Annotated in this window: 56 protein-coding genes and 1 tRNA gene (2 of these 57 running past the window's edge); 41 read left to right on the top strand and 16 right to left on the bottom strand. The window is 60.0% G+C overall.

Annotated elements, in window-relative coordinates; translation table 11 throughout:
• Window positions 1-44 carry the end of a CTP synthase gene (locus V7650_RS03395; RefSeq protein ID WP_335654827.1) on the top strand. The gene continues 1,588 nt to the left of window position 1, outside the view, so 44 of the gene's 1,632 nt are visible here — the last part of the coding sequence; the start codon falls outside the window, past its left edge; it ends in the stop codon at window positions 42-44.
• Window positions 45-185: 141 nt separating this feature from the next.
• The gene (locus tag V7650_RS03400) at window positions 186-872 is read left to right on the top strand and encodes a Crp/Fnr family transcriptional regulator (protein ID WP_335654828.1); all 687 of its coding nucleotides are present in this window, start codon (window positions 186-188) and stop codon (window positions 870-872) included.
• A gap of 165 nt (window positions 873-1,037) precedes the next feature.
• Here the strand turns inward: V7650_RS03400 and V7650_RS03405 are convergent, their stop codons facing one another.
• Window positions 1,038-1,517 (bottom strand): Hsp20 family protein, encoded by a 480-nt coding sequence (locus V7650_RS03405; protein ID WP_335654829.1) that lies wholly within the window; start codon window positions 1,515-1,517, stop codon window positions 1,038-1,040.
• Window positions 1,518-2,023: 506 nt separating this feature from the next.
• On the opposite strand from V7650_RS03405, the gene V7650_RS03410 reads away from it, so the two are divergent.
• The 5 genes from V7650_RS03410 (at window position 2,024) to V7650_RS03430 (ending at window position 9,807) form a co-directional block, all read left to right on the top strand.
• Entirely contained in the window at window positions 2,024-3,274 is a 1,251-nt protein-coding gene (locus V7650_RS03410) for a lipoprotein-releasing ABC transporter permease subunit (protein WP_335654830.1), read from the top strand.
• A complete protein-coding gene (locus V7650_RS03415) occupies window positions 3,267-3,953 on the top strand; it encodes an ABC transporter ATP-binding protein (RefSeq protein WP_335654831.1) in 687 nt (228 codons plus the stop codon). The genes V7650_RS03410 and V7650_RS03415 overlap by 8 nt, the downstream gene beginning before the upstream one ends.
• A gap of 98 nt (window positions 3,954-4,051) precedes the next feature.
• On the top strand, window positions 4,052-4,525 hold the full coding sequence (locus tag V7650_RS03420) for a glutathione peroxidase (protein WP_335654832.1): 474 nt from the start codon (window positions 4,052-4,054) through the stop codon (window positions 4,523-4,525).
• 120 nt (window positions 4,526-4,645) lie between these two features.
• The gene (dnaE, locus tag V7650_RS03425; protein WP_335654833.1) at window positions 4,646-8,149 is read left to right on the top strand and encodes a DNA polymerase III subunit alpha; all 3,504 of its coding nucleotides are present in this window, start codon (window positions 4,646-4,648) and stop codon (window positions 8,147-8,149) included.
• Window positions 8,150-8,199: 50 nt separating this feature from the next.
• Window positions 8,200-9,807, top strand: a complete 1,608-nt coding sequence (locus tag V7650_RS03430) for a long-chain fatty acid--CoA ligase (RefSeq protein ID WP_335654947.1) — start codon at window positions 8,200-8,202, stop codon at window positions 9,805-9,807.
• Here the strand turns inward: V7650_RS03430 and V7650_RS03435 are convergent.
• Both V7650_RS03435 and moaB read right to left on the bottom strand, forming a co-directional pair.
• Window positions 9,804-10,901, bottom strand: coding sequence for a PA0069 family radical SAM protein (locus tag V7650_RS03435; protein ID WP_335654834.1), 1,098 nt, complete (start codon window positions 10,899-10,901; stop codon window positions 9,804-9,806). The genes V7650_RS03430 and V7650_RS03435 overlap by 4 nt on opposite strands.
• A 48-nt stretch (window positions 10,902-10,949) precedes the next feature.
• On the bottom strand, window positions 10,950-11,477 hold the full coding sequence (moaB, locus tag V7650_RS03440) for a molybdenum cofactor biosynthesis protein B (protein WP_335654835.1): 528 nt from the start codon (window positions 11,475-11,477) through the stop codon (window positions 10,950-10,952).
• Between the two features lie 113 nt (window positions 11,478-11,590).
• On the opposite strand from moaB, the gene V7650_RS03445 reads away from it, so the two are divergent.
• The 7 genes from V7650_RS03445 to trxA all read left to right on the top strand — a co-directional run bounded on the left by V7650_RS03445 (window position 11,591) and on the right by trxA (window position 22,917).
• Complete coding sequence (locus V7650_RS03445; RefSeq protein ID WP_335654836.1) at window positions 11,591-13,942, top strand: sensor histidine kinase; 2,352 nt, start codon at window positions 11,591-11,593, stop codon at window positions 13,940-13,942.
• Entirely contained in the window at window positions 13,939-14,388 is a 450-nt protein-coding gene (gene tsaE / locus V7650_RS03450; RefSeq protein ID WP_442955249.1) for a tRNA (adenosine(37)-N6)-threonylcarbamoyltransferase complex ATPase subunit type 1 TsaE, read from the top strand. Before V7650_RS03445 ends, tsaE begins: the two co-directional genes overlap by 4 nt.
• On the top strand, window positions 14,385-15,365 hold the full coding sequence (locus V7650_RS03455; RefSeq protein WP_335654949.1) for an aminoglycoside phosphotransferase family protein: 981 nt from the start codon (window positions 14,385-14,387) through the stop codon (window positions 15,363-15,365). The genes tsaE and V7650_RS03455 overlap by 4 nt, the downstream gene beginning before the upstream one ends.
• Window positions 15,362-16,078: a nucleotidyltransferase family protein gene (locus V7650_RS03460; protein WP_335654837.1), complete on the top strand. Its 717-nt coding sequence runs from the start codon at window positions 15,362-15,364 to the stop codon at window positions 16,076-16,078. Before V7650_RS03455 ends, V7650_RS03460 begins: the two co-directional genes overlap by 4 nt.
• Window positions 16,071-19,070 carry a double-strand break repair protein AddB gene (addB, locus tag V7650_RS03465; RefSeq protein WP_335654838.1) on the top strand — a complete coding sequence of 1,000 codons (3,000 nt, stop codon included), beginning with the start codon at window positions 16,071-16,073 and terminating at the stop codon, window positions 19,068-19,070. Before V7650_RS03460 ends, addB begins: the two co-directional genes overlap by 8 nt.
• The gene (gene addA / locus V7650_RS03470; RefSeq protein WP_335654839.1) at window positions 19,063-22,515 is read left to right on the top strand and encodes a double-strand break repair helicase AddA; all 3,453 of its coding nucleotides are present in this window, start codon (window positions 19,063-19,065) and stop codon (window positions 22,513-22,515) included. Before addB ends, addA begins: the two co-directional genes overlap by 8 nt.
• 75 nt (window positions 22,516-22,590) lie before the next feature.
• Entirely contained in the window at window positions 22,591-22,917 is a 327-nt protein-coding gene (gene trxA / locus V7650_RS03475; RefSeq protein WP_335654840.1) for a thioredoxin TrxA, read from the top strand.
• On the opposite strand, the gene V7650_RS03480 is transcribed toward trxA, so the two are convergent.
• Together V7650_RS03480 and argJ are read right to left on the bottom strand one after the other, a co-directional pair.
• On the bottom strand, window positions 22,914-23,723 hold the full coding sequence (locus V7650_RS03480) for an inositol monophosphatase family protein (protein ID WP_335654950.1): 810 nt from the start codon (window positions 23,721-23,723) through the stop codon (window positions 22,914-22,916). The two genes, trxA and V7650_RS03480, sit on opposite strands and share 4 nt — an antisense overlap.
• Window positions 23,723-24,952 carry a bifunctional glutamate N-acetyltransferase/amino-acid acetyltransferase ArgJ gene (argJ, locus tag V7650_RS03485; protein WP_335654841.1) on the bottom strand — a complete coding sequence of 410 codons (1,230 nt, stop codon included), beginning with the start codon at window positions 24,950-24,952 and terminating at the stop codon, window positions 23,723-23,725. The genes V7650_RS03480 and argJ overlap by 1 nt, the downstream gene beginning before the upstream one ends.
• Window positions 24,953-25,011: 59 nt before the next feature.
• On the opposite strand from argJ, the gene V7650_RS03490 reads away from it, so the two are divergent.
• The 18 genes from V7650_RS03490 to V7650_RS03575 all read left to right on the top strand — a co-directional run bounded on the left by V7650_RS03490 (window position 25,012) and on the right by V7650_RS03575 (window position 38,284).
• Window positions 25,012-25,338 (top strand): hypothetical protein, encoded by a 327-nt coding sequence (locus tag V7650_RS03490; RefSeq protein WP_335654842.1) that lies wholly within the window; start codon window positions 25,012-25,014, stop codon window positions 25,336-25,338.
• A gap of 105 nt (window positions 25,339-25,443) precedes the next feature.
• Entirely contained in the window at window positions 25,444-28,185 is a 2,742-nt protein-coding gene (secA, locus tag V7650_RS03495; protein ID WP_335654843.1) for a preprotein translocase subunit SecA, read from the top strand.
• Between the two features lie 32 nt (window positions 28,186-28,217).
• Window positions 28,218-28,979 (top strand): sulfite exporter TauE/SafE family protein, encoded by a 762-nt coding sequence (locus V7650_RS03500; protein ID WP_335654844.1) that lies wholly within the window; start codon window positions 28,218-28,220, stop codon window positions 28,977-28,979.
• Window positions 28,980-29,097: 118 nt separating this feature from the next.
• Window positions 29,098-30,888: a DUF885 domain-containing protein gene (locus V7650_RS03505; RefSeq protein WP_335654845.1), complete on the top strand. Its 1,791-nt coding sequence runs from the start codon at window positions 29,098-29,100 to the stop codon at window positions 30,886-30,888.
• Between the two features lie 259 nt (window positions 30,889-31,147).
• Complete coding sequence (locus V7650_RS03510; RefSeq protein WP_335654846.1) at window positions 31,148-32,329, top strand: tyrosine-type recombinase/integrase; 1,182 nt, start codon at window positions 31,148-31,150, stop codon at window positions 32,327-32,329.
• A gap of 28 nt (window positions 32,330-32,357) precedes the next feature.
• Window positions 32,358-32,963: a hypothetical protein gene (locus V7650_RS03515; RefSeq protein ID WP_335654847.1), complete on the top strand. Its 606-nt coding sequence runs from the start codon at window positions 32,358-32,360 to the stop codon at window positions 32,961-32,963.
• Window positions 32,964-33,038: 75 nt separating this feature from the next.
• Window positions 33,039-33,236, top strand: coding sequence for a helix-turn-helix transcriptional regulator (locus V7650_RS03520; protein WP_335654848.1), 198 nt, complete (start codon window positions 33,039-33,041; stop codon window positions 33,234-33,236).
• On the top strand, window positions 33,233-33,478 hold the full coding sequence (locus V7650_RS03525) for a hypothetical protein (RefSeq protein WP_335654849.1): 246 nt from the start codon (window positions 33,233-33,235) through the stop codon (window positions 33,476-33,478). The genes V7650_RS03520 and V7650_RS03525 overlap by 4 nt, the downstream gene beginning before the upstream one ends.
• A complete protein-coding gene (locus V7650_RS03530; RefSeq protein WP_335654850.1) occupies window positions 33,471-33,674 on the top strand; it encodes a hypothetical protein in 204 nt (67 codons plus the stop codon). Before V7650_RS03525 ends, V7650_RS03530 begins: the two co-directional genes overlap by 8 nt.
• Complete coding sequence (locus V7650_RS03535; RefSeq protein WP_335654851.1) at window positions 33,667-33,990, top strand: HNH endonuclease; 324 nt, start codon at window positions 33,667-33,669, stop codon at window positions 33,988-33,990. Before V7650_RS03530 ends, V7650_RS03535 begins: the two co-directional genes overlap by 8 nt.
• A complete protein-coding gene (locus V7650_RS03540) occupies window positions 33,983-34,177 on the top strand; it encodes a hypothetical protein (RefSeq protein WP_335654852.1) in 195 nt (64 codons plus the stop codon). The genes V7650_RS03535 and V7650_RS03540 overlap by 8 nt, the downstream gene beginning before the upstream one ends.
• The gene (locus V7650_RS03545; protein WP_335654853.1) at window positions 34,170-34,913 is read left to right on the top strand and encodes a hypothetical protein; all 744 of its coding nucleotides are present in this window, start codon (window positions 34,170-34,172) and stop codon (window positions 34,911-34,913) included. Before V7650_RS03540 ends, V7650_RS03545 begins: the two co-directional genes overlap by 8 nt.
• A gap of 265 nt (window positions 34,914-35,178) precedes the next feature.
• Window positions 35,179-35,391 (top strand): hypothetical protein, encoded by a 213-nt coding sequence (locus tag V7650_RS03550; RefSeq protein ID WP_335654854.1) that lies wholly within the window; start codon window positions 35,179-35,181, stop codon window positions 35,389-35,391.
• A 59-nt stretch (window positions 35,392-35,450) separates the two neighbouring features.
• On the top strand, window positions 35,451-35,666 hold the full coding sequence (locus V7650_RS03555) for a hypothetical protein (RefSeq protein WP_335654855.1): 216 nt from the start codon (window positions 35,451-35,453) through the stop codon (window positions 35,664-35,666).
• A 94-nt stretch (window positions 35,667-35,760) separates the two neighbouring features.
• Entirely contained in the window at window positions 35,761-36,786 is a 1,026-nt protein-coding gene (locus V7650_RS03560; RefSeq protein ID WP_335654856.1) for a phage major capsid family protein, read from the top strand.
• On the top strand, window positions 36,783-37,523 hold the full coding sequence (locus V7650_RS03565; RefSeq protein WP_335654857.1) for an HK97 family phage prohead protease: 741 nt from the start codon (window positions 36,783-36,785) through the stop codon (window positions 37,521-37,523). The genes V7650_RS03560 and V7650_RS03565 overlap by 4 nt, the downstream gene beginning before the upstream one ends.
• Window positions 37,520-37,741, top strand: coding sequence for a hypothetical protein (locus tag V7650_RS03570; RefSeq protein ID WP_335654858.1), 222 nt, complete (start codon window positions 37,520-37,522; stop codon window positions 37,739-37,741). The genes V7650_RS03565 and V7650_RS03570 overlap by 4 nt, the downstream gene beginning before the upstream one ends.
• Window positions 37,742-37,816: 75 nt before the next feature.
• On the top strand, window positions 37,817-38,284 hold the full coding sequence (locus V7650_RS03575) for a hypothetical protein (RefSeq protein ID WP_335654859.1): 468 nt from the start codon (window positions 37,817-37,819) through the stop codon (window positions 38,282-38,284).
• A 76-nt stretch (window positions 38,285-38,360) separates the two neighbouring features.
• Here V7650_RS03575 and V7650_RS03580 read toward each other — a convergent pair whose 3' ends face one another.
• Window positions 38,361-38,522 (bottom strand): hypothetical protein, encoded by a 162-nt coding sequence (locus V7650_RS03580; RefSeq protein ID WP_335654860.1) that lies wholly within the window; start codon window positions 38,520-38,522, stop codon window positions 38,361-38,363.
• Between the two features lie 42 nt (window positions 38,523-38,564).
• Here V7650_RS03580 and V7650_RS03585 point away from each other — a divergent pair, with 42 nt between their 5' ends.
• Entirely contained in the window at window positions 38,565-39,290 is a 726-nt protein-coding gene (locus V7650_RS03585) for a hypothetical protein (RefSeq protein ID WP_335654861.1), read from the top strand.
• 100 nt (window positions 39,291-39,390) lie between these two features.
• Here the strand turns inward: V7650_RS03585 and V7650_RS03590 are convergent, their stop codons facing one another.
• Complete coding sequence (locus tag V7650_RS03590; protein WP_335654862.1) at window positions 39,391-39,546, bottom strand: hypothetical protein; 156 nt, start codon at window positions 39,544-39,546, stop codon at window positions 39,391-39,393.
• Window positions 39,547-39,648: 102 nt separating this feature from the next.
• Between V7650_RS03590 and V7650_RS03595 the strand changes: the two genes are divergently transcribed.
• The 3 genes from V7650_RS03595 to V7650_RS03605 all read left to right on the top strand — a co-directional run bounded on the left by V7650_RS03595 (window position 39,649) and on the right by V7650_RS03605 (window position 40,764).
• Entirely contained in the window at window positions 39,649-40,062 is a 414-nt protein-coding gene (locus V7650_RS03595; RefSeq protein ID WP_335654863.1) for a hypothetical protein, read from the top strand.
• A gap of 67 nt (window positions 40,063-40,129) precedes the next feature.
• The gene (locus V7650_RS03600) at window positions 40,130-40,453 is read left to right on the top strand and encodes a hypothetical protein (protein WP_335654864.1); all 324 of its coding nucleotides are present in this window, start codon (window positions 40,130-40,132) and stop codon (window positions 40,451-40,453) included.
• Window positions 40,453-40,764, top strand: coding sequence for a hypothetical protein (locus tag V7650_RS03605; protein WP_335654865.1), 312 nt, complete (start codon window positions 40,453-40,455; stop codon window positions 40,762-40,764). The genes V7650_RS03600 and V7650_RS03605 overlap by 1 nt, the downstream gene beginning before the upstream one ends.
• A gap of 203 nt (window positions 40,765-40,967) precedes the next feature.
• Here V7650_RS03605 and V7650_RS03610 read toward each other — a convergent pair.
• The 3 genes from V7650_RS03610 to moaA form a co-directional block, all read right to left on the bottom strand.
• Window positions 40,968-41,042, bottom strand: a tRNA-Asn gene (locus tag V7650_RS03610).
• Window positions 41,043-41,116: 74 nt separating this feature from the next.
• Window positions 41,117-41,890, bottom strand: a complete 774-nt coding sequence (locus V7650_RS03615; protein WP_335654866.1) for an NAD kinase — start codon at window positions 41,888-41,890, stop codon at window positions 41,117-41,119.
• A complete protein-coding gene (gene moaA, locus V7650_RS03620; protein WP_335654867.1) occupies window positions 41,887-42,873 on the bottom strand; it encodes a GTP 3',8-cyclase MoaA in 987 nt (328 codons plus the stop codon). Before moaA ends, V7650_RS03615 begins: the two co-directional genes overlap by 4 nt.
• Window positions 42,874-43,189: 316 nt before the next feature.
• Between moaA and V7650_RS03625 the strand changes: the two genes are divergently transcribed.
• Window positions 43,190-45,055 (top strand): putative bifunctional diguanylate cyclase/phosphodiesterase, encoded by a 1,866-nt coding sequence (locus tag V7650_RS03625; RefSeq protein ID WP_335654868.1) that lies wholly within the window; start codon window positions 43,190-43,192, stop codon window positions 45,053-45,055.
• Here V7650_RS03625 and mfd read toward each other — a convergent pair.
• Entirely contained in the window at window positions 45,052-48,522 is a 3,471-nt protein-coding gene (mfd, locus tag V7650_RS03630) for a transcription-repair coupling factor (RefSeq protein WP_442955250.1), read from the bottom strand. The two genes, V7650_RS03625 and mfd, sit on opposite strands and share 4 nt — an antisense overlap.
• 30 nt (window positions 48,523-48,552) lie before the next feature.
• Window positions 48,553-48,819, bottom strand: a complete 267-nt coding sequence (locus tag V7650_RS03635; protein ID WP_335654869.1) for an FAD assembly factor SdhE — start codon at window positions 48,817-48,819, stop codon at window positions 48,553-48,555.
• Between the two features lie 58 nt (window positions 48,820-48,877).
• Here V7650_RS03635 and recG point away from each other — a divergent pair, with 58 nt between their 5' ends.
• On the top strand, window positions 48,878-50,935 hold the full coding sequence (gene recG, locus V7650_RS03640; RefSeq protein ID WP_335654870.1) for an ATP-dependent DNA helicase RecG: 2,058 nt from the start codon (window positions 48,878-48,880) through the stop codon (window positions 50,933-50,935).
• A gap of 3 nt (window positions 50,936-50,938) precedes the next feature.
• Here the strand turns inward: recG and V7650_RS03645 are convergent, their stop codons facing one another.
• Together V7650_RS03645 and tyrS are read right to left on the bottom strand one after the other, a co-directional pair.
• Entirely contained in the window at window positions 50,939-51,256 is a 318-nt protein-coding gene (locus V7650_RS03645; protein WP_335654871.1) for a PilZ domain-containing protein, read from the bottom strand.
• Between the two features lie 93 nt (window positions 51,257-51,349).
• Window positions 51,350-52,579, bottom strand: a complete 1,230-nt coding sequence (tyrS, locus tag V7650_RS03650; protein ID WP_335654872.1) for a tyrosine--tRNA ligase — start codon at window positions 52,577-52,579, stop codon at window positions 51,350-51,352.
• 38 nt (window positions 52,580-52,617) lie between these two features.
• Between tyrS and V7650_RS03655 the strand changes: the two genes are divergently transcribed.
• Genes V7650_RS03655 through V7650_RS03665 form a run of 3 tightly spaced genes read left to right on the top strand, consistent with a single transcriptional unit; the run spans window position 52,618 to window position 54,719 of the window.
• Window positions 52,618-53,166 carry a DOMON-like domain-containing protein gene (locus V7650_RS03655; RefSeq protein WP_335654873.1) on the top strand — a complete coding sequence of 183 codons (549 nt, stop codon included), beginning with the start codon at window positions 52,618-52,620 and terminating at the stop codon, window positions 53,164-53,166.
• The gene (locus V7650_RS03660) at window positions 53,163-54,359 is read left to right on the top strand and encodes an exo-beta-N-acetylmuramidase NamZ family protein (RefSeq protein ID WP_335654874.1); all 1,197 of its coding nucleotides are present in this window, start codon (window positions 53,163-53,165) and stop codon (window positions 54,357-54,359) included. The genes V7650_RS03655 and V7650_RS03660 overlap by 4 nt, the downstream gene beginning before the upstream one ends.
• 57 nt (window positions 54,360-54,416) lie before the next feature.
• Window positions 54,417-54,719 carry a hypothetical protein gene (locus V7650_RS03665; RefSeq protein WP_335654875.1) on the top strand — a complete coding sequence of 101 codons (303 nt, stop codon included), beginning with the start codon at window positions 54,417-54,419 and terminating at the stop codon, window positions 54,717-54,719.
• Between the two features lie 3 nt (window positions 54,720-54,722).
• Here the strand turns inward: V7650_RS03665 and V7650_RS03670 are convergent, their stop codons facing one another.
• The gene (locus V7650_RS03670) at window positions 54,723-55,904 is read right to left on the bottom strand and encodes a vWA domain-containing protein (protein ID WP_335654876.1); all 1,182 of its coding nucleotides are present in this window, start codon (window positions 55,902-55,904) and stop codon (window positions 54,723-54,725) included.
• Window positions 55,905-55,919: 15 nt separating this feature from the next.
• Window positions 55,920-56,608: the 3' portion of an AAA family ATPase gene (locus V7650_RS03675; protein ID WP_335654877.1), read on the bottom strand. The gene runs 157 nt beyond the window's last position; the window shows 689 of its 846 coding nt (coding positions 158-846); its start codon lies off the right edge, out of view — the gene reads right to left on this strand; its stop codon occupies window positions 55,920-55,922.

The following is a 56,608-nucleotide window of genomic DNA, read 5'->3' on the forward strand; positions in this document are numbered from 1 at the left end:
CATCCTTCATCGCCGCGGCGCTGCAGCAAAGCCGCCTCGTCTAGGGTTGGATACCGTCAAAAAACTTGCAGATTCGGGCAGATGTCGAATCTGTCCAATCCATTTTACTGGAAGTGACTATTGTCACATGCATGCCGCAGGATGGATGTAGGGAAACATCCGGACCGGGTTGAGGAGCGGGCAGGGTGAAGGCTGAGGAACTGGCAGATATACTGGCTGAGCACAGCCTGTTTGCGGATTGTGACGAAGCCGAACTGGCCGACTTGATTTTACGCGGGCATTTTGTCCGGTATAATAAGGGGGACGAGCTTATCATGCAGGGTGATCCTGGTAATTCGCTGCTGATATTGTTGTCAGGCATCGCGCGTACCAGCATGATCGCCAGTAACGGTCACGAGATCGTCCTCGACTATGCCGAATCCGGCCAGGTGCTGGGGGAAATTGCGCTGCTCGACGGCGGTGAGCGGACCGCAACGGTAACCGCCATCGAACCGACATCCGCCTTGTCCATTACCCGCGAAGCATTTGAAGATATTCTGGAAAAGCACAAGAATATGGCGCTGCGCCTGCTCAAGGTCATGGCCAAGCGGATTCGCATGGCCAACAGCATGATCGAGGGTGATCGCGCCTACACGTCGGGCCCGCGTCTGGCTCGTTATTTGTTGAGACTGTCCGTCGTAGGGGCCGAAGAAGGTCGCCTGAAGCTGGACCTGAGCCAGAGCGAGCTCGGCAACTTCGCCGGGATGTCGCGCGAACATATTAATCGGCAGCTGTCAGCCTGGTCGGAAAGCCAGATTGTGGCGGTGGAGAGCGGAAAGGTCCGGATACTGGACCACGCCATGCTTTCCCACATTGCCGAAGCAGATTCTTGACGACGATTGGCCTTTTGCGACCCGGGCTAATTTTCGTCGAGAGTGACACCATGCGGGTGTCAGGGGCAGTCGGATCCTCATCCGGCTGCCCCATTTCATTCAATTGCTAAGAAAAAAGGCAGCCGGATTGCCCGGCTGCCCTGTTTTGGATCAAAGGCTGTCTGTTCAGGCGGCCTTGTCTTCTTTCTTCTCGCGCTTGTCCGCAATCTTGGTGACATTGTCGCCCTTGTTGATGGCGATGGTCTGCGGTCGCATCGCTTCCGGAATTTCGCGGATCAGGTCGATCACCAGCAGGCCGTCGGCCAGCGCTGCATTCTCGACGCGGACGAAATCGGCGAGCTCGAAGCGTCGCTCGAAGCTGCGGTTTGCGATGCCCATGTGCAGGAACTGCTTGCCTTCATTGTCTTCGGCTTTCTTGTTGCCGGCGACGAGCAGCAAATTCTGCTGGGCGGTAATTTCGATTTCCTCGTCCTTGAAACCCGCTACGGCAAGGGTGATCCGGTATTGATCATCACCGCTCCGTTCAATGTTGAACGGCGGGTAATTTTCGGACTGCTGCGCGCGTGCGTTATTTTCAAGGAGATCAAACAGCCGGTCAAATCCCACGGTTGAACGGCGGTAGGGGGTAAAGTCAAAACGATTCATATCTATATCCTCTTAAGCTGAGCAATGTAAATCTGGACCCGCAGAAGCGGCATCCGGTTCGTCGATGTGAAACCCTGTTGGCGCTTCACACTGCTAGAGATATGATCAGTTTTACAAATTTCAAGGAAAAGAAAATTCTGATAATTCAGTTCGTTATTGTAGAAATGCCAAAAAAAACGCCCGGATGCCGCTAGACACCCGGGCGAAAAGTGGTGACGAACTAATTCGTCCCCTGTTTACCCTTCCTATTCAACGCCGCTTGTCCCCCAACATTTGGCGGAACCGGAAAGGATCCCTGAACCATGACCCGTTATTCGAGACGATTGATTCTGTCGCCATGTGTGGTCGAATGACACAAATTTGTCATGGTAAATTTGGCAGTCTCCAAAGATTGATCGTCACTTGTGTCATATCGGCAACAGAAGATTAGCGACCATGCCACTTGCTTGCCCCGGCCGGCGACCGTAAAGGCAGGGAAACCTTTTCCAAGGAAGACGTCGCACCTCATGCTCCTATCCCGTTACGAATGGGTCATCGCAAAACGCTATCTGTTGCCCGGCAAGGGGGAAGGATTCATCTTTCTCGTCGCCAGTATCAGCCTCGTTGCCGTCATGCTGGGCGTTGCCGCGCTGATCGTGGTGATGAGCGTCATGAACGGCTTCCGGGCAGAACTGTTCGACAAGATCGTCGGGCTGAATGGTCATGCCGTAATCCAGGGCTATGGCGGGCGCATACCGGATTGGCGGGATTTGCTCAAAGAAACCCGCGAGACGAAGGGGATTGTCTCCGCTTCGCCGCTGATCGAACAGCCACTGCTGACCACGTTCAATGGTCGGGTCGAGGCAGTGTTGGTGCGGGGCATGCTGGTGCCGGATATTCTCAACAATGAAACGCTCGATGGCAAGACCGTTGCCGGCGACCTGTCGCGCCTCGAACCGGGCTCGGGCCGCGTCGGCATAGGCAGTCGACTGGCGACCACTTTGGGCGCGCAGGTGGGTAGCCGAATCACGATTATCAATCCGCAGGGCCGTTCCACGCCGTTCGGGACCGTCCCACGCGAAATTGCCTATGATGTGGCCGCGATATTCGAAGTCGGGGTCTATGACTATGACAAGGCGTTCGTCATCATGCCGATGGAAGACGCACAGACCTTGCTGTTGCTGGGCGACCAGATCGGGATGATCGAGATCAAGACCAACGATGCCGACAATGTCCGCAATATTGTGGATCCGCTGATACCCAAGATTGCAGACAGGGGGATTATCACGGATTGGCAGACGATGAACGCTTCGCTGTTCGAAACGCTGCAGGTCGAGCGAGTGGTCATGTTCGTGATCCTGTCGATCATCATTCTGGTCGCGGTTTTCAACATATTGTCCTCCCTGATCATGCTGGTCCGTGCGAAAACCCGCGACATCGCGATTTTGCGAACGATGGGGGCTTCGCGCGCCTCGCTGCTCCGGATTTTCGTGACCGTTGGAACCGCTATCGGCATGCTCGGCATCGCCGCCGGGATCATCCTTGGCCTGATCGCCATTTATTTCCGCCAGAATGTCATCAATTTCGTCCAGCTCATAACGGGCCAGAACCTTTGGGATCCGTCGATCCGTTTCCTGACCGAACTGCCGGCCAGAACCGATCCCATGGAGGTGGTTGGCATTGCCGGCCTGGCGCTGCTGTTCAGTTTCCTGGCGACGCTGTATCCCGCCTATAAGGCCGCGAGCACCGATCCGGTCCAGGTATTGCGCTATGAGTGACCAGATGATCGCAAAAACCGTCGAACTGCGCGACGTGAAACGCAGCTTCGTACAGGGCGACGTCGTGATCGAGGTCCTGCGCGGCGTCAATCTCGACATTCGCGCGAACGAGATCGTCGCGCTGCTAGGGCCATCCGGATCTGGAAAGTCCACCCTGCTGCAGGCAGTTGGCCTGCTGGAAGGTGGTTTCGAGGGCTCGATCCGGCTGGATGGCGAAGAAACGGCCCAATTGTCGGCCAGTGGTCACACGCGCATTCGGCGTGATCTGCTGGGCTTTGTCTACCAGTTTCACCATCTGCTGCCGGACTTTTCGGCGCTCGAAAATGTCGTCATGCCCCAGCTGATTTCGGGCGCGACCCAAGCGGCCGCAGAAGAAAGGGCGGAAACGCTTCTGCGCAGCCTGGGCCTGGGCGAGCGACTGAATCACAAGCCGAGCAAATTGTCGGGGGGCGAGCAGCAGCGCGTCGCCGTCGCCCGCGCTCTGGCCAATGCGCCGAAGCTGGTGCTGGCAGACGAACCGACCGGCAATCTTGACGAAGCAACGGCGGATCTGGTGCTGGCGGAATTCATGGGGCTGGTGCGGCAGGAGGGAAGCGCGGCGCTGATTGCGACCCATAACGAAAGGCTGGCGGCAAAGATGGACCGGGTTGTGCGACTCCACGACGGAGTGTTATCCTAGTGTTTTCATCCCGGAACGAGATTGACTTTGACTTTTCGGGCACGAGTATCAAACTGTAGTCTGGCCAGACATCACCATATAACCAATGCGGGGCGCATATGAAGGTTACTGAATTTCAGGTAAAACAGGCGGATGGATCCATTCGGGATCTTGCGGCCTACGAGGGCAAGGTCCTCCTGATCGTAAATACGGCCTCCAAATGCGGGTTCACGCCGCAATATGAGGGGCTGGAGAAGCTGCATCAGGAATATAAGGACAAGGGTCTCGAGATACTCGCCTTTCCCTGCAACCAGTTCGGTCATCAGGAACCGGGCGATGCCGACGAGATCCGGAATTTCTGTTCGCTCAACTATGATGTCAGCTTTCCGCTGATGGCCAAGATCGACGTCAACGGCAATGATGCCGATCCCCTCTGGAAATATCTGAAGACCGAGAAGTCGGGCCTTCTTGGTTCGCGGATCAAATGGAATTTTACAAAGTTTCTGGTTGATCGGGACGGCAATGTCGTCGGCCGCTTCGGACCCGCCGTGAAACCGGAACAGCTGAAAAGCGAAATCGAGGGTCTTTTATAGACGCGCTGCTGCGATGCGATAGCAACGTTTTCCCATTATGCTGTGGACAAGCAGTCGATAGTTGCTGCGGGCGCTATCGTCGGCATAGGCAAGGCGGCATTACCCCGCTAGTCTGACTCCATGCCCCAAAATTCGTTTGTTCATCTCCGCACCTTCTCCGCCTATACGATCCTCGATGGCGCGATGGAGCCTGCGGTGATCGGCGCGGCCGCAAGGGAACGCGGTTTTCCGGCGGTTGCGCTATGCGACCGGATCGGACTTTTCGCTTCCATGGCGTTTGATGACGGCTGCCGGGCGCAGGGCGTTCAACCGATTACAGGCTGCTTCCTGAGAATAGCGCGGCCGGGCGGCGCCGATTCCGCCCGACCGGTTCTCGATTGGCTCGCGCTCTACGCGCAGGATGCCGAAGGCTATGAGAATCTCTGCAAGCTGGTTTCGGCTTCCCATCTGGACCGGCCGAGCGAGCTGGAGGCGCATGTGCCGATGGCCATGCTGGCGAGCCACAACGCCGGCCTGATCGCGCTGACCGGAGGCGGCGAGGGTGCGCTGGCGCGCCTCGTCGCGGAGCAACAGCAGGCGGAAGCCGAGGCCTATCTGTTGCAACTGCAGCAGCATTTTCCGGGTCGGCTCTACATCGAGCTGTCGCGGCGGGAGGACCCGGTCGAAGTCGCGGCGGAAGCCGGCCTGATTGCCCTGGCCATGGACCGGGATATTCCGCTGGTGGCAACCAATCCGAGCTGTTTTTCCGAGCCCGATTTTCATGAAGCGCACGACGCGATGAAGTGTATCGCACAGTCTGCCTATGTCGAGAATAACGACCGGGAAAAACCGTCCAGGCATCTCTGGATGAAAAGCGCCATGATCATGGAAGAGCTGTTTTCCGATATCCCCGAAGCCTTGCAGAACACCTTGGTGGTGGCGCAGCGGTGCGCCTTTTCTCCGCCCAAAAGAAGTCCGATCCTGCCCAGTCTGGCCGGCGATCTCGACGGCGAAATCGAGCAGTTGCGCCGCGACGCGACAGCCGGTCTGGAACAGCGACTGGCGCTGCTTGCCATCGCCGACCCCGACGAGCGCAAAATCTATTTCGACCGCCTCGGATTTGAGCTCGACGTCATCGTCAGCATGGGGTTTCCCGGCTATTTCCTGATCGTTGCCGACTTCATCAAATGGGCCAAGGACCAAGATATTCCGGTCGGTCCGGGCCGTGGTTCGGGCGCCGGCTCGGTGGTCGCCTGGGCGCTGACCATCACCGATCTCGATCCGATCAAGCTCGGTCTGCTGTTCGAGCGGTTTCTCAATCCCGAACGCGTGTCGATGCCGGATTTCGACATCGATTTCTGCGAAACCCGCCGTGGCGAGGTGATCCGCTATGTGCAGGAAAAATACGGCGACCGCCAGGTGGCGCAGATCATCACCTTCGGAAAACTGAAATCGCGAGCGGTATTGCGCGATGTCGGGCGCGTCCTGCAAATGCCCTATGGCCAGGTCGACCGCCTGACCAAGATGATACCGAATCATCCCACCGATCCTTGGGACCTGAAACGCTCGCTCAACGGCATTTCCGAACTGGCGCAGGAATATAAGCAGGCGGATGTAAAGCGATTGTTCGATCTGGCGATGAAGCTGGAAGGCCTGCCGCGGCACAGCTCGACCCATGCGGCTGGCGTCGTCATCGGTGACCGTCCGCTCGACCAGCTGGTGCCGCTGTACCGCGATCCGCGGTCCGACCTCCCGGTAACCCAGTTCGACATGAAATATGTCGAAAAGGCCGGTCTGGTGAAATTCGACTTTCTCGGCCTGAAAACCTTGTCGGTGCTGAAGAAGGCTGTGGAGCTGCTCGCCGAGCGCGGCATCAAGGTCGATCTTGACTCGTTGAGCTGGGAGGATGAAAAAGTCTTCCAATTGCTGCAGCGCGGCGAGACGGTCGGGGTGTTCCAGCTCGAATCCGAAGGCATGCGGCGCACGCTGGCGGCGGTCAAGCCGACCAATTTCGGCGACATTATCGCCCTCGTGTCCCTCTACCGGCCGGGCCCGATGGACAATATCCCGCTGTTCGGCGATCGCAAGAACGGCCGCGCCGAACTCGCCTATCCGCACCCGCTGCTCGAAGACATCCTCAAGGAAACCTACGGGATTTTCGTCTATCAGGAGCAGGTCATGCAGGCAGCGCAGATCATCGCCGGCTACTCGCTCGGCGAAGCTGATTTGCTGCGGCGAGCAATGGGCAAGAAAATCCAGGCGGAAATGGATGCGCAGCGCAGCCGGTTCGTCTCCGGTGCTGCCGAAAACGGACTGAATGCCACGCAGGCGAACGAATTGTTCGACTTGATCGACAAGTTTGCCGGCTATGGTTTCAACAAGAGCCACGCGGCCGCCTATGCGCTGCTTGCCTATCAGACCGCCTGGCTGAAGGCCCATCATCCCCACGAATTTTACGCGGCCTCGATGTGCTTCGACATGCACCAGTCCGACAAGCTCAGCATTTTTGTCGATGACATGAAGCGGCTCGGTGTCACCGTTCTGGGTCCGGCGATCAACCGGAGCCGGCCGAATTTCTCGGTAGAGGAACAGCCCGACGCGCTGCTCGCCGTCCGTTACGCGCTCGCTGGCCTGAAGAACGTCGGCGAAAAGGCGATGCAGGCGGTCGTGGCCGAGCGTTCCGCGAAAGGCCCGTTCTCGTCGATCGAAGATATTGCCAACCGCATCGACCCGCATGGCCTGAACAAGCGACAGCTGGAAAGCCTGGCCTCGGCAGGCGCGTTCGACGAGCTCGAGCCCAATCGCGCGGCGATCCATGACGGGGCCGACATGATCCTGTCGGTCGCCAACAGCGCCGCCGATGCCCGGGAAAGCGGGCAGGGGGGATTGTTCGGAGAAGGCAGCGCCGGGGGCGACATGCAGGTGATCCGGTTGCCGGCGAACAGCAACTGGTCGCTCAGCGAAATCATGGTTCATGAACGCGACGCGTTCGGTTTCTATTTCTCCGCCCACCCCGTTTCCCAGTTCCAGGCGGTAACGGCTTCGCTAGGAGCGCTGACCTATGCCGCGCTGTGCAGCGAGGGCCCGATTGGCGAAGGCGTTCGCAAGCCGGCGGTAATGGCGGCGTTGATCGAAAAGATCCGCTGGCGCGACAGCCGCAGGGGAAACCGGTTTGCACTCGCGGATCTTTCCGACAGCAGCGGCCAGTTTTCGGGCAGCTGCTTTGAAGAGGAACAGTGCAAGATTCTGGCGGAACTCGCGGATCATGGAGGGTGCGCCTTGCTCCATGTCGAACTCGACCAGCGGTCGGACGACGAAAGCCCCCGCGTCGCGATCCGGAGGGTTCAGCCGCTCGACGGACTGGAGAAAACCACCCGGACGCGCATGGAGCTGGAGGTTCACGATATCGATGCGCTGCACGAGCTGACCAATCTCGTCGCTCCGCTGGTTGGTGGCCAGAGTGAACTGGTGGCCACCATGGCCGGACCGGACGGCGACCCGGTCAAGGTCTGCCTGGGAAGGTCTTTCCGTCTCGACGCCGAAACGGTCGAGATGCTGGACCGTGTTCAGGGCCTGTCCGGCGTACGGCTGGGCCCTGCCCGGCCGATGCGGGTGGCAAAACCCAAATTAAGGCTTGTCAGCTAGCGCTAAACATACCAGAAACCGGCCAAATTCAAACTGTCTGGAGAGATATGATGGCCGGTGCAATGCAAGCGAGTTCGCTCAAGATTACCAATTTGATCGATCACGCGGCACGGGAACATGGCCCCCGCGAGATTGTCAGCTACTGGGCCGATGGCAGCGTGGCGCGCAGCAACTGGGCGGAAATAGGTCTGGAATCGCGCAAATTCTCTCAGGCCATGCAGCGCCTCGGCATGAAAAAGGGGGATCGCATCGCGACGATCGCGATGAACCACGCGCACCATCTGATCAGCTGGTACGGTTCGGCCGGCATCGGCGGTATCCTGCACACGGTCAATCCGCGCCTTTTCGAGGAACAGCTCGTCTATATCATCAACCACGCCGAAGATCGTGTGCTGCTGTTCGACAAGATGTTCACGCCGATTGTCGAAATGATCAAGCCGCAGCTCAAGACCGTCGAACATTATATCCAGTTTGACGGGGAAAAGGGCGCCTATCCGACGTTCCGGGAACTGGTTGATGCGGAAGATGGCAATTTTGAATGGGTGGAAGTCGACGAAAACGATCCCTGCGGCCTCTGTTACACCAGTGGGACAACCGGCAATCCCAAGGGCGTGCTCTACGAGCATCGGTCCAATGTCCTGCACGCGATCACCGAAGTGCAGCCCGATGTCATGGATCTGGCGACCCGCTCGGTGATGCTCCCGGTCGTGCCGATGTTCCACGCCAATGCCTGGGGCTTGCCCTTTGCCTGCGCGGCGGTCGGAGCCAAGATGGTTTTCTCCGCCAGCAACGACGCACAGGTCCTGTGGAAGCTGATCCGCGAGGAAGGCGTGACGCACAGCGCCGGTGTGCCGACGGTCTGGCTGTCGATGTTTGCCGACATGGATGCCAATGGCGGCGATTATGGCAAGCTCGGGGTCGTCGTGATCGGCGGTTCCGCCTGTCCGCGGTCGATGATAGAGCGGCTGATGAAAAACAACATCCGCGTTGCCCACGCCTGGGGCATGACCGAAACGTCCCCGATCGGCACCACCGGCGCGCTGCCGGCCAACTGGGATGACCTGACCTTCGACCAGCAGGTGGACGTGATCTGCAAGCAGGGCCGGCCGCCCTTTGGCGTGGAATTGCGCGTGATCGACGAGGATGGCAATATCGCGCCGCGCGATGGCAAGACGAGCGGGACCCTGGAAGTACGCGGTCCGTGGATCATCAAGCGTTATTATCGCGCGGACGAGAATGCGGTCGAGGACGATGATTGGTTCGATACCGGCGATGTCGCCGTCCTCCATCCGGACGGAACCATGCAGATCACCGACCGGGCCAAAGATGTGATTAAGTCCGGCGGCGAATGGATCAGTTCGATCGAGCTGGAAAATGCCGCCGTCGGCTGCCCAGGGGTTGCCGAAGCTGCTGCGGTCGGCGTCTATCATCCGAAATGGGACGAACGGCCGCTGCTGCTTGTGGTACGCAAACCCGGCAGCACGGTGTCGCAAGCGGACGTTATTAGCTATCTTGGCGACAAGGTGGCGAAATGGTGGTTGCCGGACGAGGTGAAATTTGTCGATGAACTGCCACACACCGCAACCGGCAAGATCCTGAAGCGGGCGTTGCGCGATGAATATAAGGACTATCAGCTGAGCAGCCTGGTCGACGCCTAGAACAGTTCAAGCTGACTGCCGTTGATGCGGGGCCTCTGGAACAGGTCCGTTCTCAGCGTCACTTTGCCCCTGCCAAGGCCCGCCTTGCGTGCAGCGATCGCCAGTCGCGTGCGGATCAGGTCGGCCCACGGACCCTGCCCGCGCATCCGGCTGTGAAATGAGGGATCATTGCGCTTGCCGCCGCGCATCTGCCGGACGATGCTCATCACTTTCGCATGGCGCTCGGGATAATGGGTTTCCAGCCACTGCTCGAACAGTGGCGCGACTTCATGCGGCAGGCGCATCGGAATGAACGACACCGATTTTGCACCACTTTCTGCCGCCGCGGCGACGATGGCTTCAATCTCGTGATCGGTGATCGCCGGCACCACCGGCGCGATGTTGACATGGACGTGGATGCCCGCGTCGCTCAGCGTCCTGACTGCTTCCAGCCGGCGGGCCGGGGCAGGTGCCCTCGGCTCCAGTCGCCGCGCGGTCTGCGGGTCGAGCGTCGTGATCGAAATGGCCACTGCTGTCAGCTGCCGTTCGGCCAGTTGAGTCAGCAGATCAATGTCCTGAACCACCCGGTTTGATTTGGTCGTGACGACAACCGGATGCAGTGTCTCCAGCATCACCTCTAGGATCTGCCGGGTGATCCGATAGCGATCCTCGATCGGCTGATATGGGTCTGTGTTGGTGCCGATGGCGAGGCGGTCAGGCCTGTAATTGGGCTTGGCAAAAGTCTGGCGGAGCAGCTCGGCGGCATTCGGCTTGGCAAAAAGCCTGCTTTCGAAGTCCAGCCCCGGCGACAGGTCATGATAGGCGTGCGTCGGACGGGCGTAGCAATAGACGCACCCATGTTCGCATCCGCGATAGGCGTTGATCGAGCGGTCAAAGGGCAGGTCGGGGGAGCTGTTGTAGTTGATGATCGATTTGGGAAATTCGACCGTAACCTCGGTTTTCAGCTTGCCTGCGCTGTCGCCGATCCGGTCGCGTTCGTCCAGCCAGTCCCCGTCCATCTCCCGGTCCTGCAGATTGAACCGCTGCGGCACCGCATTGGAAGGCGCGCCCCGGCCTTTCCGGACGTCGGGATAAGGTTCGTTCTTTGGTTGCATTTGCTTCTCATACTATGAGAACATAAAAAGAACAAATGGATTGAATCGCTATTTTTCAAGCAGTCTCGGGATCAGTTCGACAAAATTGCAGGGGCGATGCCGGCTGTCCAGCTGGCTGTCCAGGATGCCGTCCCATCCGTCCTTCACGGCGCCATTGGAGCCGGGCAGGGCAAAGATATAGGTGCCGCGTGCCACTACCGCGCAGGCCCGCGACTGGACGGTCGAGGTGCCGATTTTCTCGATGCTGAGAAAGCGAAACAGCTCTCCGAATCCCGGAATGTCCTTGTCCTTGACCGCGTTCAGCGCCTCCGGGGTTATGTCGCGCCCGGTCAGGCCGGTGCCGCCGGTGGTGATGATGACATCGACCTGTTCGTCGTCGATCCACTGGTGCAGCTGCGCCACCAGGATCGCCTTTTCGTCCCGCAACAGGTTTCGGTACAACAGGATATGACCCTTTTGGACGATCCGTTCGGCCAGGATGTCCCCGGATGTGTCTTCCTTGCGCGTCCGCGTGTCGGACACGGTCAGCAACGCGATATTGATCGGTTTGAAGGTTCGGCTTTGGTCAATCGGCATGGTGGCTCTCCGCTTTGTCGCGACGCCGGGGTTAGCCTAGTGTTCGGTGCTTTTCCAAGTCATAAAGAATAGGGGTTTTCGCGGGTTAACTATGCGTCTAATCGCATTAGTCAATGTCGAACGTCCCGGATCTCACCGCTGTCATTTTGGGCCTCATTCTGGCTGCCTGGCTGGGTGCTGCCGCTTGGGCGATCTGGTCCGGCCTGGCGATGAAGAGCAAGGCTGCGACCGTGTTGCGGCAGTCCGGACGGGTGGGACGCCTGCTGGAAACGTCACCCGCGCTGCCATTGCTGGTCCGTTCCGACGGCAAGCTCGAGGCTTCGCAGCGTCTGATGCACTGGCTGGGTTTTGATCATCTCCCGGCGCATATTTCCGAGTTGCATGAGCCGTCTCGCGGGATGGTGCAGGAAGATCTCGATGGGCTGATGCAGGACGTTAACCTGGCCCAGAAAACCGGCAGCAGTTTCGTCCGCGCGATCAAGGTCGGTGGGTCCGACAAGGCGCTGCTGATCCGGGGCGGGCTGGCGGATCAGAAGATTGCCCCGAACGGCAGTGCGCTGCTGTGGGTCTTCGATGCAACCGACAGCGAAGGACAGATTGCCCGGCTGCGCGACGAGAAGGAAGCTGCCCGTGCCGCATTTGACGCGCTGTCCGCTCTGATCGAGGCGGCCCCGGTGCCGATGTGGCACCGCTCTCCCGACCTGCGGCTCACCTTGGTCAACAGTGCCTATGTCGCTGCTGTCGATGCCGAAAATGGTGAGCAGGTTGTCTCGGCCGGGATCGAGCTGGTGGAAACGACCAACGGCTTCAGCCCCGCCGATGCAGCGGCCCGGGCAAAGGAAAAGGGCGCCCCGCTGGAGCGGATTGTTGCGACCACGGTCGGTGGCGAACGGCGCATGACCCAGGTGGTGGACGTGCCGCTCGGAAAATCGGGAATTGCCGGCTATGCGATCGACATCCAGGAACTCGACGAGGCGCGCCGCGAGCAGCGCCGGTTCGCGGAATCGCAGCGTGACATGCTCGACCGGATTTCTGCCGGCGTCGCGCAGTTCGATGCCGACCGGTCCCTGAGATTCTGCAATCTCCCGTTCCAGCGCATTTTTTCGCTGCGCCAGCAATGGATAGCCGACCGGCCGGAATTCCCGCGCGTGCTGGATCGCATGCGTGAAATGAACCGGATTCCCGAAGTCCGCGATTTTCCGGAATGGCGGGAGGAACGGGCCGGCTGGTTCAAGGCTGCCAGGGCGATCGAAGAAAACTGGCTTCTGGCCGACGGCACCCATCTGCGCGTGCTGGCCAATCCAACGCCGGACGGCGGCTTGCTGGTCATTTTCGAGGACCGCACCGAACAGGTGCAGCTGGCCAGCGCCCGCGATACCCTGCTGCGGGTCCGGACCGCGACCTTCGACAATCTGTTTGAATCCCTCGCGGTGTTCGCGGCGGACGGAAAGCTGAATATCTGGAACCACCAGTTTGCCAGCAACTGGGGCCTGGACGAAGCCGAACTGGGCAAGCATCCCCGCGTCGATTCGCTGATGCAGAAAATGGCGGGGCAGCTGAAGCAGCCTGCCCGCATTTCCGAAGTCCGCGAAATGGTGCGCAGCGCGACGACCGAACGCGAGCAAAGGGGTGGACGGCTGAACTTTGCCGACGGACGGCGCTATGAATTCGCGGCAATCCCGCTGCCCGACGGCAATGCCCTGTTTACCATGCTCGACATTTCCGACAGCTACCGCATCGAACAGGCGCTGCGCGAGCGCAACGAGGCGCTGGTCGAGGCCGATTCGATCAAGGGGCGCTTCCTGTCCAACATGAGCTATGAATTCCGCACGCCGCTGACCTCGATTGGCGGATTTGCCGAGTTGCTCGATCAGGGCATTGCCGGACCGCTGACCGATCAGGGCCACGAATATGTGCGGGCGATCCTGCAATCCGTCAAACGGCTGGGCAACCAGATCGAAAATGTCCTGGACCTGAGCCAGAGCGAGGCCGGCGCGCTGCCGATCGCCAAGGAAAAGGTCAATCTGAACCGGATGATCGAGGATATCGCGGCGCGTTTTGCGGACGATGCGGCGGCGGCCCGGATCGAAGTGGAACTGCAACTGGACGAGAAGCTGGGATCGGCGATGGCCGACAAGAAGCGGCTCGGCCAGGCGATTTCGCAGATTGTCGACAATGCGGTCAAATATACCGGCACCGGCGGGCGGCTGCTGATCCACGGGTCGGGCAATGTGAAGCAGGCGCTGATCCACATTTCGGACAACGGTCCCGGCATGACCGCTGGCGAGCAGTCGAAGGTGTTCGACAGCTTTGCGCGATCCCGTGACCAGAAGGCCGGCGACAAATCCGGCGGGCTCGGCCTGCCGCTCGCTCGCCAGCTGGTGCGCGCCCATGGCGGGGACCTGACGCTGACGTCCGAACCGGGGCAGGGCACGCTGGTCACCCTGCAGCTGCCGAGGCAATGATGCGGATATTGCAGGATGAGCAGGCAACGCTGGCGATCGGCCGGGAGCTGGGCGCACTGCTCCGGGCGGGCGACAAGGTCGCCCTGAGCGGAACGCTTGGGGCCGGGAAAACGACCCTGGCCCGGGGAATCCTCGAGGGATTGGGCTATGGGGGCGAGGTGCCCAGCCCGACCTTCGCGATTGTCCAGCAATATGAGCCGCCGGAGACACGCTTGCCGGTCGCCCATGTCGACCTTTACCGGATCGAGGAACCGGAAGAAATTCAGGAACTGGGGCTGGATGACGCGCTGATCGACGGAGCGATGGTCGTGGAATGGCCCGACCGAATGTCGGACCGCTTCTGGACCGACGCGCTCAGGATTACACTGGAAATAACGGGGGAGGGCAATCGCCGGTTGACTTGGAACGCCGGGGACGCTTGGAATGATCGATGGCCACTGACATGAAACCGCCCGCCGCTGCTGCGATGTTCCTGAAATCAAGCGGATGGGCCGATGCGCAGCTTTCGCCGGTGGCGGGGGACGCGTCGTTCCGGCGCTATTTCCGCGTACACGATGGCGACCGCCGGGCGATCCTGATGGATGCGCCGCCGCCGCACGAAGATCCGCGACCGTTCATCGCGATCGCCGAGCATCTGAAAAATACCGGCTTTGCCGCACCGGAGATTTTCGCCCGCGACCTGACCCATGGCCTGGTGCTGCTGGAGGATTTCGGCGACCAGCGGATGCGCGAGCATCTCGACGAGCGGCCGGAGAAGGAAGAGGCGATCTATCGCCAGGTGATCGACCTCTTGCGGCAGCTCCATCGCCATCCGGCGGCGCCGGTTCCGGCCTATGACGAGGCGCAATATCTGCGGGAAGCCAACCTGCTGACCGAATGGTATTGCCCGGCGCAGCAGCTTGCCGTGGATGCGGCCGGGTTCGAGGCCTGCTGGCGCGCTCTGCTGGCACCGGTGATCGCCGCCCAGGATCCGCCGGTCACGGTGCTGCGCGACTATCACGCCGAAAATATCATGCTGCTGGGCGACAACCGGCTCGGCCTGCTCGATTTCCAGGACGCCCTCGCCGGGCATCCCGCCTATGACCTCGTGTCGATGCTGCAGGACGCCCGCCGCGACGTGCCGGATGATCTCGAGGAAAAGATGCTGGCCCATTATCTCGCCGACCACAGCGCGCCGGCGGCGGAGGAATTCCGGCGCCACTATGCGATCCTCGGCGCGCAGCGCAACACCAAGATCATCGGCATATTCACTCGTCTGTCGGTGCGCGACGGCAAGCAGCGCTATCTCGACTTCCTGCCCCGGATGTGGGGCCTGCTGGAAAAGGACCTGCGCCATCCTGCGCTTCAGCCGATGGCGGCATGGTTCGATGTCAATATACCGCACGCCATCCGTAGCCGGCCGATACCGGAAGCGACCCCATGACCCAGATCGACACCGCAATGATCATGGCGGCGGGGCTGGGCACCCGGATGCGGCCGCTCACCGACGACCGACCCAAGCCGCTGGTCGAAGTCGCCGGCCGGCCGATGATCGATCACTGCCTGGACAAGCTGGCCCGGGCCGGGGTGGAGACGGTGATCGTCAACGTTCATTACCGCGCGGACCAGATGGAAGCGCATCTCGCTGCCTTGCCCTTTCCTGGGAAAATCCTTGTCTCGGACGAACGGGTACAACTGATGGAAACCGGCGGCGGACTGGTGCAGGCCGAACCGCTGATCGCGGCGGAGACGTTTTTCTGCCTCAACAGCGACAATCTGTGGACCGACGGGCCGGTCAGCAGTCTCCACCGGCTGGCGCAAGCCTGGGACGACCAGAAGATGGACGCGCTGCTGCTGTTGGTGCAACGCAGCGCAGCGCATAATTACCAAGGCGCCGGTGATTTCCATCTCGATTCCGAGAATCGCATTTCCCGCAAGCTTGCCGGACAGGAGGCACCGCTGATTTTCTCGGGCATCCAGCTGTTGTCGAGGCGGTTGCTGCGCGATCCGCCGTCCGGTCCGTTCTCGACCAATATGCTCTGGCAGCGGGCGATTGGCGAAGGGCGGCTGCATGGCCTGATCCACGAGGGCCAATGGTTCGAGGTCGGTTCGCCGGAGGCGATTGCGCCGACGGAAGCCGCGCTGGCGGATGCCTGACCGCCGCCGGCCATCGATCTACAATATCGCCGCGCACGGCGGCTTTGCCGATGCCCTGGCACAAGGCCTGGTTGATCGCTTTGCGAAAGATGCGTTCGGTCTGGCGCGGGGCCTGGTCATCCTGCCAAACAACCGCGCCCAGCGCGCCCTGCAGGAAGCCTTTGTCCGGATCAGCGAAGACGGACTGCTGCTGCCGCAAATGGCGGTGATCGGCGATCTCGACCTTGACGAGTCGATCGGCGTCGCTCTCGATTCCGGGGAATTGGCGCTGGATATTCCGGCGGCGGTCGACCCGATGGATCGCCTGCTGACGCTGGCGCGCCTGATCCAGAAGGAAATGGGCCGCCGCGACGATCCTGTCCTGGCCAAGGACGCGCTGCGTCTGGCGCGCGAATTTGCCCGCACGCTCGACCAGCTTAACGTCGAGGAAATCTCGCTGGCCGACCTGCGGAACACCGAGCCCGACAGCCTCGACCTGTCGAGCCACTGGCAGGATTCCTACCGCTTCTTCCTGGTCATCGCGGACCAGTGGCAGCAGCAGCTGGCGCAATGGCAGCGGGTCGACCAGGCCGAGCGCCGCAACGCGCTGTTCGACCATATTGCAGCACGCTGGCGGGCCGCGCCGCCCGGCCATTTTGTTGTCGCGGCGGGCATCACCACCTCCGCGCCTGCGGTCGCCCGGTTTCTGGAAACCATCTCGTTCATGCCGTCCGGCATGGTGGTGTTGCCCAATCTTGACCTGATCATGCCGGACGAGGAATGGGACCAGCTCGGACCGTTCCGGCCGGACCCCGTGACCGGCCACATGCAGCGCGCGCAGGAAACCCATCCGCAATATCATATGAAACTGCTGCTCGAGCGCATGTCGATCGCGCGCGGCGAAGTCCTGCGCTGGCCGCGCACCTGTGAAAGCGGAGCAGCGGCAAGGCGCAGCCGCGCGCTCAGCCACGCCTTCGCGATTCCGAAGCTGACGGTCCGCTGGCAGGGCCTGGACAGTGCCGAGCGCAGCCTGGCCGGCGTGCACACGGTCGAGGCGCGCAACAGCGCCGAGGAAGCCCAGATTGTCGCCCTGCTCGCCCGCGAGGCGATCGAGGACCCCCGGCAGCGGGTGGCGATCGTCACCCCCGACCGGTCGCTGGCGACCCGCATATCGGCCCACCTAAAGCGCTGGGATATCCAGGTCGATGATACCGCGGGCCAGCCGCTGGCAAAGTTGCCGGAAGGTGTGTTCTTCCTGAACCTGCTCTCCGCACTCGCCGAGGGCTTTCCGCCGGCCGAATTCCTCGCCCTGCTCAAGCATCCGCTGGTGCAGCGCGGAGACGACCGGCTGCAATGGCTGGACAATGTGCGCAAGCTCGACCTGCTGATGCGCGGTCCGCGCCCGGCGCCCGGCCTCGCCGGCATCGACGGTTTGCTGCGCACCGAAAATTATCGGACGGAGCGGCTTCGCAAGGCGGTGGCCCCTTGGTGGCAGTCGGTGCGCGCGATATTTGCGGAAACAGATGGTCTGCTCGTTGCACCGCTCGACTGGGCCCGATTGCTCGACGGATTGCAGCAGCTCGCCGGAAAGCTGACCGGCGGGGCGGTATGGGCCGGGCCGGGCGGGCGGGAGCTGGCCGACCTTCTGACCAGGCTGCAGATGCGCGCCGCAATGGGCCCGCTCCGGATCGCTGCGAACGAATTGCCGGGATATTTCGAGACGCTGATGGCCGAAATTTCCGTTCGCCCGCCCTATGGCGGCCATCCGCGCATCGCCCTTTACGGCTTGCTGGAGGCGCGGCTGCAGCAGTCGGAGCTGGTCATCTGCGCGGGCCTGAACGAAGGCAGCTGGCCGCAGGCAATCACCCCGGACCCCTGGCTCGCGCCGATGATCCGCAAGGCGCTCGGCCTGCCGGCGCAGGAACGGCAGATCGGCCTTTCGGCGCATGATCTGGTGGGGGCGATGGGCGCGCGGCAGGTGATTCTGTCCCGCGCCCGCCGCGATGATTCCGGACCGGCCATCGCCTCGCGTTTCCTGCTGCGCCTGAAGGGCATGTGCGGGGACAATCTCAGGCCTCATGCCGCGGCGCAGAGCTGGCTGGCTGCACTGGACCAACCGCAGAACGGCTCTCTGCCCTATGCCCGCCCGGCACCGATGCCGAGCGCAGAGCAGCGGCATATTTCCGTTTCGGTCACCCAGGTCGACAGTCTGATCGCGGATCCCTATGCATTTTATGCGAAGAAGATCATGGGATTTGCCGCGCTCGACCGGATCGATGCCGAGCCCAGCATGGCGTGGCGGGGCACCATCATTCACGATATTCTCGACCAGTGGGCGAAACAGGATGACTTTGCGCCGGAAGCGCTGCTGGATCGTGCGAGGCATTTCCTCGCCGACCCGACTCTTCATCCGCTGGTGCGCAGCCTTTGGGCGCCGCGTCTGCTCGAGGGTCTCGAGTGGATTGCCGGAACGGTCGCGGACAATCGCAAGGCGGGCCGGGAGCCGATCGCGTCGGAAATCGCCGGCAAGGCCGAGATCGCCGGAGTGACCTTGTCGGGCATCGCCGACCGCATCGACCGGACACCGGAGGGCGGTCTTGCGATCGTCGACTACAAGACCGGTGGTGCCCCCAGCAACCGGGCGGTGGTCGAAGGCTTCAACCTGCAACTCGGACTGCTGGCCGCGATTGCGGAGATGGGCGGTTTCCCGGATATCGCGGGCGAGGCGCAGGCCTTTGAATATTGGTCGCTGGCCAAAGCCGGCGGCACCGACAGTTTCGGCCATGTCAAATCGCCGACCAAGGGTCGCGGCGACAATATCATCGCGGCCGATGCAATGGTCGACCATGCCGTAGCCCGGTTCAACGAGGCGGCGGATCGCTATATTCTTGGCAATGCACCGATGACGGCCAAGCTGCATCCCGAATATGCCCGCTATGCCGATTATGACCAGCTGATGCGGCTGGAAGAATGGTACGGGCGCGCGCCGGCGGAGGCCATCGACGATGAGTAGCGGCAAGCCCAAAATCTTCCCGCTGAAGGACAGGCAGATCGACGCGGTCGAGCCTCGCGCCCATATCTGGCTCAGCGCCTCGGCCGGAACCGGCAAGACCCAGGTGCTGACCGCGCGCGTGTTTCGCCTGCTGCTGACCGAAAAGGTCGATCCCGAGCATATTCTGTGCCTTACGTTCACGAAGGCCGGTGCTGCCGAAATGGCCGAACGGATCAATAGGCAACTGGCCGCATGGGTGCGGATGGAAGACACGTTGCTAGCGGACGACCTCGCCGCGATTGGTGCTTCAACCGGTCCCGAGACCCGTGATCGCGCCCGCACCCTGTTCGCCCGCGTGCTGGACGCCCAGGGCGGCGGCCTGCGGATCATGACGATCCACGGCTTCTGCCAGTCGCTGCTCGCCTCCTTTCCGGAAGAGGCCGGCATTGCCTCGATGTTCAAGCCGATCGAGGCACGCGACCAGAAGATTCTGGCGCGCGAGGCGCTCGGCGACCTTTTGCACGAAGAGGAGCGGGCAGGGCGGCCGGAGATACTCGAAGCGATCCAGCGCCTGAGCGTGCGGATGGGCGAAGAAGCAACCGAACAGTTTCTGATGACCTGCGCGACCAAGGCCGATGCCATGGAGAACCTGGCAACCGGCGTGTTGCCCTTTGTCCGCAGCCTGCTGGGACTACCGATCGACGGCGATGCGCAAACGTGGCTGGCCCAACGCTGCACCGACGAGGCGATCGATCTCCGCGCGATCACGCTGCTGCGCGATGCCATGGCGGAATTTGGCGGCAAGATGGAACAGGAACGTCAGCTCGCGATACGCCTGTGGCTCAATCTCGATCCGCCGAACCGCGCCGCCGCGCTGGCCGATGTTCATCTGGCCTGGGCGACGAAGACGACCGGTGCGCCGCCGAAGGCGACCAAGGGCCTATTGAAAGCCCTGCCGGACTATGATTTCATCGCTGGTTCGCTGTTCGACTGGAGCAGCGGGCTGCTCGAACAGGCGGCACTGTTCGAATATGCCGACCTGTATGCCGGTGCGCTGCAAGCCGGTCGCGCCTTCTATCACCGCTATGCCGATGCCAAGAAACTGCACGGCGTCGTCGATTTCGACGACATGATCCGGATGACCGCGCGGCTGCTGCAGAAAAGCGACATGGCGGCCTGGATCCGCTACAAGCTGGACCAGCGCACCGATCATATCCTGATCGATGAAGCGCAGGATACCAATATCGCGCAATGGGACATCGTCCGCGCTCTCGCCGAAGAATTTTTTGCCGGCATCGGTGCCGACCCGGACCGCCACAGGACTTTGTTTACCGTCGGCGATTTCAAGCAGGCCATTTTCGGCTTTCAGGGCACCAGTCCGCACAATTATGCCAGCGCCCGCACCGGCTTTTTTGCGCTGGCCGAGGCTTCGGAGCAAAAGTTCGGCAACCTGTCGCTGGATCGCAGCTTTCGCTCGACCCCGCCGATCCTCGACGTGGTCGATGCGACGCTTGACCAGCTCAGCCACGAACAGCTCGGGCTCGACCAGCGCGTTCCGGAGCATCGCAGCAACTATCAGGGTGCCGGCGGCAGCGTGTCGCTCTGGAAGCCGGTCGCCAGCGGCCGCAACGGCGATGACGACGACGAGGAATCCTGGGCCAGCGAAGAAAAGCGGGTGTTCGCGCAAAATCTGGCCGTCCAGATACGGCAGTGGCTGTCGCCGGGCAATCCGTTGTGGCTGGATCGGGAAAACCGCGCGCTGCAACCGAAGGATATCCTGATCCTGGTCAGCAAGCGCGACGAGCTCAGCGGCCTGATCGTCGCCCGCCTGTTTGCGGAAAATGTGCCCGTCGCCGGGATCGACCGTATCCGGCTCAACCAGCCGCTGGTCGTGCAGGATCTGCTGGCAGCAATCCGCTTCGTGCTGCAGCCGAACGACGATCTCAATCTGGCCAGCCTGCTGGTCTCGCCCCTGCTCGGCTGGTCGCAGGACGACCTCCTCGCTCGCGGCTACCGCGGCAAGGCCCATGCGGAGCAGAGCCTGTGGGAATATTTGCGCCGGCAGGGCGGGCTGGAAGAGGAAATCCGGCCGCTGATGCAACTGCTGGCGATGGCCGATTTCAACACGCCCTACCAGTTTCTCGAGACGATATTGTCCGGACCGATGCAGGGACGGAGCAAATTGCTGGCGCGGCTCAGCCACGCAGCGGTCGATCCGCTGGACGAACTGCTTGCGACGGCACTGGCCTTCGAGCGCGACCATATCCCGACGCTGCAGGGTTTTCTCGACTGGTTTGACCGCGGCGACGTCGAGATCAAGCGCGAGCAGGTAGAGGGCGGCAACGAGGTGCGGCTGATGACCGTGCACGGCGCCAAGGGGCTGCAGGCACCGCTGGTGATCCTTGCCAATGCGACCTTTGACCCTGCAAACAAGAAAAGCGGCGGCTTTGCGATCAAGCTTGGGGAACAGGCGGGTCTGGACCTTGCCTATCCGGTGGTCCCGCTGCGCAAGCCCGAGCGGGTTGGCGTCCTCGCCGCACATGCCGCGCAAGCGGATAAAATTGCGATGGAGGAGCATTGGCGGCTGCTGTACGTCGCCATGACCCGGGCTGAAGAGCATCTGGTGGTCGCCGGAACGCTCGGACCCAGGGCGAGGGGCGAGGTGCCGGAACTCAGCTGGTATGCTGCCATCGAGCGCGGGTTGATGACGCTGGGCTGCGAATGGCGCGACGATCCGCGCTGGATCGCGGTGCGGGATTATCGCGTGGAAGGCCGGAACGCGGTGCCGGGCACGGGCTCGGATTCGGACGAGCGACTGCTCGACGACACTGCGGTTTCGGCACCGGAATGGCTGTTCCTGCCAGCCCCGGAAGAATCGCGGCCGCCCCGGCCGCTGACGCCCTCGCATCTCGGCCCCGACGATGCCAGCAATCCGCCGCCCGATATCTCCATGCGCGATGCGGCCGAGCGCGGTATCCTGCTGCACAGCCTGTTTCAGCGCCTTCCGGATATCGCACCCGAGCGCCGCCACGCCGTCGCCGACCGCTGGCTGGAAAAGCAGAAGCAGGTGACGGACGCAGCCAGACGGGCAGAAATGATCGATACCGTGCTTGCGGTGATGGACAATCCGCAATGGGTGGCGCTGTTTGCCCCGGACAGCCTGGCCGAGGCACCGATCGCAGCGGTCGTCCAGGACCATGTCATTTCCGGCACGGTCGACCGGTTGCTGATCACCGATGATCATATCTATGTCGTCGACTTCAAGACCGGTCGCCGCGTGCCCGGCGACGCAGGGCAGGCGCCGGTTGCCTATCTGCGGCAGATGGCGGCCTATGTCGCCGCGCTGCAGAAAATCTTCCCCGGCCGCCCGATCAGGGCGGGGCTGCTCTACTCCCACGGGCCGGAAATGCTCGAGGTCCCGACAGAGCTTCTCGAACGGCACAAGCCGGGCTTGGAGCGAATATGAAAATCCTTTCTGCCAAGATGCTTGAGCGAAGGCCGCGCACTACCTAGATAGAGGGCAAGCAAATGGAGATTCGAAATGGCTACCAAGGCAATTACCGACGCAAGTTTTGAAGGCGACGTTCTGAAGGCGGACGGCCCGGTCCTGGTTGATTTCTGGGCAGAATGGTGCGGCCCATGCAAGATGATCGGCCCCGCTCTGGAAGAGATCAGCGACGAAATGGGTGGCCAGGTGACCATCGCCAAGCTGAACATTGACGACAGTCCCGATGCACCCGCAAAATATGGCGTGCGCGGCATCCCGACGATGATCCTGTTCCACAACGGCGTACCGGTCGAGACCAAGGTCGGTGCGGCGCCCAAGAGCCAGCTGAAGCAATGGCTGGAACAGTCGCTCCCGGCCTAGACCCTGCAAATATCCCCAAGGCGTTCGGCAGCCTCATCCCAGAGTTTCGGTGACGAGGCGCCGAGCAACCCTTTCCTCCGGTCAGCGGGTCGGTAGGCCGACCCGTCCCAGCGCGCGCATCGTCCGCCCGCTTCGTTGAGGAACAGCACCCCTGCGGCATGGTCCCACGGCAGGGTCCGCTCGAATATCGAGACATGATTGGTGCCCGCGACCAGCCGCGGATATTGTTCGGCAGCACAACGCGGAATATCGACGATATCATAATCGCGTTCGGCAGCCGCAATCAGGCCCGTGCGCTGCTCTTCGGTCATGAAGCCGGTCGCCAGCGCCGCCACCGGCCGGTCCGGATGATCCTCCGCCACGACCACCCGCTCGCCGTTGACAAAAGCTCCGCCCTTTTGCACGGCATGGCATATTCGTTCCGTCAACGGGTCATAGAGCCAGCCGGCGACGGTTTCATCCGCTTCGGCCAATGCGATCAGAATCCCGAAAGGGGGTTGACCGGCGGCATAATTGCCGGTGCCGTCGATCGGATCAATGATCCACACCTGCCCATCGGCCAGCTGATCCATAACGGCGGCATTCGCGGCAAAGGCTTCCTCACCAACGATCTTCGCTTCCGGCAGCAAGGCCGCCAGTGCGCCTTCAAGAAATTCTTCGCTGAGCCTGTCCGCCACCGTCACCAGATCGCCGGGTGTCTTCTCGTCAATCTGATGCGATTGCAGATTCTGGTAATAAGGCATCACGATATCCCGCGAAGCTTGCCGCAAGATATCGAGCACGGGCTGGTAGAGCCGGTGCACGATCAGCTTCGGTAGTCGGCGTTGATATCGATATAACCGTGGGTCAGGTCGCAGGTCCAGACCTTGGCGTTCCCGTCACCAAGACCGATGTCGACCGCGATGTCGATCTCGCTGCCCTTGAGATGCGCCGCAACCGGTGCCTCGTCATAGTCCGGCACCACCAGACCGTCGCGCGCCACCGTCACATCGCCAAAGCCGATGGTCAGCCGGTCCCGGTCCGCCGGCTCGCCGGCCTTGCCGACGGCCATGACCACCCGGCCCCAGTTGGCGTCCTCGCCGGCGATCGCGGTCTTGACCAGCGGCGAATTGGCGATCGACAGGGCAATGCGCTTGGCGCTGTCATCGCTGTCCGCTCCGGTGACCGTGATCGCGATAAACTTGCTCGCGCCTTCGCCGTCACGCACCACCAGATGCGCCAGCTGCATGCACAGATCGCTCAGCGCCGCCTGGAAAGCGTCGGCTCCGGCGTCATCGACCGAGGTCAGGGCAGGGGCGCCGCTCTGGCCGGTGGCAAAGGCCAGAACCGTGTCGCTGGTCGAGGTGTCGCTGTCCACGGTGATGCAGTTGAAGCTTTTCGCCGTCGCGGCGCTCAGCATCTGCTGCAGCAAGCCGGGGTCGACCGCCGCGTCGGTGAAAATATAGCCAAGCATCGTCGCCATGTCGGGGGCGATCATCCCCGACCCCTTGATGATACCGTTGAGATGCACCGTCTGGCCACCAACGACGGCGCTGGTCGTTGCCATTTTCGGAAAGGTATCGGTGGTCATGATCGTCGCGGCGGCTTCCTGCCAGCCGCAGGCCTGCGCCGCAAATGCGGCTTTCAGGCCGGCCTCCGCCTTGTCCGTGGGCAATGGCACGCCGATCACGCCGGTGGAGGACACGAAGATCTCGTCTTCCGTGCAGTCCAGATGACCGCTCGCCAGCGACAGGATCAGCTGCACCGCTTCCCGGCCGCGCGCGCCGGTGAAGGCGTTGGCATTGCCGGCGTTGACCACCAGCCCGCGTGCCTTGCCGCCCGCCAGCGCCTCCCGGCACCATTCGACTTCCGGCGACGGGCATTTGCTCTGGGTCAGCACGCCGGCAACCGCCGTCCCCGCAGCCATTTCCACGAAAGTCAGGTCACAGCGGTCCCACTGTTTGTAGCGCGCCCGCGCGATGCGGCAGGTAACGCCTGCAATTTCGGGCAATGCGGGAGGTTGGGCGGGCGCCAGGGGCGAAAGTTTGTCCGACACTTAACTTGCCTTTATCCGATGTTTTGATAGAACGCGCTCATAATGTCGGGGCCTCGTCCATGAACGCATATATTGCAAGTTTTATGTTGCTGCTATTCAACGCTGTCGGCCTCGCCGTGCCAGCGTCGGCAGCGGCAGAAGAGCGAATGATGCCGGACCTGGGAAGCGCGGCCCATGCCGCCGATGCAGCGGTTGCCGAAGTCGCCGGGATGATCGAATCATCCGGCGTGCCCGCGGCGTCTCATCCTTTTGCGGCAATCGCGGCCCTGCTGGCCCCCAGGACCCTGGTATCGGGCAGCGATGCCGGCCGGCAACCGCAATGGTCCCGGGTTGCGATGCGCGCCGAAGCCGGCGACAAGCTGGAGCATGTTGAAGGCGCACCCTAGCGCCATCGCAGGCCCTGTCTCTCTTGAATAACAAGGGAGTCCCCCCAAATTCATCCCGTTCCGGGCTGTTCTCAGCCCGACAATATATATAAATTGGAAAATGTCATGCTCGGCGGTTTAGCCAAATCCATCTTCGGGTCAGCCAATGACCGGTACGTCAAATCAATGCAAAAAGTGGTCGATGCGGTCAATGCGTTCGAACCCGAAATCGAGGTTCTGTCCGATGAGGACCTGTCGGCGAAAACCGCAGAGTTCAAACAGCGCGTCGCCGACGGGGAAACGCTCGACGATATTCTGCCGGAAGCCTTCGCGGTGGTCCGGGAAGCGGCGAAGCGGACCCTCGGCCAGCGCCATTACGACGTACAGCTGATCGGCGGCATTGTCCTGCATCGCGGCGAAATCGCCGAAATGCGGACCGGCGAGGGCAAGACGCTGGTGGCAACGCTCGCCTGCTATCTCAATGCCATAGACGGCAAGGGCGTGCACGTCGTCACCGTCAACGACTATCTCGCTCGCCGCGACGCGGAGTGGATGAGCCAGGTCTATAATTTCCTCGGCCTGCAAGTGGGCGTGATTGTCCCCAATCTCGGCGAGGAAAAGCGCCGCGCTGCCTACGCCGCGGACATTACCTACGGCACCAACAACGAATTCGGCTTTGACTATCTGCGTGACAACATGAAGCACGAGCGCGCCCAGATGGTCCAGCGACCTTTCAATTTCGCGATCGTCGACGAGGTCGACTCGATCCTGATCGACGAAGCGCGTACGCCGCTGATCATCTCCGGTCCGACCGACGACAAGTCCGACCTCTACCTGCAGGTCAACGCGGTGGTGCAGCACATCACCGAGGACGATTATGAAAAGGACGAGAAGTCCCGGAATATCTCGCTGACCGAAGAGGGCACCGAAAAGGCCGAGCGCCTGCTCGAGGAAGCCGGGCTGCTGGTCGGTGACAATCTCTACGATTTCGAGAACACCCAGGTCGTCCACCATCTCAACCAGGCGCTGATGGCCAATGTCATGCGCAAGCGCGACACCGACTATATCGTCAAGGATGGCAAGGTCATCATCATCGACGAATTTACCGGCCGGATGATGGACGGACGGCGCTGGTCGAACGGCCTGCACCAGGCGGTCGAGGCCAAGGAAGGCGTGCAGATCGAGCCCGAAAACCAGACCATGGCGTCGATCACCTTCCAGAATTATTTCCGCATGTACCCCAAGCTGTCCGGCATGACCGGCACCGCTGAAACCGAAGCGTCGGAATTTTTCGAAATCTACAAGATGAACGTCGTCACCATCCCGACCAACAAGCCGGTCCAGCGGATCGACGAGAATGACGAATTCTACAAGAACACGCTCGACAAGTTTGCCGCCATTGCCAAGACCGTCAAGGAACATAGCGACAAGGGCCAGCCGGTGCTGGTCGGCACGGTGTCGATCGAGAAATCCGAACTGCTGTCGGACTTTCTCAACAAGGAAGGCGTCGTCCACAATGTCCTCAATGCCCGTTTCCACGAACAGGAAGCGCATATCGTCGCGCAGGCGGGTTCTCCCGGAGCGGTGACCATCGCCACCAACATGGCCGGTCGCGGCACCGACATCCAGCTCGGCGGCAATATCGATTTCCGGATCGAGGATGAACTGTCCGGCATGGAAGCCGGTCCGGAAAAGGACAAGGCCATTGCCAAGATCGAGGAAGAGGTGCGGGCGCTGCGCCAGACCGTTCGCGAAGCCGGCGGCCTGTTCGTGCTCGGCACCGAGCGGCACGAAAGCCGCCGCATCGACAACCAGCTGCGCGGCCGCTCCGGCCGTCAGGGCGACCCCGGCCTGAGCCGCTTCTATCTCTGTCTCGAGGATGACCTGCTGCGCATCTTCGGCACCGAAACCATGTTCGCCAAGATGATGAACAAGAATCTAGAGGACGGCGAGGCAATCGGCGGCAAATGGCTGTCGAAAGCCATCGAAACCGCCCAGAAAAAGGTCGAGGCGCGTAACTATGAAGCGCGCAAGCAGGTCGTCGAATATGATGACGTGATGAACGACCAGCGCAAGGTGATCTACGAGCAGCGCTCGGAAATCATGGACGCCGACACCGTCGGCGACGTGGTCGAGGACATGCGGCACGAAACCGTCAACGCGATGGTCGCCGATGCCTGCCCTCCGGGAAGCTATCCGGAACAGTGGGATATCGAAGGTCTGAAGACCCGGGTCAGGGACGTGCTCAACCTCGAGCCCGACTTTGACAGCTGGATGCAGGAAGACGCGGTCGAGCCGGAAATGATCGAAACCCGCATCGCCGAAATGGCCGATGCCGATTTCGAAGCCAAGATGGCACAGGTTGAGGCCGACAATCCCGGTGTCTGGCAGCAGATCGAAAAGTCGATCCTGCTCGAACTGCTCGATCATCACTGGAAGGAACATCTCGCGACGCTCGATGCGCTGCGCCAGGTCGTGTTCCTGCGCGCCTATGCCCAGAAAAAGCCGCTCGACGAATATAAGCAGGAAGCCTTTGGCCTGTTCGAACGGATGCTGGAAATCATTCGCGAAGGCGTAACCAAGACAATCGCGATCAGCCAGTTCCACCAGCAGGACGAAATCGCGGTGCCGGAACTGCCGGAACTGCCGGATTTCCTGACCACCCATATCGATCCGCTGACCGGCGAGGACAACAGCAACGACATCGACGGCGGCACCCGCGGTACGGTCTCGACATCGCTGCCGCCCCGCCAGTCCGGAACGATGGACAATCCGCAGGATGTCTTCGACGGCAGCAAGGTCAGCCGCAATGCGCCCTGTCCCTGCGGCTCGGGCCGCAAATACAAGCACTGCCACGGCAAGTTCTGATCTGAACGGGGTGCGAGCGGGCGCAAGCTGAGATGGCGATCGGCATATTCGGCCTCGCGGTCCTGTTTGCGCTGACCGCGGCGCTCTACGCCAGCGTCGGCTTTGGCGGCGGCTCGACCTATATCGCGCTGCTGGCACTGGCAGATCTCGACTACCGGGCGCTGCCGGTCATTGCCCTCTTGTGCAACATCATCGTGGTCACCGGCGGCACCATTCGCTTCCAGCTCCGCGGCCTGATCGACTGGCCCCGCATCTGGCCGATCCTGATCCTGTCCGTCCCGGCCGCGTGGCTGGGTGGCCGGATGGTCATCGACAAGGAAAATTTCCTCCTGCTGCTGGGCCTGTCGCTGGCCGTGGCCGGGATATTGCTGCTGGTGGAACCGTTTGTCCGGCGGGCAGCAGGGAGAAAGAGGGGCTGGACCGGTCACCGGATGTTTGCCCCTTCGATCGGCACCGGCATCGGGTTCCTGTCCGGCATGGTCGGCATCGGCGGCGGTATTTTCCTCGCCCCGATCCTGTTGCTGACACGCTGGTCCGATAGCCGGCGGATCGCCGCGACCGCCAGCGTCTTCATCCTGGTCAATTCGGTTGCCGGTCTCGGCGGGCAACTGGCAAAATCCGGCCTCGGCAGTGGCGGCGAGACGGTTCTCGCTCATTGGCCCCTGTTCGTCGGCGTGCTGCTTGGCGGCCAGATCGGCAGCGTCCTGGCCAGCAAGGCGCTCCCGGAAATCTGGATCCGCCGGCTGACCGCGCTGCTGATCCTCTACGTCGCGCTGCGACTATTGCTGACCTGAGGTTGCCAGTTCCGTTGCGGCGGGGTTTCCCTTTGACAACGGCGGAGAAGACTTGACCTTGGCGACCCGTCCTGCCTCTATGGTCATCACACAGCTTTTTTGGATCAGGGGTCCCGTCATGACGATATCGCGCATCGCTATTTCTTTGTCACTCGGGGCCGCAAGTCTGTGTCTGACGCCCGAGGCTGTGGCCCAGGACAGCGCCACCGAAACCGCGCGGGCGGCTGAACCGGGGCCGCTGGATGCAAGATTGCGCGCGCTATATGAGGCCGAGACCGAATGGCGACACCAGGAATTCCACCTGGTCAGGGACGACAATCGCTGGGTGCAGGGCGCCCGCTTTCCCAGCGAAAGCGCCGAGACACAGGCGAGGCGGCTGGCCTATTGGCAGGATGTGCTGCGCCAGCTTGATGCCATCCCCCTCGATCAGCTTTCGCGGGAGGAACAGGTCAACGCCGCCGTATTCCGCCAGATGATCTGGGAGCAGGTCAACAGCCTCGAATATAGAACCTATGAAGCGCCGTTCAACAGCGACACGTTTTTCTGGGGCGGTCTGAACCCGCGGACCGGCTATTCAAACGCCGTTCGCTATCAGGATTATCTCGGACGCATGAAGGACATCCCCCGTTATTTTGACGAGAATATCGCCAACATGCGGGCCGGTCTGGCGCGCGGCTATACCGTGCCGCGGGTCGGTATCGAGGGTCGCGATACCACCATTGAAGCCTACACCATGACCGGTGACGACAATCCGTTTTACGACGCCTTCCGGGCCATGCCCGACTCCATACCGGCAGAGGACCAGGCAGCCATGCGCGCCGAGGCGTTGACGATCATCGAGACCGTGGTCGCTCCGGCCTATCAATCGCTGCTGCGCTTCATGCGGGAGGAATATATGCCGGGCGCGCGAAACTCGATCGACGCCCATTCGCTGCCGGACGGTGAGCGCTTTTATCAGGATCAGATCCGCCTCTATACGACACTGGATCTGTCCGCCGAACAAATTCACCAGATCGGCCTTCGGGAGGTGGCTCGGATCGACACCGACATGAGGGCGACGATGAAGGCAACCGGGTTTAACGGGACTTTTCCGGAGTTTCTGAAGTTCATGCGGACCGATCCGCAATTTTACGCAAAGACGCCCCGCGAACTCCTCTCTTCTGCCGCCTATGTGACGAAGAAAATGGACGGCAAGCTCAAGGACAGTTTCGGATTCCTGCCGCGCTATCGTTTCACCATCCGGCCGGTTCCCGATGCGATCGCGCCGGTCTACACGTCGGGGCGGGGAGGGCTGGAAAGCTGCCTTTTCAATACCTACGACCTGCCATCCCGCCCTCTCTACAATCTGACCGCGCTGGCCCTGCATGAATGCATCCCGGGCCACAGTTTTCAGGCCGCGGTAGCACTGGAAGCGCCCGACCGCCCCGAATTCCGAAAGGATATATACTTCTCCGGCTATGGCGAAGGCTGGGGGCTGTACACCGAATGGCTGGGCACCAAGCTGGGCATGTACGAGACCCCCTACGAGGAGTTTGGCCGGCAGACCTTCGAAATGTGGCGCGCCGTGCGACTGGTGATCGACACCGGCATCCATACCAAGGGCTGGAGCCGCCAGAAGGCGATCGATTATCTGGCAAGCCATACTGCGCTTGCCCAGCGCGATGTGGAAACCGAGGTCGACCGCTATATCTCATGGCCGGCACAGGCTCTCGCCTACAAGCTGGGCGAGATGAGCATCCGCAAGCTTCGCGCGAGGGCGGAGGCAGAATTGGGAACCGCCTTTGACCAGCGGCCCTTCCATGACGCCTATCTTGCGCTCGGCGCCGTGCCATTGACGGTTATGGAGGCAAGCATGGAAGAGTTTATCCGTGCCGAAAAGGCGAGATTGGCAGAAAGCGGCGCCCGCTGACGGACTGATCCCCCGCATTTCTTGGCGCTCGATGGCTGCCGTCTTGGTGAGCTTGCGATGATCGGAAAAACAGCCATGGAAAAAATGGCTCCCCGAGTTGGACCTCGCCACCTTTCCGCAACTTTCCATATCTATCCAATTATTCCTAGTAACTCTAGGTGTTTAGAGCGATTGTCCTTCCATAACAATCCATTGACAACCGCACAAATCCGGTTCACAACTGGGGAACTTATGTGGGAACTGGGAAGATGGCTCCACGATGAAAAGACTAACTGCATTGCAAGTAAAGAACGCCCCACCTGGGGTGCATGGGGACGGCAACGGGCTTTATCTGCGCGTCAAACCCAGTGGCGCTCGCTCTTATGTGCTGCGCGTCCAATATGACGGGCGGCGGCAAGATATTGGTTTAGGCTCTGACATCGACCTGACACTAAGCGAGGCGCGCGAAAAAGCTGCGCACCTGCGAAAGCTAGCAAGGCAGGGGAAAGACGCGATTGCCGAACGCGACAAAGGAAAATTGCAAATACCAAATTTCGAGGAAGCTGCAAACCGGACGCTAGCCGAACTGGGCAAAGGTTGGGGTGATAAAACCGGCGCGCAGTTTCTGTCTAGTTTGGAGAACCATGCCTTCCCGACACTGGGGCGACATAGAGTGGACAGAATAGAATCTGAACACGTGACAGCGACGCTCGCCAAAATCTGGACCGAAAAACCGCAAATAGCGCGCAAGGTTCGACACCGGATTATACAGGTGCTCAGCTTCTCAAAATCGCATGGCTGGAGATCCGCACCCGTTCCCCTTGCCAAAGAAATTACTGACGGGCTGGCAAAGCAACCAGAGAGCAAAGGCTTTCGGTCGATGCCGTATAAAGAACTCCCTGAATTTCTGGCGACCGAATTGCAAAAACAAGACACGCCAGCGAGGCTTGCATTGCTGTTTACGATATTGACCGGCGCGCGTTCCGGCGAGGTTCGTAAATCCGAATGGCAGCAAATCGACCGGGAAGATATGGAGTGGAAGCGCCCCGGCAGCATAATGAAAAATGGCAAGGCACATACTGTGACATTGAGCCAAGCCGCGATTGCCATCCTGGACCGTGCTGCAAGTCTATCGGGCGACACTGGGCTCATATTCCCCAGTATGCGCGGAAAGGTGCTTACAGACGCTGCATTGGGCAAAATGCTGCGCGACAGTGGGCGGTCCGAAACCGTGCATGGCTTCCGCTCTACGTTTCGGGATTGGGCCGCGGAAAAAATGCCGACAATCCCGTATGCCGTTGCAGAAATGGCATTGGCTCACACAGTCGGGACCGCAACCGAACAGGCATATTTGCGAAGCGATCTGAGGGAACTTAGGCGGACGCTATTGGATGCTTGGGCGTATTATGCTGCACCCTCGCTATCACTTGGCGGGGATAATGTGGTGGCGATTAATGCCTAGAAAGATCAAGCGCACAGTCGGCTCCAGCATGACTGAAACCACCAAAACGTCTATGCAATATTCCGTTGAAGGCGATGGTCCAGAAGCATTGATGGAAGCCTTTAAAGGTGCTCTCAATCAACAGTGGAAAACTGAAAATATGCCGTGGGGTGCCAATGGGCCTCTAATCGAACAAATGCGGCAAGAGCTTAAGAAAATTAACGATGGTCTGCCCACCGATAAAGCCGAATATATGAAGGCACGACAGGAAGTTTTCAAAGAACGGGAGACAATCGGCTGGTATCTGCACCAGATACTGATCCAGGCAAAAATTGCAGAAAATTATGTTGAGTCCGACCAAGTTTGGCCAGCTGTAAATGCTGCGTTGGCTGTCGGAAGCCTTTGGGCCGAAATGCGGATGAAAACCCTTTGGCAGAAGGATGTGACACGGAGTGACGGCGTTATGTCTGGAAGCGCACTAGGAGCCGCCATGAAGCGAGCCAGTTATGAACCGCGCGACAATCAAATACGTACGGATTATTCCTCGATAATGGAAAATCGAGATTCAAGTTACAGGCCAGTCGTCGTCCAGAGTTTGGCAAAAAAATTCGATCTCTCCCCTGGAAGTATCCGCAGAATTCTTCGTAAAAAATAAATGGTCACGTGGGGGCAAATGACCGCTTGAACGTTTTACTTAGTCTTCCGTCAGCAACCAGACGGAGACAAGCGAATGACCAAACGGCTTTTAAGACTTGAGACTGTTGAAAATTATATCGGTCTCAAAAAATCAAAAATTTACGACATGATTAGCAGGGGTGAGTTTCCCCGCCCCGTCAAACTGGGTTCATGCAACACCTGGTTAGAAAGTGAAATCGAGCATTGGATCGCTGAGCGCGTTGCCGAACGCGAGGCGGAGGCCGTGATATGAGCGAACCTATCACTCTTCACGGAATGACTTTGGCGGAGGCAGAAAGTTTCCTGCATTCCCTGGGTCATCGCCACACAATGTCCTTTGCCGAGATTCGCCAGATTGCTGATCTGCTTTCGGATGCTGATTGCAGCCGTTTCATGATTGCCCTTGAAGTGGCGGCGACCGCTTACGCGCATGAAGCACAAAATCTTAAGGCAAAACAATCCTGCATGGCTTCGGGGAGATTCAGTAATGACTGAAAAGCAAAACCCGCACCGGGGAAACCGGGCGGGCTGCTTAAATCACTTTGGCGGTGAAGATAGCAGCCCTAGCAAAAATCAATGGAATCGGCAAGCCGAAACGCGCGTTGCGGGAACGCTGGCGATCCAAAGAACCACAGCAATCGAAGCGATTATCTGGCGCTATTTCAGCGCGGGCACGGTGACCCATGGGTGATGAAATCAAACGCCACCGCTGGGGCAAACCCAAGCCACCGGAAAAGAGGGGATATGGCAAGGCGCACCGGAAAATCCGCAAGCAGCTTTTTGCAGACGAGCCTTATTGCCGCGAGTGCGCCAAGCATGGAAAGCAAACCAAGGCGACCCATGCCGACCACATCATTCCGCTGTGCCTGAACGGGCCGACTGTCCGATCAAATTATCAGCCGCTGTGCGTCGTTCATTCGCGCTCAAAATCGGGCCGCGAGGGTGCCATGATGCGGATGGCAAAAAAGCGCGCCCGGCAGAATATGCGGGGTGCAGGCAATGAATAATCCCGCAATCCATATCCGCCGGGATGGTCCGTTCTATCGCGTCCAGATTGTGCCGCCACAGCAGCTTGATGGCAGCGCAGCGCGTCCAGAGACCTATGCTGGCGTCATCGCCGCCAGGCAGGCAGCGGGCTGGCTTTCTAAGGCCACTGGGTTGTCGGTCATCGATCTGACGGGGCATAATGGTTAGGAAGTCCAAGAAAGCAAAGGTGCTGCCAAATGGCAGAAATGCCGACACGCAAACCCGTTTTGCAAGGTTTGACCACGAGATATTGCGTTCACCTGCATATTGCTCGCTGACGCCTAACGCGAGGGCGCTCTTGATTCAATTGGAGATGATGAACAACGGATCGAACAACGGTTCGCTTTGGCTATCCGTTCGAGATGGTGCAGCAAGAATGGGAATTGCGAACCTTGGAAGCGCAAGCCGCGCATTTCATGACCTGATCGAAGCTGGCTTTATCGCCATGACGAAAGAGGCTCACTTCAGCATCAAAACGTCCGAGACGTCACGCGCCCGATGCTGGCGACTGACCTATTATTTCTTGCCCAACTTTGGACCGGCAACGAACGAATGGAAAGACTTTATACCGACGAACAAAGACGCGATCAGACGAATGAACGCGGGTCTTCGCGCCCATGCAGATTACCGCAAAGCGCAGGCCAAAGAATATTTACCGGTATACGATTTGAAAACAACGCTCGACAAAAAAGAGGTTTACGCACCCAGACCGGTATACAATTCGTATACCGACAGCGCCAAAACTGACGCAAAATCGCCAATCTCTAAAAAACTCGTTGTTGACGATTCGTATACACATACAGCTGTTACCACTACCCCAGTCTTGGAGCCTGAAAAAACCGGCTCAAATCCTTCTAAAATACCCGGCGGCGTTTTTGCCGTTTCTGGCGAGGGCAACCGATGACCGGATACGGAAGCCGTGAAGCAAGGGCGGGGGGAAGGGTGGGTATTTGCCCATCCGAAGTGGAAGCCGACGCCCCAGGGAAATTCTTGTTTCCCCAAAACTCGATTGGAGGCTTGGCCACCCAAACCCGCATGGGGGGGAATGGGACGAATTTAACCCCATCGGCAGCAGGACCGGCGGGGGGCTTTCTTCGCATAAATCGTAACATTGACGGCATTTTTCATAACATCACCGGACTTTCGCGCCGGGGGAATTGGACGACATCATGCCGAGCAATTTGACCTCAATCGTGGAAGCCATGCCGCCTGCGCAACGTGAGGGTGCGTTGATCGTGCTGGACCATCTGACCCGCCCGATGACTCAGCGGGAAATCGCAGCGCATCTTCAGCGACATGGCGTCCAGCGAGCCAAGGCGGGCAAGATCGCCGCTGCTGTAGCGGATTTCCAGATCGTTGCGCTGCTTGGGCCGGGCGGTTGATTCGCCACTGTCCCCATTGCGGCGGGACCGGATGGGCGCAGCGGGTCGACAGCGAGGCCATGCTGGCGGACATTAAAACTGCGATCCGCGAAAAGGGAATCGTTGTGCTGACTGGCGAATATGTCCGGGAAGCCGATGCGGCGGCATTGATCGACCTAGCACCCAAAACCCTTGCTAATTGGCGAGGCGGAGACGGTAGGTTGCCGTACATTAAGCGCAACCAGCGGCCAGTGTATGCCCTGACCGATTTAGCCGATTATCTGGCGAGCGCGTGAAAATAGTTGCCCGCAACCCCCCGCAACCCCCCGCAGCCACCCTGAAAGGCACCCAATTTTGTGCCACTTTGAAAAAAACAGGAGACGAAACGAAATGCTAAAAGGACTAGAATTTGCTCGGGCAGCGCAGGCGATTGCGGTGGCGGGAAAAGGTGAAGCGGAAGACTGGGCGGCTAATCGCTGGGGGCGCGAGTCAAAAGCTTATGCCGTCACCAAATCGGCGGTTGTGGCTAACTCGACCGGGACGCAAACAGCCCTGTTTGGCGACTACAGGGCGGCAGCAGCAGACTTTCTGGAACTTGTACGAAATGAAAGCATTATAGGGCGGCTTCCCGGTTTGCGGCGTATTCCAGAACGCATCCCGTATTTGAAGCAGACCGGCAGCGTTTCTGCAAGCTGGGTAGGTGAAGGCTTGCCCGCACCAATCGCAAACGGCTCTTATCAGCGCGGCACAATCGAACTGGAAAAGCTGGTTGCGTTGACCGTGTCGACCAAGGAACTTTTGAACGAACCGGACTCGGACCGCCTGTTGCGCGATGACCTGTTGACCGTTTGCGTGGAAGCCCTGGACAGCGCGTTTATCGACCCCACCAACTCTGGAACCACCGACATCAAACCGGCATCGGTTACAAACGGCCTGACCGCTTTGACAGCGACCGGCACAACCAAAACCGATCTGGAAGCAATGGTTTCTGGCTTTGGCGGCGATCTGTCACGAGCGGTCTTTATCGGCAAGCCTCAACTGTTCGTGCAACTGAACGGCGCGGCATATCCGAACATCGGCGCAAGGGGCGGTGAATTGGCCGGCATCCCTGCAATCGCAAGCAATGGCCTGCCAAATGACGCAACCGGCGACTATCAGCTCGCCTTGGTCGACCCGGCAGCAATCGCCTATGCGGGCATGGATACAGCAGAAATCAAAGTGTCGGAACAGGGGACGATCCAGATGGACACCGCGCCTACGCAGGACGCAACAGACGGGACCGGCGCTAATCTGGTTTCGCTTTGGCAATCAGGCGGCGTTGCCATCATGGCAATGATCGAGGCCAATTGGGAGCTACGGCGAGCAGATTCCTTAATCATCATGGATGGTTTCGTAGGAGAGGAATCAGTATCTTGACCCGCGCTTACAGTGTCCTGACCATTAAGGGGATTGACCCCGAAAGGCGGGAAATATCCGGCATCGCAACCACTCCGACACTGGACCAAGTGGGCGATTCAGTCGAGCCTCTTGGCGGTGAGTTTGCATTGCCGCTTCCCTTCCTATGGCAGCACGACCACGACAAGCCTATTGGCCACGTTACGCAAGCCAAGGCGACTGCGGCGGGCATTGAGTTTGTAGCCAAGCTGGTCGCAGGTGCGGAACCGGGCAAGTTGAAAGACCGCCTTGACGAAGCCTGGCATTCGATCAAATCGGGCCTTGTGCGCGGGGTCTCTATCGGTTTCATGCCGCTGGAAAGCGAACCGCTGAAAACAGGCGGGCGGCGTTTCACGCGATGGGCATGGCATGAATTGTCGGCGGTCACGATCGCTTGCAATGGCGAGGCATCTATCGCGCAAATCAAATCCGCCGATATGGCGCAACGTAAGCAGCACCGAGTAGTGAAACTGGACGCTCGACCCAAGCACAGGGTTGTGAAACTATCGGAATCAGACTGGGCAAAGGCGCTTGACGGCAAGCCGGTATCCAGTGCGCTACTCAAAGCCATTGATGATTGCGACACTACGGAAGCCAAATCGCAAGACCACGAAACGGGCCTGATGCTGACCGCTGGATTAGCGGCAACAGCCAGAGAGACCGACCAAGCCATTGAGCTTATCGCCGGACGCCTGGACCAATTGGAGAAGCGGCCATGACAGAAGAAGACGAACTGATAACGGCACTGGCGATTGTCGTTGCCAACAGACTCGACAAGCCAGACGTTGCGGCGGCTGGAATTAAGCTATCACCGATTGAGCGGCAACATGTAATCACGCGGTCAGTCCAAGCCATGATTAACAAGGGCGTTCATCTACGCGGCAACAATCTGCACATGGAACCTGACCTCATAGCGTTCAAGAGCCGGGGGGGATAGTTTTACCTCTCCCACCAACGGACCGGAAACCGGCTGCAACCTTTCTTCCTATATTGACCTTGGATTTTAGATAAAATGACGAAGCGATCTCCCATCACGGCACCCAGCAATCATGTTCGAATCGCGCAAGCTGCGGGATTAAAGATCACGCCCCCGGCGCATATCCCGCTTGACGAAACCGAGACCCTGCATTTTGATTCCATCATTGCCGAGAAAGCCAATTCAGAATGGACAGCCCATGAAATCGACATTGCGGCATTGTTTGCTTGGTCGCTGCACCAGCTTAACGAGCAGACGCGATTGATGACTACCGAGGGCACCATTGTCATCGTCGCTGATGGGCAGTCGAAGGTTAACCCCCGGCTTAAAGCCGTCTCCACGCTTTTCAATATGGTCCTAGCCTACCGCCGCACCCTGGGGATTCACAGTGTCGCCAAAATGCCGAACGCTGGCGACCGGGCACGGCGCAACGAATTGAGCCGAGAAATGCAGGACGGATTCTTAGGTGATGACCTGATCGCCAAGCCAGATAAGCCAAACTGATGACGGGGGGTATATCGCCTTTCCGGCACGAAAGAACGGGACACCGAGGCAGCCCAAAACTTTCCACATTCACAATTCAAAATTCAGGCGAACCAATTAAAATGAAAGGATTATAAATGTCAAAAGTAGCTAGAACCATCGGCATGATCGCAGGCGTCGTTGCCTTGTCGCTCGCAATTCCACCCGTAGGCGCTGCGCTCGGGATGTCTGCGGCATCGGCGGCATCGACAGCGGCCATCGCCAGCGCACCGTCCCGGCACTTCGCAGCCAGGCGCATAGGATGACGGTCATCAACGCCTTCAAGCAAGGCAAAGTCGGCTATATGTTCACGGATACCGCCCATGTCGATACCAACACCGGACAAGTGCTGGCTTTCGGCAGCAAGGCTTTTCTGGCAGCTAACTTTCCGGCCATTGTCGGGGCGACACTTATCGGCGGGCATTTGCCTTTTCTGATCAACGATTTCGTCGCCGATCCGCCCAAAAATGTCCGAGCCTTGCAGCGGAAACTTCCGACAGCTTGCAAGCATTTTATCGAAAAGGCGAAATTGCATGGCAGCGATGATCCGTTCGTTCGCCTCATCGCCATGGCCTGGTGTAGCCGAACCAAAAGCATCCGAATTTTCTATTGTTCCAATACCGCCGACGAAGGTTTTGCCGACGCCTTTGAAGTTGTAGAGCTCGATTTTTTCTTCGGTACCGGCGTTAATACTCCGGAGGTGCAGGCGGCTATGGACAAGCTGAATCGCCGCGAGCCTGTCGGCGGCGATGATGAAATGATTAAGCTTATGGATGCCCAGCGCCGCGCCCCGTTCGCCGCAATGGACCCCGCACTTGACGGCGTGAACGGCATCGGCGGCAGCATTGAGAAATTGGAAGTCACAAAGCGCCAGGTCACAGCGGATGTAGACATTCATAAATGGCCGGATGCGGTTGGCTTGCCCATTGCGCCGATGGAAGCCCCAGAAAGCCTCTCTCAGCGCGTTGACGGGGTTTTGGCAGCCTGACCAAAGATCAGCGGGACGAGCATCTGCGCCGTTATGCAGAATTATTGGAGGCAAGGGCAGTTGTTCAATCGCGCCAGAATGTCCCGATTGAAATCGGGTATCAAAAGCCGCCGGGGACGTTGGCAACTCGAACGGCGGTGACTTGTTGGCGTTCGGACAAACCTGCATCACGCGCCGCTTGTTTTTGGGTAATGACGGTGGCGTCAGTGTCCACTGTATGTTGATTGTTGCCGCGCCCATCAAACTGCTTAAGCAATTCACCGCACCATCGGAAAGACCACCGCTCGATTAATTGCGTTTGACGTTGTATGTAATATGTGTATGTTGCGTATACTCACAAACACAAGGAGGTTGAGTAATGGGTGAAATAGTTTACATTGATGATATGGCTGGAAAGAAAACCGAACGACTCCAAATCGTGCTTTCGACTGAGGACTTGGAGCACCTAGACGAATGGCGGCGCAAGCAGCCTGACATTCCTAATCGTAGCGAATCCGTGCGGCGGCTCATTGGCTTTAAAGCTGGAATGGCAGATTGGGAGGAAATGCAAGCTGAGGCAGAGAAAATCGACCCTGCCGATATTGACCCTGGCCGCAAGCATCTACTAATCGGAAAAGCTATCGCCAAGGGGATAGTCGCAATGAGCGAGAGTCAAAACCCCGCCTATTCCGACATGACCGAACTTTACGCTATCCTCACTAAAGAGTTTCCGACAGAGGCCCGGCTTTCAGTCATGCCCGCCATCTTGCGCGACCTTCAAAATAATACTTAAACGGGGAATCGAGCGGTAGCAGCCGCCCGACCCCCTAAACATAACCCGATCCCAAGGAGATCAGACTATGCCTAAATTATCCCTACACCCGGAATCCGCCAACGCAACAGCCGAGAACTGGAACAACGCTCAAGCTGCATTGAAACGCGCGATGGCCGACCTGGACGCGCTTGGCGATAATGCTTCCAACGAAATGCTGGACGGATATTCCAGTGCTCAACTGAGTTGGCTGGAAATAGTTATGGGCATGGCCGCGCCTGACCATGCTGCACTTGCCGAAAAGCTGCGCTTGTTCAAACTGCATGATTGCCGCGCATTGATCGAAGAGATTGTAAACCCGATGCTGGACGCGATGCGGGAAGATGCAGAACGTCTTGGGGGGCTGGTATAATGGGCAACCAGACAACAATCACCCTTGCCCCCGGCATGAAGCCCGTTGCGCCGATATTGCGCTTGCTTGGCGACCTCGACCGCGAGAAGCTGGAGGCGTTTATTGAAATCAGCGTTGCGCTTCTGGACGCATATGACGGCGATCCAGACTTGGAAGCGAACGGCGATGAACAGGACGGCGTTTATTGCGAGGATGAATTTGCGGATATGAACGGCATGAATCATCCGGACGGCTATCGCGGGCCTGGCTGTCCGATAAGCGATCCCGGCGGGTGCGAACATGACGGGCGCGAGCATGAAACCGGATTCTAGCTGAACGTCCTTGTTCTAATGGCACAAACAAAAGCGCCCCTGTTGCCGCATTGGTGACGGGGGCTTTTTTGTGCGAATCGGAACTGAGCAAAGGAAATTAGATTTGAGCGAGGAAATAAAAATTGGGTGTTGGAACTTATGTGGGAACACCACCTTACTTGCTCTAAAAAACCTTTATTATTCAGATCTTTAAAGAAAAGGAGTGGCTCCCCGAGTTGGATTCGAACCAACGGCCATTCGATTAACAGTCGAATGCTCTACCACTGAGCTATCGGGGAACAGGCTCGATTTTTGGCCGAGCACTTCATGGTGAAGCGGGCCTATAGCAACGAGATTTGAAGGCTGCAAGCCATCAAACGACAAATTGTTCCATGGCGATGCGATCATCCAGCGCGTGCTCCGGATCGAACAGCATGGTGAGCGCCTGCGTGCGGTCGATCGCGACCTTGACCCGGCTGACATCGCGGACTTCCTGCTGATCGCCGACCGCGCTGACCGGCCGTTTTTCGGGATTCAGCACCCGGATGCTGATCTCCATCTTGTCCGGCAGGATCGCGCCTTTCCATCGCCGTGGCCGGAACGGGCTGATCGGGGTCAGCGCCAGCAGGTTGCAGGTCAGCGGCAGGATCGGACCGTTGGCGGACAGGTTATAGGCGGTGGATCCGGCTGGCGTAGCGATCAGTACGCCGTCGCAGACCAGTTCCTCCATCATCACCCGGCCGTTGATCTCGATCTCCAGCTTCGCGGTTTGCCGCGTTTCGCGCAGCAGCGACACCTCGTTGATCGCGGGCAGGGTGAAACTGGCCCCGGAAATCGTCTCTACCTCCATTTTCAAAGGCTTGACCTTGAACGCGCGGGCCTTGGCCAGCCGCTCTTGGAGATCGTCAAGATGCCAGTTGTTCATCAGAAAGCCGACCGTCCCCAGGTTCATGCCATAGACCGGCATGATCGCCCGGCGGTTGAGCATCTGGTGCAATGTTTGCAGCATGAAGCCGTCGCCGCCGAGCACGACGGCGCGGTCGGCTTCTTCGACCGGCACCCATTCAACCATGGATTGCAGCTTCTCCGCCGCCTGCTGTGCCGGCTGGGTAGGGGACACAATCAGTGCCCATTTGCGTTTGGTCATCCGCCCGTGACGTTCATGTGACGCTCCAATATCTCTGCGGACCCATCGAGCTGGGCATTGAAATCATGCCGCAGCGGTTTGAGCTTTAGAGCCTGTTGGAGCAGTTGGTCAACGGCGGCGATACCCTGTTTGCGCACCGCTGCGCGGAGATCGACATGCGCATTGTGCCCGAGGCACATGAATATTTTTCCGTCCGTCGTCAGACGCAGCCGGTTGCAATCGTCGCAGAAATTGTTGCTCAGCGGCGTGATCAGACCGAGCCGCAGGCCGAGCGGCTCGACCGATACATAGCGCGCCGGGCCAGCGCTGCGGTGCGCGATCGGAGCAACGCCATAACGGTCCTTCAACGGAACGAGAAATTCGTCCGCGGAAATATGGGAAAGCTGGCGGTCGGCGCCGACATCGCCCAGCGGCATGGTCTCGATGATGGTGAGGTCATGGCCGTTGGCCGCGCAATATTCGGCCATTAGCAGCAGGTCAGGCTCGTTGAAATCGCGCAGCGCGACCATGTTGATCTTGACCCGGATGCCGGCGGCCTGCGCCGCTTCGATACCGTCGAGCACGACTTTCACCTCTGCGCCGCGAGTGATCTCGGCAAAGCGGGCGGGGTCGAGCGTGTCCATGCTGACATTGATCCGCCGTACGCCGTGCGCAGCCAGATGGTCGGCATATTCGCTCAGCAGCGATCCGTTGGTGGTCAGCGTCAGCTCGTCCAGTTCACCCGATGCGACCTTTCGCCCGAGGCGCTGGATGACGTCCTTCATGTCCCGACGGACCAGGGGTTCACCGCCCGTCAGCCGGATCTTGCGAATGCCGTGGTCGATGAACCGTTCGGCAATCAGGGTGATTTCTTCCAGAGTCAGCAACTCCGACTTCGGCATGAAGGTCATCTTCTCGGACATGCAATATTGGCAGCGGAAATTGCACCGGTCGGTGACCGAAATCCGCAGATAGTCAATCTTGCGTCCAAAACCGTCTTGCATGGGCCGCCTCGTGTTGATCCAAAGTCGCAAGGCTAGCGATATTGCCATGCGCAGGCAACGCCATATAAAGGTTTCCCTGCTACGGAAAAAGATAGGTGTCAGGCAGCAGCCGGCGATATCTATATCCGGTTCAAGGAGTTTTGCGGTCAAAGAATTAGCCATCTCGACGGTGCGCCCGACCGGACCCGGGAATCTGTTTCTGCTGTCTTTCCAGCAGCGCGATCCACTGGCAGCACAAATTGCCTCCTTCGGCTGGCGGGTGCACTCTGCCCGGCGGCTTGCGAACCTGCGCAGCCGCTTCTTCTCGGCGGGAGCCATGATCGCAGTGATCGATGTGCGCGGTTCGGAACGCGACGGCCGCGACGCGATTGCCGATTTGTCGGGTAGCGCGGCTGAAAGTGGCATCGCGATCCTGGCGCTGCTCGATAGCAGCCAGGATCCCGCTATCCTCGGGCAATGCCTGGATTCCGGTGCAACCCATTATCTCGATCTTGCCGATGATGCTGCCAGTCTCGACATGGCGATCCGCTATGCCTTCCGTTATGTCGAAAATTTCAGAGGCGGCGCCGAGCGCACCAGCCGCGAACAGACGCTGCTGACATCCGCCGATCTGCAATGGTCGATGACCCTGGGGTCGCTGACGCAATATTGGATCAGCGACGGCATGATCAGCGCTGGCGGGGCAATTGATTTTCGGCAATATCCGGTGACCGGAATCTATCGGACCTTGTCAGCGGAGGAACGCAAGCGCGTTCGGGGGGCCATGGGGCGTTTGCGCGATGGCGCCAGGCAAGCAGCGGTGCCTCACCGGCTGAATGGCCGGTCCGTGGTCCATCATCTGCACGAGGCAGACGGGCAGCTGTTTGGCAGAATTGAATTTCTCGGCGATATGGCGGGCGACGAGGACTGGACCGGGCGCGATCTCTTGTCCGGCTTGCGCAACACGGCCTCGGCCCGTTCCTGGATTCAGGAGAAGCTGGCGTCTGGCAGCCAGTTGACCCTGATTGCCATCGGCATCAAGAACTTCCGGATGATCAACGCCGCCTTCGGGCGCAATGCCGGTGATCAGTTGCTGCGCGTTGTCGGGCACCGGCTGATGGAGTACACGAAGCGTCAGCACGACGGCCCGCATCTGGTCGCTCGGCTGGATGGCCAGAATTTTCTCGTGGCCATCACCAACGCCGACGAGACCATGGTGCACGATTTTGCAAATGACCTGATTGCAGTTGCCTATGCAGGGTTTCAGCTGGAAGAGCGCCAGATCAACCCCGTGGCGCGCGCCGGGGTCGCGATCGGCAATCATCGTTCCAGCGAAAATACGCTGATCCGCAAGGCGGTGCTTGCGCTTGCCGAAGCGACCGCGGCAGATGCCCTGCCGATAAATTTCAGCGACATGTCGGAAGCCGATGTGCATCTCGAGGAGGTGCTGGAAGGGCAATTGGCGGGGGCCATGGGTCGCGGCGAAATCGTGATCGCCTTTCAGCCGCAAATCCAGATTGATACCGGGCAACTGGTCGGCGCGGAAGCGCTCGCGCGCTGGGAACATCCCGAATATGGCCTGCTGGGGGCCTCGACCCTGTTTGCGGTTGCCGAACGGGCCGGCATGATGGAGTCGCTGTCGACGCAAATCCACAAGCAGGCCCTATCCCTGGCGGCAAGCTGGCCAGAGAGTATCGGCTTTCTCCGTCTTTCCATCAACGTCACGGCAGGCGACCTGGCTGCGGCTTCCTTTGGGGACGACCTTCTGGGACAGGTTGATACTGCCGGTTTCGACCCGGGACGGCTGACACTGGAAATCACCGAGTCGGAACTGATCGGAAATTTGTCGGCATCGGCCAAAAAGCTGCACCAGTTGCGGGCGGCGGGCATGTGCATCGCGATCGACGATTTCGGTACCGGCTACAGCAGCCTTGCCTATCTCAAGCAATTGCCGGTCGACTATCTGAAGATCGACAGCGGCCTGACCGGAGACATCGCAGGCTCCCAGAAGGATCAGGTCGTGGTTCGTTCGATCATCGACATGGCCCACAGCCTCGATCTCAGCGTGATTGCCGAAGGCGTGGAAACCGAAGCCCAGCTTGAAACCCTGGCGGCGCAGGGCTGCGAATATTTCCAGGGATTTCTCCGTTCCGGGCCGCTGTCTCCTGACGAATTCGAGGCCTTTGCCTTGCGCAGCAACTAGCGGGCGGCGCGCTGAGCCAGTTTTGAAAGTCCCGTCGTCAGCTGTGTCAGGCCGTGCAGGCGGGACTTGGGGTCGCGCCATTTGCGTTCGATGAACAACTTGTTGTCCGGCCGAATGCGGGCCGTTCCCTTGAGCCGCTCGACATAGTCGAGCAGCCCCTGGACGTTCGGGAAACTGTCGTTCCGGAACGTCACCAGTGCGCCCCTCGGACCCATTTCGATCTTCGCGATCTGGGCCTGAACACAGTTCATCTTGATATGCATCAGCTTGAGCAGATTGTCTGTCTGAACCGGCAGATCGCCGAAGCGATCGATCATCTCGGCGGCAAAGGATTCGATTTCCGGCAGCGTCTTGAGACCGTTCATGCGGCGATAAAGGCCCATGCGCAGCGAAAGGTCCGGAACATATTCCTCCGGAATCAAAATCGGAGCATCGACCGTGATCTGCGGCGAGAAGCTGTCGGTCTGGATCGGCAGGCCGGATCCCTTGGCCTTGGCTTCCAATATCGCGTCTTCCAGCATCGACTGGTACAGCTCGAAGCCGACTTCCTTGATGTGACCCGATTGTTCGTCGCCCAGCAGATTGCCGGCACCGCGGATGTCGAGATCATGGCTGGCCAGTTCAAATCCCGCCCCGAGACTGTCGAGATCGCCGAGGATCTTCAATCGCTTCTCGGCCTTTTCGGTAATCACCCGGTCCTTGGGTGTCACCATATAGGCATAGGCGCGGGTCTTTGACCGTCCGACGCGGCCGCGGAGCTGATAGAGCTGCGCCAGGCCAAAGCGGTCCGCCCGGTGGATGATCAGCGTGTTGGCGCTTGGAATATCGAGGCCGCTTTCGACAATCGTCGTCGCCACCAGCACGTCGTAGCTCCGGTCGTAAAAGGCCGACATCCGCTCTTCCACCGTCGCCGGTGCCATCTGCCCATGGGCGACGACATAGGTCAGTTCGGGCGCGTGCTTCTTGAGGAAATCCTCGATGTCGGGCAGGTCGGCGATCCGCGGCACGACGATGAACGACTGGCCGCCGCGATAATGTTCGCGCAGCAAGGCCTCGCGAAGCGGCACCGGGTCCCACGGCATGACATAGGTCCGCACCGCCAGCCGGTCGACCGGCGGCGTCTGGATCACGGACAGTTCGCGCATGCCGGTCATCGCCATCTGCAGCGTCCGGGGGATCGGGGTTGCGGTCAGCGTCAGCACATGGACATCGGCCTTCATCGCCTTCAGCCGTTCCTTGTGGGTCACGCCGAAGCGCTGCTCCTCGTCGATGATGATCAGGCCGAGCCGCTGGAATTCGATCGACTTGGCGAGCAGCGCGTGGGTGCCGATGACGATGTCGACCGCGCCGCTGGTCAGGCCGTCTCTGGTCTTTTTCGCTTCTGCCGGCGAAACCAGCCGGGACAATCGCCCGATTTTCAGCGGAAACGGCCGGAACCGCTCCTCGAAATTGTTGAAATGCTGGCGCGCGAGCAGCGTCGTCGGGGCGATGATGGCGACCTGCATCCCGGCCATCGCCGCGGCAAAGGCGGCGCGCATCGCGACCTCGGTCTTGCCGAAGCCGACATCGCCGCAGACCAGCCGGTCCATCGCCTTGCCCGACGCCATGTCGCCCAGCACCTCCTCGATCGCCTGCTGCTGGTCATCCGTCTCCTGATAGGGAAAGCGGTCGACAAAGCCGGCCATCTCGGCCGCATCGACCCGCGCCGGGGTCGCCGGCTGCAGGGCGCGCGCGGCAGCGGTCCGCAGCAGTTCGTGGGCAATCGCCCGGATCCGCTCCTTCAGCTTCGACTTGCGCCGCTGCCAGCCCTCGCCGCCCAGCCGATCGAGCACGACACTATCGCCGCCCTCGCCATAGCGACTGAGCACGTCGATATTCTCGACCGGGACGTAGAGCTTGTCGCCGCCGGCATATTTCAGATGCACGCAGTCATGCGGGCTGGTGCCGACCGGGATCGACACGATCCCCTCGTACAGGCCGATGCCATGTTCCAGATGCACCACCAGGTCGCCCTGGCTCAGCGCCGACAGTTCCTCGATGAACGCATCGCTGCTCTTGCGCCGCTTGGACTTGCGGACCAGCCGGTCGCCGAAGATATCCTGCTCGGTGAGCAACGCGAGATCGTCCGCGCGAAAGCCCGAGGAGAGCGGCAGCACCGTCAGCGCCACCCCGGCTTCCGCCGCCCGGCAGGCGGCCCAGTCGTCGCACAGCACCGCGCCCTTGACGTCGTGGTCCTTGAGCAGGTCGAAGATCCGCGCCCGCGAACCCTTGCTGTAGCTCGCGACGATGGCCGTGCGACCCGCCTTGGTCAGGGCGTTGAGATGGGCGCCCAGTGCCCGGTAGATATTCTCGTTGCGCGCGCGTTCCGGGGAAAAGTCCCGCGACGAGGACACCGCCATCGAGATCACGTTCGCCGATTCCGGTTCGTCAAATTCGCTCAGCAGGTGGATAGGTGCGTCCTGCTCGCGCGACCGCCATTCCTCGGGCGTCAGGTAGAGCATGTCCGGCGGCAACGGGCGATAGCTCGACAGGTTCGCCTTGTCGGCTTCCACGCGGTTCTTGTGATAGTCGGCGATGGCGGAAAACTGCGCCTCCACGGCGGCGGATCCGGCCGCATCGCGCAGGACCACGCAATCGTCCCCGAGATAGTCGAAGATCGTCGCCAGCCGGTCCTCCAGCAGCGGCAGCCAATGCTCCATCCCGGCCAGCCGGCGGCCCTCGGAGATTGCCTGATAAAGCGCGTCGCCGGTGGCCACGGCCCCGAAGAGATCGCGATAGCGGGTGCGGAAGCGGGTGATGCTGTCGGGATCAAGCAGAAATTCGGACACCGGCAGCAGGTCGAGGCTGTCGATATTGCCGACCGTGCGCTGGTCAGCGGGATCAAATTCCCGCAGGCTTTCGATCTCGTCCCCGAACAGGTCGATCCGCACCGGCAGCGCCGCACCGGGCGGAAACAGGTCAATCAGCCCGCCCCGCGCCGCAAATTCGCCGCTGTCGGCGACGGTGTCGACGCGCACGAAGCCATTGGCGTAGAGGAAGGAAATCAGCTTTTCCTGCTCGACAATCGTGCCGGGGGCCAGATGGGTGACAAATTCCTTCATCCGTTCCGGGGCGAGCACCCGCTGGGTGATCGCGTTGACGGTGGTGACCAGCAGTTGCGCCCCGCTGCAGGGGAGCGCCAGCCGGGCCAGGGCCGCCAGCCGGTCGGACGTCGTATGGAGCGCCGGCGAGGCGCGGTCGTAGGGCAGGCAGTCCCAGGCGGGAAACTCGATAATCTCCAGCTCCGGCGCAAAGAAGCGCGCGGCTTCGACCACCGCGCTCATCGCGGCGTCGTCGGTGGCAACGAACATCGTCCGCCGTTCGGCCCGTGCTGCGATCTCCGTCAGCAGCAGGGGGCGATAGCCGGCGGGTACGCCCGCCAGAGTCATGCGCTCGTTGGTGGAAAATAATCTATCTGGGTCGGGCACGCAAAGTCGCTCTTGCAAAAGGGTCACATATCATCGGGTGGCGTCGATATAGTCGAGCCGCTGCATCGCCGCCATTTCCGGCCCGTCGAAAGCCGGCGGGACGGGCAGGGTTCCGATCGCCCAGGCCATCACGTCCACGTCGTCTTCGACCAGCAGCGTTTCGAACCAGTCCATCTGCTGGTCCGACCATTCGGGGCTGTACCGGTCAAAAAATCCACCGATCAGAAAATCCGCCTCACGGGTTCCGCGATGCCAGGCGCGAAATTGCAGCCGTTTCAGCCGTGTTTCGCGGTCCATAATATTGCTCCAACTTGGCTGGCGTAATGTGCCAGCGAGGGTATAAAGGCGGATAGACATGCGCCCCGAGATACTCAATCCATTATTTGGCGAAACCCAGTCGCTCAAGGGCGTCGGCAAGGTGCTGGCCAAGCCGCTCGAGAAGCTGCGGCTGACCCGGGTGAAGGATCTGCTCTATCACCAGCCGAGCTACTGGGTGCATCGCAGGCGCGTCGATACACTGGATGAACAGGATGTCGGGGAAACGATCGTCATCAAGGTGACCCCGGTCGACTATCGCAGCGGAGGCCCGCGCAGCCCGTTGCGGGTGCACGCCGCCGACGGCAGCGGCAACTATGTCAGCCTGACCTTCTTCGGTCGCAACCCCGGCTGGCCGAAAAAATTGCTGCCGCTCGGCGAACCCAGGGTCATTTCGGGCAAGCTGGAACGCTATGGGGACGAACTGCAGATCGTTCATCCCGATCAGGTGCTCGACCCTGCCGAGGCGGAGGCCATTCCGCTGCTCGAACCGGTTTACCCGCTGGCAGACGGGCTGGGCAATGCGCGGATGCGGCAACTGATCGACCAATCGCTGGCCCTTGCCCCGCAGCTTCCGGAATGGATCGAACCCAGCCAGCTCGCGGCAAAGGACTGGAAGGGCTGGAAGGACAGCATTCTGGCCCTGCATCGTTCCGAAACCGGGAATGCCAGCGACCGACTGGCCTATGACGAAGTGTTCGCCAACCAGCTGGCCTTCATGCTGGTCCGCGCCAGCAACCGCAGCAAGAGGGGAATCCCCGTCCAGGGAGACGGCAGGCTTCGGCAAAAGCTGAATCTGCCTTTCGCACTGACCAGCGCACAGATGCGCTGCATTGCCGAGATCGAGGGCGACCTCGCGCAAAGCGCACCGATGTTGCGCCTGCTGCAGGGAGATGTCGGCTCGGGCAAGACGCTGGTGGCGGTGATGGCCCTGCTGTCGGCGGTGGAGGCCGGCTATCAGGGAGCCTTTCTGGCCCCCACCGAAATCCTGGCCCGCCAGCATCATGCCAGCCTGCAGAACCTGCTGGCCGGCTTGCCCGTCAACCTGGCCATCCTGACCGGTCGCGACAAGGGCAAGGTTCGCGAGGCGACGCTGATGGGTCTGATGGATGGGTCTATCGACATATTGATCGGAACCCATGCGATTTTCCAGGAGCATGTCCGGTACCGCAATCTTGCGGTGGCGGTCATCGACGAACAGCATAAATTCGGCGTGTCGCAGCGGCTGATGCTTACCCAGAAGGCCGAACGAACGCCGCATCTGCTGGCCATGACCGCCACGCCGATCCCGCGGACGCTGACCCTCAGCCAGTTCGGGGAAATGGATGTCTCGCGGATTGACGAGCTGCCGCCGGGGCGGCAGACGATCGATACCAGCGTGATTTCCGATGGCCGTCTGGGCGATGTCGTCGACGGACTGGCCCGCCATGTCGCGGCGGGGGGGCAGGCATACTGGGTGTGCCCGCTGATCGAAGAAAGCGAAAAAAGCGATCTGGCGGCGGCGGAAGATCGCGCCGCCAGTCTGAAAGCCCGGTTTGGCGACCAGGTCGGTCTGGTCCACGGACGCATGAAGGCAACGGAAAAAGACCTGGTGATGAGCCGCTTCCAGCGCGATGAGATCAAGATTCTCGTCGCCACCACGGTCATCGAAGTCGGTGTGGATGTGCCCAATGCCAGTCTGATGATCATCGAGGCGGCCGACCGATTCGGTCTGGCCCAGTTGCACCAGCTGCGCGGACGCGTGGGCCGCGGCAGCGTCAAGTCAAACTGCCTGCTGATTCGCGGCGAGAATTTGAGCGAGACCGCTCGCGCCCGGCTGACCCTGATGCGCGAGACCAACGACGGCTTCCGGATCGCCGAAGAAGATCTGCGGCTGCGCGGGGCAGGGGAGCTTCTCGGCACAAGGCAATCGGGTGATGCCGGCTTTCGGGTCGCGACCCCGGCACAGGTCAACGCGCTGATCGGAGCGGCAACCGACGACGCCCGGCTTCTTCTCGACCGCGATGGCGGACTGGCGAGCGAACGGGGGAAGGCGGCTAGGGTGGCGCTCTATCTCTTTGAACGCGACTGGGGCGTCAGTCTCCTGCGCAGCGGATAGGCGTTAGAGCTTGTTGAACTTGTCGAGCATCGCAACAAAATCGGGTTCGCGGATAACCCGTTCAAACTCGAAACCATGCCGTCCCTGATGGGACCAGACCAGAAAGGCTTCGATCCGGCCGGCAACCGGCAGGCGGACGACCAGCCGGTCACCCTTGGTCATCTCGATGGCATCGGTCAGCATCATGCCATGCGCGGAAATATTGGCGATGCGAACCCGTATTTCGTCCCCGCAAGGAAGTTCGGCGACAGTCCGGTAATCGACCGGAAAACGCGTCGCCCGGCGCAGATCTTGTGATGTGTCGTGCGATACGCTCGTCATGTCGTCGGACTCCAGATTATCGTTCACCACGACAATAGAGTGCGAGTGAGAATAAATGGTAAATGGGCGTAAACAGCGCTGTCGGGGCTGAGCTCAGGCTTTGCGAAGCAACCCGTGCTTCTTCTTTCCCGCGGAGATTTTTCGGTCCGCATCCAGCAGCTCGATCATTGCTCCGGCGTCGCTGACGGCCTCATCATCGATTTTCGCGCCGCCGCCTGCAACCAGGCGCTTGGCTTCACCCTTTGACGCACAAAAGCCGATTCCGACCAGCGCGTCGAGAATGGAAATCGGGGTTTCAGCCACTTCGAACACCGGCAAATCACCACCCGCCGCGCCCTGTTCGAACGTCTGTTGCGCGGTTTGCGCGGCCTGTGCCGCCGCCGCCTCGCCATGCGCCATCGCGGTGGCGGCATCCGCCAGCCTCTTCTTTGCCTCGTTGATCTCAGAACCTTTGAGCGCTTCCAGGCGGGCGATCTCGCCGAGCTCGATGTCGGTGAACAGCCGCATGAACTTGCCGACATCCCGATCATCGGTATTCCGCCAGAATTGCCAATAATCATAGGGCGAGAGCCGTTCGGCATTCAGCCAGATCGCGCCGTCTACGGACTTGCCCATTTTCGAGCCGTCCGCCTTGGTGATCAGGGGGGTGGTGACCCCGAACAATTCGGCACCATCCATGCGGCGGGCCAGTTCGATGCCGTTGACGATATTGCCCCACTGGTCGGACCCGCCCATCTGCAGCTTGCAGCCATATTGGCGCGACAATTCCATAAAATCGTAGGCCTGCAGGATCATATAGTTGAATTCGAGGAAGGTCAGCGGCTGCTCGCGTTCCAGCCGGAGCTTTACCGAATCAAAAGCCAGCATGCGATTGATCGTGAAATGCCGGCCAACATCCCGGAGGAACGGGATATATTGCAGCTGACCCAGCCAGTCGTCGTTGTTCACCATGATCGCATCGGTCGGACCATCGCCAAAGGTCAGGAAATTCTCGAAACTGTCCCGGATCTTGGCGAAGTTTGACGCAATGCCGTCATCATCGAGCAACTTGCGCATCTCGTCCTTGCCGGAAGGATCGCCGACCTTGGTGGTGCCGCCGCCCATGAGCACGATCGGCTTGTGTCCGGCCTGCTGCAGCCGACGAAGCAGCATGATCTGCACCAGATTGCCCACGTGCAGGGAATCTGCCGTCACGTCGAAGCCGATATACCCGGGAATTACCGTCGTCGCGGCAAGCCTATCCAATGCCTGGGCATCGGTTAACTGGTGGATATAGCCGCGATCATTCAGTAGACGCAGGAGATCGGATTGATATTGGGTCATGGATGGGTGCGTTACATGGGGATCACGAAAGTCGCAATATGCGTTTGAACCTGCAATGCCATTCGGCGACGCCGTCGTCCGCGATCGAATCGATAAGCGCGGAATGGTCGCTGTCCGGGGCCGGTATGTTCTGGGTGCGGTATCATGTGGAAGGCGCCGTCGAGAGGGTCAGGCTGCCGGAAGAGAGCGACGATCCGGGCCGCACCGATAATCTGTGGCAACATAGCTGCTTCGAACTGTTTCTGAAGGACCCGCGGGCAGAGCGTTATTGCGAGTATAATTTTTCGCCGTCTGGCGACTGGGCCGCTTACGGTTTTACCGGCTATCGGGAGGGAATGACTCCCCTCGCGCTGGCAACAGCACCCGAAATATTCCTTGATTTCAGCGATACCCATATCGGCCTCGAAGCCGGTTTTGCCGTTCCGGATGACTGGCGGCAGATCGATCTCGAAGCCGGCCTGTCCGCGGTAATCGAATTGCAGCGCGGGGAGAAATCCCTGTGGGCTTTGGCGCATCCGGAGGGTAAGCCGGACTTTCACCATCAGGATTGCTACGGGCTAAGGATAGAGGCAGCGACACGCACATGAAATTCGGAATAGACAGGCTGGTCGAAGAGGCGGAACTGCGTCGGCCATTGGCGGGAAAGCGCGTGGCGCTGCTGGCGCACCCGGCATCCGTGACAGGCGATCTGGTGCACAGCCTGGATGCCTTGTCCGCGCTCGATGACATCAACCTGACGGCGGCCTTTGGCCCGCAGCACGGGCTGCGTGGCGATAAGCAGGACAATATGATCGAGACCGAGGATTTCATGGATCCGGTTCATAATATCCCGGTATTCAGCCTCTACGGAGAAGTCCGCCGTCCGACGGCGCAATCCATGGCGACATTCGACGTCATCCTGATCGATCTGCAGGACCTGGGGTGCCGCATCTATACCTTCATCACCACGCTGCGATACATGTTGGAAGCCGCTGCCGAGCACGGCAAGGCCGTGTGGGTGCTGGACAGGCCCAATCCGGCTGGCAGGCCGATCGAAGGCACGCTGCTGGAAGAGGGATGGGAAAGCTTTGTCGGGGCTGGCCCGATGCCGATGCGGCACGGGCTGACCATGGGAGAAATGGGCCAGTGGATGGTCAGTCATTTCGGCCTGGATGTGGATTACAGGGTCATCGCCATGCAGGGGTGGCAACCGGACGGAGCCGGCTTTGGCTGGCCGCAGGACCGCATCTGGATCAATCCCAGTCCCAATGCGGCGAATGTCAACATGGCGCGGGCCTATGCGGGCACGGTCATGCTGGAAGGGACGACGCTTTCCGAGGGGCGCGGGACCACCCGGCCGCTTGAACTGTTCGGGGCTCCGGATATCGATGCGCGCGCCGTCATTGCTGAAATGCAGCGAATGGCGCCGCAATGGCTCGCGGGATGCGTGCTGCGGGAAATCTGGTTCGAGCCGACCTTCCACAAGCATCAGGGGCAATTGTGCAACGGCGTGCAAATTCACGCGGAGGGCAGGGCTTATGACCATCACGCCTTCCGGCCATGGCGATTGCAGGCGCTCGCGCTCAAGGCGATCGCCTGCCTGTCGCCCGGTTATGATCTGTGGCGCGATTTTCCCTACGAATATGAAGAGGACAAGCTGGCGTTTGATGTGATCAATGGCGGGCCGGTGCTGCGGCAATGGATCGAGGATTCCTCGGCCACGCCCGGCGACCTCGACGCGGCGGCGGAACCGGGCGAGCAAGCGTGGGCCAAGACCGTGGAAGGCCATCTGCTTTATTGATATGCTGCGCTGCAACATACTTATTGCAATTGGCCACCAATATGATAATTTGTCCGAATGTTACCGAGCAAGGAAATATTTGAAGGCGTGGCACTGAAAAAATGTGTAGCGGCAACTTATAACAATACGATTTTCAAGCTGGCGCCGCATATTCTCTACACGCGCCACGACGAAATGTATGTTGATGCTGTGCCGCTGGAGAAAGACGGGCAGCCGCCGAAAGAGGTCAAGCTCGGGACCTTCAAGCTGTCCGGACTGAAAGATGTTCGCGTCGAGGACCATCATTTCGAGATGTCCGAAATCTTCGAACCGGCCGCCGAAAAATATGACGGCACGACGCTGCTGGCGGTCGAAGGCTAGCGATCATCCCTGCTTGCGGGTCAGTTCCTTCATCGCATCGCTAAGCCCGTCCACGGTCAGCGGATACATCCGGTCATTCATGATTTCCCGAATGATCTTAACGCTTTGCGAATATCCCCACTGTTTTTCCGGAACTGGATTGAGCCAGGCCGCGGCAGGGTAGGTGTTGGTCAGTCGCTGCATCCAGGTCACCCCGGCCTCTTCATTGAAATGTTCGACCGAGCCGCCCGGATGGGTGATTTCATAGGGGCTCATCGACGCATCGCCGACAAAAATAAGTTTATAGTCGTGACCATATTTGTGCAGCACGTCCCAAGTGTTGGTGCGCTCTGAAAAGCGGCGGCGATTGTCCTTCCACAGGCCTTCATAGGGGCAATTGTGGAAATAAAAGAACTCGAGATTCTTGAATTCCGCGGTGGCCGCACTGAACAGCTCTTCGCAGAGCTTGATGAACGGATCCATCGACCCGCCAACATCAAGAAAAAGCAGCAATTTCACGGCGTTATGCCGCTCCGGACGCATGTGAATGTCGAGCCAGCCCTGCTTCGCCGTGCCATTGATCGTCCGGTCAATATCAAGCTCGTCCGCGGCACCTTCACGAGCAAATTTCCGCAGCCGCCGCAGCGCCACCTTGATGTTGCGCGTGCCCAGCAGCTTGCTGTTGTCGAGATTCTGGAATTCGCGCTTGTCCCAGACCTTGAGCGCCTTTTTCTGGCCGCCTTCGCCGCCGATCCGGACTCCTTCGGGATTATATCCGGAATTGCCGTAAGGGGAGGTGCCACCGGTGCCGATCCACTTGCTGCCGCCCTCATGCCGCTTCTGCTGTTCCTCGAGCCGCTCCTTCAGCGTCTGCATGATTTCGTCCCAGCTGCCGAGCGAGTTGATCTTCGCCATTTCCTCCTCGGAGAGATATTTCTCGGCGACGGCTTTCAGCCAGTCGAGCGGAATATCCTCTTCCTTGGTGCCGTAGGAAGTTTCGATCCCCTTGAAGACCTTTGAAAATACCTGGTCGAAGCGGTCGAGCAGGCCTTCGTCCTTCACGAAGGTCGCGCGGGAGAGATAGTAGAATTCCTCGGGGCTGCGGCGGATCACGTCCTTCTCCAGCGCTTCGAGCAGCACCAGATGTTCCTTCAGCGAAGCTGAGATTCCGGCGGCCCTGAGTTCGTCCATGAAATTGAAGAACATCGTCCGGACCTCTGCCTAGCGCGCTTCGCGCTTTGCCATGAATGCCAGCCGCTCGAACAGCATCACGTCCTGTTCGTTCTTGAGAAGCGCCCCATGCAAGGGCGGAATGGCCTTGCTCGAATCCTTCGATTGCAGCACCTCGAGCGGCATATCCTCGTTGAGGATCAGTTTGAGCCAGTCGAGCAGTTCGCTGGTGCTCGGCTTTTTCTTGAGGCCCGGGACGTCGCGGACATCGTAGAATATGTCCATCGCCTTCTTGACCAATACACCCTGAATATCGGGGAAATGGACGTTGATGATTTCCTGCATCGTTTCCCGGTCGGGGAATTTGATATAGTGGAAGAAACAGCGGCGCAGGAAGGCGTCCGGCAGTTCCTTTTCGTTGTTGGAGGTGATGATCACGATCGGCCGTTCCACCGCCTTGACCGTTTCTTTGGTTTCGTAGACATGGAATTCCATGCGGTCGAGTTCCTGCAGCAGGTCGTTGGGAAACTCGATGTCCGCCTTGTCGATCTCGTCAATCAGCAGCACCGGCAGTTCGGGAGCGGTGAATGCCTCCCACAATTTGCCCTTGCGGATATAGTTGGAGATATCGTGCACCCGCTCGTCCCCCAACTGGCCGTCGCGCAGCCGCGCCACCGCGTCATACTCATAGAGGCCCTGATGGGCTTTGGTGGTCGACTTGACATTCCACTCGATCAGCG

The organism is Parasphingorhabdus sp. (genome assembly GCF_036964565.1).
Classification (GTDB): domain Bacteria; phylum Pseudomonadota; class Alphaproteobacteria; order Sphingomonadales; family Sphingomonadaceae; genus Parasphingorhabdus.

Excerpts from the sequence above, each read along its gene's own strand:
- V7650_RS03515 (WP_335654847.1), top strand. The coding sequence starts at position 32,358 with ATGACTGAAACCACCAAAACGTCTATGCAATATTCCGTTGAAGGCGAT.
- tsaE (WP_442955249.1), top strand. The coding sequence starts at position 13,939 with ATGATGCGGATATTGCAGGATGAGCAGGCAACGCTGGCGATCGGCCGG.
- V7650_RS03575 (WP_335654859.1), top strand. The coding sequence starts at position 37,817 with ATGACGAAGCGATCTCCCATCACGGCACCCAGCAATCATGTTCGAATC.
- V7650_RS03520 (WP_335654848.1), top strand. The coding sequence starts at position 33,039 with ATGACCAAACGGCTTTTAAGACTTGAGACTGTTGAAAATTATATCGGT.
- trxA (WP_335654840.1), top strand. The coding sequence starts at position 22,591 with ATGGCTACCAAGGCAATTACCGACGCAAGTTTTGAAGGCGACGTTCTG.
- addB (WP_335654838.1), top strand. The coding sequence starts at position 16,071 with ATGCCTGACCGCCGCCGGCCATCGATCTACAATATCGCCGCGCACGGC.
- V7650_RS03570 (WP_335654858.1), top strand. The coding sequence starts at position 37,520 with ATGACAGAAGAAGACGAACTGATAACGGCACTGGCGATTGTCGTTGCC.
- V7650_RS03635 (WP_335654869.1), bottom strand. The coding sequence starts at position 48,819 with ATGGACCGCGAAACACGGCTGAAACGGCTGCAATTTCGCGCCTGGCAT.
- V7650_RS03550 (WP_335654854.1), top strand. The coding sequence starts at position 35,179 with ATGCCGAGCAATTTGACCTCAATCGTGGAAGCCATGCCGCCTGCGCAA.
- V7650_RS03660 (WP_335654874.1), top strand. The coding sequence starts at position 53,163 with ATGAAATTCGGAATAGACAGGCTGGTCGAAGAGGCGGAACTGCGTCGG.
- addA (WP_335654839.1), top strand. The coding sequence starts at position 19,063 with ATGAGTAGCGGCAAGCCCAAAATCTTCCCGCTGAAGGACAGGCAGATC.
- V7650_RS03420 (WP_335654832.1), top strand. The coding sequence starts at position 4,052 with ATGAAGGTTACTGAATTTCAGGTAAAACAGGCGGATGGATCCATTCGG.
- V7650_RS03645 (WP_335654871.1), bottom strand. The coding sequence starts at position 51,256 with ATGACGAGCGTATCGCACGACACATCACAAGATCTGCGCCGGGCGACG.
- V7650_RS03510 (WP_335654846.1), top strand. The coding sequence starts at position 31,148 with ATGAAAAGACTAACTGCATTGCAAGTAAAGAACGCCCCACCTGGGGTG.
- V7650_RS03615 (WP_335654866.1), bottom strand. The coding sequence starts at position 41,890 with ATGACCAAACGCAAATGGGCACTGATTGTGTCCCCTACCCAGCCGGCA.
- V7650_RS03655 (WP_335654873.1), top strand. The coding sequence starts at position 52,618 with ATGCGTTTGAACCTGCAATGCCATTCGGCGACGCCGTCGTCCGCGATC.
- V7650_RS03525 (WP_335654849.1), top strand. The coding sequence starts at position 33,233 with ATGAGCGAACCTATCACTCTTCACGGAATGACTTTGGCGGAGGCAGAA.
- dnaE (WP_335654833.1), top strand. The coding sequence starts at position 4,646 with ATGCCCCAAAATTCGTTTGTTCATCTCCGCACCTTCTCCGCCTATACG.
- V7650_RS03580 (WP_335654860.1), bottom strand. The coding sequence starts at position 38,522 with ATGGCCGCTGTCGATGCCGCCGATGCCGCAGACATCCCGAGCGCAGCG.
- V7650_RS03540 (WP_335654852.1), top strand. The coding sequence starts at position 33,983 with ATGAATAATCCCGCAATCCATATCCGCCGGGATGGTCCGTTCTATCGC.
- V7650_RS03530 (WP_335654850.1), top strand. The coding sequence starts at position 33,471 with ATGACTGAAAAGCAAAACCCGCACCGGGGAAACCGGGCGGGCTGCTTA.
- V7650_RS03455 (WP_335654949.1), top strand. The coding sequence starts at position 14,385 with ATGAAACCGCCCGCCGCTGCTGCGATGTTCCTGAAATCAAGCGGATGG.
- V7650_RS03560 (WP_335654856.1), top strand. The coding sequence starts at position 35,761 with ATGCTAAAAGGACTAGAATTTGCTCGGGCAGCGCAGGCGATTGCGGTG.
- V7650_RS03410 (WP_335654830.1), top strand. The coding sequence starts at position 2,024 with ATGCTCCTATCCCGTTACGAATGGGTCATCGCAAAACGCTATCTGTTG.
- V7650_RS03490 (WP_335654842.1), top strand. The coding sequence starts at position 25,012 with ATGAACGCATATATTGCAAGTTTTATGTTGCTGCTATTCAACGCTGTC.
- V7650_RS03605 (WP_335654865.1), top strand. The coding sequence starts at position 40,453 with ATGGGCAACCAGACAACAATCACCCTTGCCCCCGGCATGAAGCCCGTT.
- V7650_RS03625 (WP_335654868.1), top strand. The coding sequence starts at position 43,190 with ATGATCGCAGTGATCGATGTGCGCGGTTCGGAACGCGACGGCCGCGAC.
- V7650_RS03415 (WP_335654831.1), top strand. The coding sequence starts at position 3,267 with ATGAGTGACCAGATGATCGCAAAAACCGTCGAACTGCGCGACGTGAAA.
- V7650_RS03405 (WP_335654829.1), bottom strand. The coding sequence starts at position 1,517 with ATGAATCGTTTTGACTTTACCCCCTACCGCCGTTCAACCGTGGGATTT.
- moaA (WP_335654867.1), bottom strand. The coding sequence starts at position 42,873 with ATGCAAGACGGTTTTGGACGCAAGATTGACTATCTGCGGATTTCGGTC.
- moaB (WP_335654835.1), bottom strand. The coding sequence starts at position 11,477 with ATGCCGATTGACCAAAGCCGAACCTTCAAACCGATCAATATCGCGTTG.
- V7650_RS03500 (WP_335654844.1), top strand. The coding sequence starts at position 28,218 with ATGGCGATCGGCATATTCGGCCTCGCGGTCCTGTTTGCGCTGACCGCG.
- V7650_RS03585 (WP_335654861.1), top strand. The coding sequence starts at position 38,565 with ATGACGGTCATCAACGCCTTCAAGCAAGGCAAAGTCGGCTATATGTTC.
- V7650_RS03430 (WP_335654947.1), top strand. The coding sequence starts at position 8,200 with ATGGCCGGTGCAATGCAAGCGAGTTCGCTCAAGATTACCAATTTGATC.
- V7650_RS03535 (WP_335654851.1), top strand. The coding sequence starts at position 33,667 with ATGGGTGATGAAATCAAACGCCACCGCTGGGGCAAACCCAAGCCACCG.
- V7650_RS03435 (WP_335654834.1), bottom strand. The coding sequence starts at position 10,901 with ATGCAACCAAAGAACGAACCTTATCCCGACGTCCGGAAAGGCCGGGGC.
- V7650_RS03555 (WP_335654855.1), top strand. The coding sequence starts at position 35,451 with ATGCTGGCGGACATTAAAACTGCGATCCGCGAAAAGGGAATCGTTGTG.
- V7650_RS03670 (WP_335654876.1), bottom strand. The coding sequence starts at position 55,904 with ATGTTCTTCAATTTCATGGACGAACTCAGGGCCGCCGGAATCTCAGCT.
- V7650_RS03545 (WP_335654853.1), top strand. The coding sequence starts at position 34,170 with ATGGTTAGGAAGTCCAAGAAAGCAAAGGTGCTGCCAAATGGCAGAAAT.
- V7650_RS03460 (WP_335654837.1), top strand. The coding sequence starts at position 15,362 with ATGACCCAGATCGACACCGCAATGATCATGGCGGCGGGGCTGGGCACC.
- V7650_RS03665 (WP_335654875.1), top strand. The coding sequence starts at position 54,417 with ATGTTACCGAGCAAGGAAATATTTGAAGGCGTGGCACTGAAAAAATGT.
- V7650_RS03600 (WP_335654864.1), top strand. The coding sequence starts at position 40,130 with ATGCCTAAATTATCCCTACACCCGGAATCCGCCAACGCAACAGCCGAG.
- V7650_RS03595 (WP_335654863.1), top strand. The coding sequence starts at position 39,649 with ATGGGTGAAATAGTTTACATTGATGATATGGCTGGAAAGAAAACCGAA.
- secA (WP_335654843.1), top strand. The coding sequence starts at position 25,444 with ATGCTCGGCGGTTTAGCCAAATCCATCTTCGGGTCAGCCAATGACCGG.
- V7650_RS03505 (WP_335654845.1), top strand. The coding sequence starts at position 29,098 with ATGACGATATCGCGCATCGCTATTTCTTTGTCACTCGGGGCCGCAAGT.
- tyrS (WP_335654872.1), bottom strand. The coding sequence starts at position 52,579 with ATGACCCAATATCAATCCGATCTCCTGCGTCTACTGAATGATCGCGGC.
- recG (WP_335654870.1), top strand. The coding sequence starts at position 48,878 with ATGCGCCCCGAGATACTCAATCCATTATTTGGCGAAACCCAGTCGCTC.
- V7650_RS03445 (WP_335654836.1), top strand. The coding sequence starts at position 11,591 with ATGTCGAACGTCCCGGATCTCACCGCTGTCATTTTGGGCCTCATTCTG.